General features: G+C 29.6%; 42 protein-coding genes and 2 tRNA genes. 22 read left to right on the top strand and 22 right to left on the bottom strand.

Features of this window, described 5'->3' with window-relative positions; translation table 11 throughout:
- From ABY298_RS01510 to ABY298_RS01525, 4 genes are all read right to left on the bottom strand, one after another.
- On the bottom strand, positions 1 to 2,679 hold a 2,679-nt coding region (locus ABY298_RS01510), incomplete at its 3' end, for an efflux RND transporter permease subunit (protein ID WP_372744220.1).
- Positions 2,680 to 2,761: 82 nt separating this feature from the next.
- Positions 2,762 to 3,892: an efflux RND transporter periplasmic adaptor subunit gene (locus tag ABY298_RS01515; RefSeq protein ID WP_372744221.1), complete on the bottom strand. Its 1,131-nt coding sequence runs from the start codon at positions 3,890 to 3,892 to the stop codon at positions 2,762 to 2,764.
- 12 nt (positions 3,893 to 3,904) lie between these two features.
- Complete coding sequence (locus ABY298_RS01520) at positions 3,905 to 5,236, bottom strand: TolC family protein (protein WP_372744222.1); 1,332 nt, start codon at positions 5,234 to 5,236, stop codon at positions 3,905 to 3,907.
- 4 nt (positions 5,237 to 5,240) lie between these two features.
- Positions 5,241 to 5,846 (bottom strand): TetR/AcrR family transcriptional regulator, encoded by a 606-nt coding sequence (locus ABY298_RS01525; protein WP_372744223.1) that lies wholly within the window; start codon positions 5,844 to 5,846, stop codon positions 5,241 to 5,243.
- A 161-nt stretch (positions 5,847 to 6,007) separates the two neighbouring features.
- Here ABY298_RS01525 and ABY298_RS01530 point away from each other — a divergent pair, with 161 nt between their 5' ends.
- A complete protein-coding gene (locus ABY298_RS01530) occupies positions 6,008 to 6,979 on the top strand; it encodes a polyprenyl synthetase family protein (protein ID WP_372744224.1) in 972 nt (323 codons plus the stop codon).
- A complete protein-coding gene (locus ABY298_RS01535; RefSeq protein ID WP_372744225.1) occupies positions 6,979 to 7,326 on the top strand; it encodes a hypothetical protein in 348 nt (115 codons plus the stop codon). The genes ABY298_RS01530 and ABY298_RS01535 overlap by 1 nt, the downstream gene beginning before the upstream one ends.
- On the opposite strand, the gene ABY298_RS01540 is transcribed toward ABY298_RS01535, so the two are convergent.
- Positions 7,310 to 7,822 (bottom strand): alpha-ketoglutarate decarboxylase, encoded by a 513-nt coding sequence (locus tag ABY298_RS01540; protein ID WP_372744226.1) that lies wholly within the window; start codon positions 7,820 to 7,822, stop codon positions 7,310 to 7,312. The two genes, ABY298_RS01535 and ABY298_RS01540, sit on opposite strands and share 17 nt — an antisense overlap.
- Positions 7,823 to 7,922: 100 nt before the next feature.
- On the opposite strand from ABY298_RS01540, the gene ABY298_RS01545 reads away from it, so the two are divergent.
- Positions 7,923 to 7,996, top strand: a tRNA-Ile gene (locus ABY298_RS01545).
- Between the two features lie 246 nt (positions 7,997 to 8,242).
- On the top strand, positions 8,243 to 8,458 hold the full coding sequence (locus ABY298_RS01550; RefSeq protein ID WP_372744227.1) for a PID-CTERM protein-sorting domain-containing protein: 216 nt from the start codon (positions 8,243 to 8,245) through the stop codon (positions 8,456 to 8,458).
- Here ABY298_RS01550 and ABY298_RS01555 read toward each other — a convergent pair whose 3' ends face one another.
- Positions 8,459 to 9,043 carry a riboflavin synthase gene (locus ABY298_RS01555; protein ID WP_372744228.1) on the bottom strand — a complete coding sequence of 195 codons (585 nt, stop codon included), beginning with the start codon at positions 9,041 to 9,043 and terminating at the stop codon, positions 8,459 to 8,461. It abuts the gene before it with no gap.
- Between the two features lie 62 nt (positions 9,044 to 9,105).
- On the opposite strand from ABY298_RS01555, the gene pdxA reads away from it, so the two are divergent.
- The 6 genes from pdxA (at position 9,106) to accC (ending at position 14,061) form a co-directional block, all read left to right on the top strand.
- Positions 9,106 to 10,149: a 4-hydroxythreonine-4-phosphate dehydrogenase PdxA gene (pdxA, locus tag ABY298_RS01560; protein ID WP_372744229.1), complete on the top strand. Its 1,044-nt coding sequence runs from the start codon at positions 9,106 to 9,108 to the stop codon at positions 10,147 to 10,149.
- Positions 10,150 to 10,228: 79 nt separating this feature from the next.
- Positions 10,229 to 10,780, top strand: a complete 552-nt coding sequence (locus tag ABY298_RS01565; RefSeq protein WP_372744230.1) for a DUF177 domain-containing protein — start codon at positions 10,229 to 10,231, stop codon at positions 10,778 to 10,780.
- A 5-nt stretch (positions 10,781 to 10,785) separates the two neighbouring features.
- A complete protein-coding gene (gene rpmF / locus ABY298_RS01570) occupies positions 10,786 to 10,980 on the top strand; it encodes a 50S ribosomal protein L32 (RefSeq protein ID WP_372744231.1) in 195 nt (64 codons plus the stop codon).
- Positions 10,981 to 11,130: 150 nt separating this feature from the next.
- Complete coding sequence (locus tag ABY298_RS01575; RefSeq protein ID WP_372744232.1) at positions 11,131 to 12,126, top strand: beta-ketoacyl-ACP synthase III; 996 nt, start codon at positions 11,131 to 11,133, stop codon at positions 12,124 to 12,126.
- Positions 12,127 to 12,152: 26 nt separating this feature from the next.
- Complete coding sequence (gene accB / locus ABY298_RS01580) at positions 12,153 to 12,629, top strand: acetyl-CoA carboxylase biotin carboxyl carrier protein (RefSeq protein WP_372744233.1); 477 nt, start codon at positions 12,153 to 12,155, stop codon at positions 12,627 to 12,629.
- Positions 12,630 to 12,711: 82 nt separating this feature from the next.
- Positions 12,712 to 14,061: an acetyl-CoA carboxylase biotin carboxylase subunit gene (gene accC, locus ABY298_RS01585; protein ID WP_372744234.1), complete on the top strand. Its 1,350-nt coding sequence runs from the start codon at positions 12,712 to 12,714 to the stop codon at positions 14,059 to 14,061.
- A 66-nt stretch (positions 14,062 to 14,127) separates the two neighbouring features.
- Here the strand turns inward: accC and ABY298_RS01590 are convergent, their stop codons facing one another.
- Entirely contained in the window at positions 14,128 to 14,823 is a 696-nt protein-coding gene (locus ABY298_RS01590) for a zinc metallopeptidase (protein ID WP_372744235.1), read from the bottom strand.
- 79 nt (positions 14,824 to 14,902) lie between these two features.
- Between ABY298_RS01590 and ABY298_RS01595 the strand changes: the two genes are divergently transcribed.
- From ABY298_RS01595 to ABY298_RS01620, 6 genes are all read left to right on the top strand, one after another.
- The gene (locus ABY298_RS01595) at positions 14,903 to 15,940 is read left to right on the top strand and encodes an asparaginase (protein ID WP_372744236.1); all 1,038 of its coding nucleotides are present in this window, start codon (positions 14,903 to 14,905) and stop codon (positions 15,938 to 15,940) included.
- Between the two features lie 286 nt (positions 15,941 to 16,226).
- Entirely contained in the window at positions 16,227 to 16,973 is a 747-nt protein-coding gene (locus tag ABY298_RS01600) for a MotA/TolQ/ExbB proton channel family protein (RefSeq protein ID WP_372744237.1), read from the top strand.
- Between the two features lie 9 nt (positions 16,974 to 16,982).
- The gene (locus tag ABY298_RS01605; protein ID WP_372744238.1) at positions 16,983 to 17,444 is read left to right on the top strand and encodes a hypothetical protein; all 462 of its coding nucleotides are present in this window, start codon (positions 16,983 to 16,985) and stop codon (positions 17,442 to 17,444) included.
- Positions 17,445 to 17,451: 7 nt separating this feature from the next.
- Positions 17,452 to 18,075 carry an ExbD/TolR family protein gene (locus tag ABY298_RS01610; RefSeq protein WP_372744239.1) on the top strand — a complete coding sequence of 208 codons (624 nt, stop codon included), beginning with the start codon at positions 17,452 to 17,454 and terminating at the stop codon, positions 18,073 to 18,075.
- A 9-nt stretch (positions 18,076 to 18,084) separates the two neighbouring features.
- The gene (locus ABY298_RS01615; protein WP_372744240.1) at positions 18,085 to 18,561 is read left to right on the top strand and encodes an ExbD/TolR family protein; all 477 of its coding nucleotides are present in this window, start codon (positions 18,085 to 18,087) and stop codon (positions 18,559 to 18,561) included.
- 77 nt (positions 18,562 to 18,638) lie between these two features.
- A complete protein-coding gene (locus ABY298_RS01620; protein ID WP_372744241.1) occupies positions 18,639 to 19,313 on the top strand; it encodes a porin family protein in 675 nt (224 codons plus the stop codon).
- Here the strand turns inward: ABY298_RS01620 and ABY298_RS01625 are convergent.
- The 12 genes from ABY298_RS01625 to polA all read right to left on the bottom strand — a co-directional run bounded on the left by ABY298_RS01625 (position 19,301) and on the right by polA (position 35,379).
- The gene (locus tag ABY298_RS01625; RefSeq protein ID WP_372744242.1) at positions 19,301 to 19,720 is read right to left on the bottom strand and encodes a hypothetical protein; all 420 of its coding nucleotides are present in this window, start codon (positions 19,718 to 19,720) and stop codon (positions 19,301 to 19,303) included. The two genes, ABY298_RS01620 and ABY298_RS01625, sit on opposite strands and share 13 nt — an antisense overlap.
- Positions 19,721 to 19,926: 206 nt before the next feature.
- Positions 19,927 to 21,384, bottom strand: coding sequence for an RNA polymerase factor sigma-54 (gene rpoN / locus ABY298_RS01630; RefSeq protein ID WP_372744243.1), 1,458 nt, complete (start codon positions 21,382 to 21,384; stop codon positions 19,927 to 19,929).
- Between the two features lie 75 nt (positions 21,385 to 21,459).
- Positions 21,460 to 22,893, bottom strand: coding sequence for an asparagine--tRNA ligase (gene asnS / locus ABY298_RS01635; protein ID WP_372744244.1), 1,434 nt, complete (start codon positions 22,891 to 22,893; stop codon positions 21,460 to 21,462).
- Between the two features lie 102 nt (positions 22,894 to 22,995).
- Positions 22,996 to 25,374 (bottom strand): RND family transporter, encoded by a 2,379-nt coding sequence (locus tag ABY298_RS01640; protein WP_372744245.1) that lies wholly within the window; start codon positions 25,372 to 25,374, stop codon positions 22,996 to 22,998.
- A 55-nt stretch (positions 25,375 to 25,429) separates the two neighbouring features.
- Entirely contained in the window at positions 25,430 to 27,940 is a 2,511-nt protein-coding gene (locus ABY298_RS01645) for a DUF5686 family protein (protein WP_372744246.1), read from the bottom strand.
- Between the two features lie 96 nt (positions 27,941 to 28,036).
- Positions 28,037 to 28,591, bottom strand: a complete 555-nt coding sequence (gene frr / locus ABY298_RS01650) for a ribosome recycling factor (protein WP_372744247.1) — start codon at positions 28,589 to 28,591, stop codon at positions 28,037 to 28,039.
- 24 nt (positions 28,592 to 28,615) lie between these two features.
- Entirely contained in the window at positions 28,616 to 29,323 is a 708-nt protein-coding gene (gene pyrH, locus ABY298_RS01655) for a UMP kinase (protein WP_372744248.1), read from the bottom strand.
- A 148-nt stretch (positions 29,324 to 29,471) separates the two neighbouring features.
- Positions 29,472 to 30,440, bottom strand: a complete 969-nt coding sequence (gene tsf, locus ABY298_RS01660) for a translation elongation factor Ts (RefSeq protein ID WP_372744249.1) — start codon at positions 30,438 to 30,440, stop codon at positions 29,472 to 29,474.
- 41 nt (positions 30,441 to 30,481) lie between these two features.
- Entirely contained in the window at positions 30,482 to 31,213 is a 732-nt protein-coding gene (rpsB, locus tag ABY298_RS01665; RefSeq protein WP_372744250.1) for a 30S ribosomal protein S2, read from the bottom strand.
- Positions 31,214 to 31,388: 175 nt separating this feature from the next.
- Positions 31,389 to 31,775 (bottom strand): 30S ribosomal protein S9, encoded by a 387-nt coding sequence (gene rpsI / locus ABY298_RS01670; protein ID WP_372744251.1) that lies wholly within the window; start codon positions 31,773 to 31,775, stop codon positions 31,389 to 31,391.
- Positions 31,775 to 32,230 (bottom strand): 50S ribosomal protein L13, encoded by a 456-nt coding sequence (rplM, locus tag ABY298_RS01675; RefSeq protein ID WP_372744252.1) that lies wholly within the window; start codon positions 32,228 to 32,230, stop codon positions 31,775 to 31,777. The genes rpsI and rplM overlap by 1 nt, the downstream gene beginning before the upstream one ends.
- 320 nt (positions 32,231 to 32,550) lie before the next feature.
- Entirely contained in the window at positions 32,551 to 35,379 is a 2,829-nt protein-coding gene (gene polA, locus ABY298_RS01680; RefSeq protein WP_372744253.1) for a DNA polymerase I, read from the bottom strand.
- A gap of 132 nt (positions 35,380 to 35,511) precedes the next feature.
- Between polA and ABY298_RS01685 the strand changes: the two genes are divergently transcribed.
- The 3 genes from ABY298_RS01685 to ABY298_RS01695 all read left to right on the top strand — a co-directional run bounded on the left by ABY298_RS01685 (position 35,512) and on the right by ABY298_RS01695 (position 39,402).
- The gene (locus ABY298_RS01685; protein ID WP_372744254.1) at positions 35,512 to 37,479 is read left to right on the top strand and encodes a T9SS type A sorting domain-containing protein; all 1,968 of its coding nucleotides are present in this window, start codon (positions 35,512 to 35,514) and stop codon (positions 37,477 to 37,479) included.
- A 28-nt stretch (positions 37,480 to 37,507) separates the two neighbouring features.
- On the top strand, positions 37,508 to 38,542 hold the full coding sequence (locus ABY298_RS01690) for a hypothetical protein (RefSeq protein ID WP_372744255.1): 1,035 nt from the start codon (positions 37,508 to 37,510) through the stop codon (positions 38,540 to 38,542).
- Positions 38,543 to 39,102: 560 nt separating this feature from the next.
- Positions 39,103 to 39,402 carry a thioredoxin family protein gene (locus ABY298_RS01695; protein ID WP_372744256.1) on the top strand — a complete coding sequence of 100 codons (300 nt, stop codon included), beginning with the start codon at positions 39,103 to 39,105 and terminating at the stop codon, positions 39,400 to 39,402.
- Positions 39,403 to 39,406: 4 nt separating this feature from the next.
- Here the strand turns inward: ABY298_RS01695 and ABY298_RS01700 are convergent, their stop codons facing one another.
- The gene (locus ABY298_RS01700) at positions 39,407 to 40,036 is read right to left on the bottom strand and encodes a polysaccharide deacetylase family protein (RefSeq protein WP_372744257.1); all 630 of its coding nucleotides are present in this window, start codon (positions 40,034 to 40,036) and stop codon (positions 39,407 to 39,409) included.
- The gene (locus ABY298_RS01705; protein WP_372744258.1) at positions 40,036 to 43,122 is read right to left on the bottom strand and encodes a DUF2723 domain-containing protein; all 3,087 of its coding nucleotides are present in this window, start codon (positions 43,120 to 43,122) and stop codon (positions 40,036 to 40,038) included. Before ABY298_RS01705 ends, ABY298_RS01700 begins: the two co-directional genes overlap by 1 nt.
- A gap of 173 nt (positions 43,123 to 43,295) precedes the next feature.
- Here ABY298_RS01705 and ABY298_RS01710 point away from each other — a divergent pair.
- A tRNA-Gln gene (locus tag ABY298_RS01710) sits at positions 43,296 to 43,366 on the top strand.
- Between the two features lie 83 nt (positions 43,367 to 43,449).
- On the opposite strand, the gene ABY298_RS01715 is transcribed toward ABY298_RS01710, so the two are convergent.
- Positions 43,450 to 44,280 (bottom strand): universal stress protein, encoded by an 831-nt coding sequence (locus tag ABY298_RS01715; protein WP_372744259.1) that lies wholly within the window; start codon positions 44,278 to 44,280, stop codon positions 43,450 to 43,452.
- A gap of 161 nt (positions 44,281 to 44,441) precedes the next feature.
- Between ABY298_RS01715 and rimP the strand changes: the two genes are divergently transcribed.
- A complete protein-coding gene (rimP, locus tag ABY298_RS01720; RefSeq protein ID WP_372744260.1) occupies positions 44,442 to 44,906 on the top strand; it encodes a ribosome assembly cofactor RimP in 465 nt (154 codons plus the stop codon).
- A gap of 12 nt (positions 44,907 to 44,918) precedes the next feature.
- Positions 44,919 to 46,178, top strand: a complete 1,260-nt coding sequence (gene nusA / locus ABY298_RS01725; RefSeq protein WP_372744261.1) for a transcription termination factor NusA — start codon at positions 44,919 to 44,921, stop codon at positions 46,176 to 46,178.
- Positions 46,179 to 46,340 lie beyond the last annotated feature (162 nt).

Here is a 46,340-nt window from a genome sequence, read left to right on the forward strand (position 1 = left end):
GAAAATTGTAATAACTCTATTTAATTCTTTACGTTTTACCGCACTAAATGTTGATGAAGTTTCAGATTGCGCAACAGCAGCAACAGGAACTTGTACTATTTGTCCGTTACTAGCATTTCTAAATGTAATTTTTTGATTTAACAAAGCATCTTTGTTGTAGCGGTATTTATCCATTAAACGAATGTTTATTGGGTAATCATCTTCACCATCTTTAAAGGTTGATACTTCTTTACCAAATAATGATGTTCTTATTGCATCTCCAATTTGAGCGGTTGAAACATTTAAGCTTCTAGCTTTTTGACGATCAATAATAAATGGTAATTCTGGTTTTCCTTGTTCTACATCTAAACTTAGCTCTTCAATTCCTAAAATATTAGCTTCATTAATGTATTGTTTTATGTTTTCTGAAGTTGCTAATAATTCTTCATAATCATCACCAGAAACTTCAATATTTATTGGTGCTCCAGTTGGTGGGCCATCCGAAGGTCTATCAACAGTAATATTTACGCCCGGAAAGTTTTTTAGTAAATTTCTTATTTCAATTAAAACCTCATCAGTATCAATATCACCACGATCCATAAATTTAACAAAATCTACCGTGATTCTAGCTTTATTTGGAGTTGTTCCGCCTTGCTGACCTTGGTTTGGATCACTTGTTCCTTCACCTACTTGACCAATAACTGAAGTTATAATTTGATTTTTACCATTAACTTCATACTTTTTTAAATATTCTTGAATTTTATTTTCAATTTCAATAGAAAGGTTATTAGTTTCTTTTATATCTGTTCCAATAGGGTATTCTAAATAAACATATACTTGTTTTGGAGGTGTTTCAGGAAAGAATAATACTTTTGGAGGGAAAATGGCAAATAAAACAAATGAAACGAATAATAATCCAAATGTTCCAAAAAAGAACCATCTAGGTCTTTTTCCGCGCAATGTATATACTAATGTTCTTTCATAGAAAACTTCTAATTTTGGTAAAAATTTTGTTTGAAACCATTCTGTTGCCGGACTTAAAAATTTGGTGTTTATAACACGTAATAATCCAGCGAATGCTAAAAGCAAACCTAAAGCATTTAGTAATTTACTACCTGTGGATAAACCGCCAATAATAAATAAAACACCAACAGTAAATAAGATACTGCTATAAATTAAAATCTTTTTAAAATTAACTTCATCTTCTTTTATTTTCATATAAATAGAAGTTAACATTGGGTTTATTAAAAGGGCAACAAATAATGATGAACTTAATACAATTATTAATGTAATTGGTAAATATCGCATAAATTCACCCATCATTCCTGGCCAAAATGCTAATGGAATAAAAGCTGCTAACGTTGTGGCTGTAGAAGCAATAATTGGCATAGCAACTTCACCAACACCATATTTTGCAGCATCTATTTTAGAATAGCCTTCATCTAATAATCTATATACATTTTCTACAACCACAATACCATTATCTACTAACATTCCTAGTGCAATAACTAGTGAGAAAAGTACCATAGTATTTAATGTAACACCCAATGCGCTTAATAGTATAAAAGACATAAACATAGAAAGCGGTATTGCAATACCTACAAAAAGCGCATTTCTAATTCCAAGGAAGAATAGTAACACTACAACCACCAAAATAATTCCTAAAATAATACTGTTTTCAAGGTCGGCAACCATTGTTTTAGTATCGTTAGTTTGATCGTTTGTTTTAGATACATTTAAATTTGCAGGTAAATATTCTTCTTTTGCTTTTGCTAATATTTGATCAATTTGTTCTGAGGCATTTATTAAATTTTCTCCTCCGCGTTTTTTTACATCAAGCATTACAACAGGTTGTGAAAATTCACGTGCATAACTTTCTTTTTCTTGCTCTTTAAAACTTACAATTGCAATATCTCTTAAATAAACAATATTGTTGTTTTCTTGTTTAACAATAATGTTTTCTATTTCTTTTGCCGATTTAAATTCTCCAATTACACGAACATTTCTTCTAATGCCATTTTCAAGTAAATCACCTCCAGAAACGGTGATATTTTCATTTTGAATGGCCATTGCAATATCATTAAAGCTGATTTGCGATGTTTCCATTTTAAACAAATCAACACTAATTTCTATTTCTTTATCTTGAATTCCGCGTATTTCAACTTTTGATATTTCAGGAACTTTTTCTATTTCTTCTTCTAAATACTCTCCAAATTCTTTTAGTTTATCCATAGAAAAATCTCCCGATAAATTAATGTTCATAATTGGCATTAATTCGGCAAAATTTAGTTCTTGTACGTGCGGATCAGCAGGTAAATCTTTTGGGAAATCTTTATCGGAAGTAGCGGCATCAACTTTATCTTTTACTTTTCGTAAAGCTTCTGTTGGTGTTACGCTAAAATCAAATGTTACTTGTATTGTTGAATATCCTTCAATAGATGTTGAAACAATTTCATCTACACCAGAAATTCCGTTTATTTCTTTTTCTAAAGGTCTGGTAACCAGTTTTTCAATATCAAGTGCTGAGTTTCCAGGATAAGGTGTGGAAACATAAATTTCTGGCACAACAATTTCTGGAAATGCTTCTCTTGGCATACTTGTATAAGAAAATATACCTGCTATAAAAATCATGGCAATTATCACAAAAACTGTCATTTTATTGTGAATAGACCACGTAGATATTTTAAATTCTTTGTTCATTTTAATGTTGTTTTTTTAATTTGTATCAGGTGTTTGGTATTAGGAAATATGTAAATTCTTCATTTCTCCTTACTACATTCAATTAATTGTTTATTTTAACAATATCACCTGCTTTTACAATTCTAGCGCCTTTATCTACAAGTGTGTCTGTAGCTTCAAGTCCTTCAGAAATAAATACCTCGTTATTATATTCTTTTAAAATTGTAATTAATTTTTTGTCAACAATATTTTCTCCATTAGCAGTATTTATGGTGAAAACGTAATTGTTTCCTTTTTGATCTTTTTGTACCAATGTTGATGGAATTACTAATCCTTCTTGCTTAAAATCTACTATTTTTAAGTTGGCCAATAAATTTGGTTTAATGCTATTATCTTTGTTAGAAATGTTAATGCGTGCTTTAAAACTTCTGTTATCTGGATTTATATAGTTCCCAATTTGTGTAATTTTAGATTCCACTTCTTTTCCAATTGACGGAAAGTTTAAAATTGTTTCAGTGCCAATTTTTACTACCGGTAAATACGTTTCAGTAACGTCCGCTTCAATATATACATTGTTTAAATTTAATAAGCGAACCGTTGCAGCTGTTGGACTAGTTAATTCTCCAATTTTTGGGAATATTTCATCAACTATTCCACTAAACGGAGCAATAATTTTCATTTTTCTTACTTGTGTTTTTAAAGATGCTAAGTTGTTTTCTAAACCTTCTTTTTGTGCTTTTGCTTGTAAATATTGCATTTCAGAACCAATTTTTTGATTCCATAAACGTTCTTGTCTGTCAAAGGTAGTTTTGGCTAAATTTAATTGTGTTGTTAACTCTGCTATACTATTTTTAACCGCAGCATCATCTAACTGAATTAATGTTTGCCCTGCAGCAACTTGTTGTCCTTCTTTAACGTAAATGGCAGTTACAGTTCCACCCATTTCCGGACGGATTTCAATATTTTTATCTGCTTTAACAACACCTTGTATATCTATATAATGTTTAAAAACTTCTTTTTTTACAGGTAAAATAGTTACAACATGTAGTTTTTTAGTAGTGTCTAATTTTAAAAGTTTGTTTTCAACTATTTTTAATTGTTTGTTTAAACTATCAATTTGATTAATAATAGAATTTTTTTCAGAATTTAAATCTGAAATTGATGATTTTTTAATTTCTTCACCACATGAAAATAGTAGAGTGGCTGCTGTAAAAAGTAGGAATATATTTTTCATTTTTTTTGATTTCTAGTTGTTAATTGGTGTATTTAATGCGTTATCTAAGGCTGCTTTATTTGCTATTAATTGCAACATGCTTTGTAAATAATTTTGTTGCATTGTGTATAGTTGTCTTTGTGCTTCCGTAAGTTCAAAGCTTGTAGAAAGTCCTTCAAAAAACTTTATTTGCTGTTTTTTCTCAATGCGTTCAGCCAATGCTAAATTTTGCTTAGATGTTTCAAGCTCTTCAATACTAAAATTATAATCTGTTTTGGCAGTTGCCAATTGTAATTGTAATTTTTGTTCGGTTTCGGTTAAGTTTGTTTTTGCTTTTTCTAATTCAATTTTTGCTTGTTGTGTTCTTGAACTACGTGCTAAACTGCTAAAAATTGGTATGTTTAAACTAACGCCCAATAAAGATGAATCGAACCATTTTTGATCCTTTTTAGTAAAATCAAACTCTTCTCCGTATCCTACATATGCAAAATTAATAAAGCTACTTAAAGTTGGTAACGCTTTACTTTGCTCTAGTTTTACTAAAAGTTCATTTGCTCTTTCATTGTTTTTTGCAATTTTATAATCAATATGGTTTTCTACAGTTAAATCATTAGTAAGTAAACCTAAATTTAAATTTTCTTTTGCTAATTGATTTAAATTATTAGTTAAAACAAGTACGGTATTTATGTTTATTCCCAAAGTAATATTTAGCATTTTGTAGGCTATATTCTTTAAGTTTTTGGTTTTAGATAATTGGGTTTTTACCGAAGCTAAAGTAATTTGTAACTGCTCTACACTTTCTTCTTCCGCTAATCCATTTTTATATATTTCTATAGTTTCATCTAAGTTTTTTTGGAGCGTTGCAATGTTTTTTTCTAAAATTAATACACTTTCTTCTGTTAAAAGCACATTTCCATAAGCATTAATAACAGCTTCTCTTATGCCTAATTCAGTTTTTTCTTTTGCATTTTCTGATATTTTTAAGTAAGTTTTTGCCGATTGTAATCCAACCAAATAAGAGCCATCAAAAATTAATTGATTTAATGTAGCAGTTGCATTCATGCTTTGTTTTTGGGTAAAAATGTATTCTTCATTTACTCCATCAAGGTCAAAATCTATTAAAGTTATTTGTTGTTTGATCCAATTTTGATAATCTATACTAGCGTTTATTTGTGGCAACCCAATTGTAGTTGTTTCCCATTTTTTAAGTTTTGCGGCATCAATATCTCTAGCTGCATTTATAGAAGCGTAGCTATTTTTTAAAGCATAATCTATAGCTTGATCCAACGATAGAGAAATGCTTTCTTGAGCATTTAGTTGGAAACTTAAAAGTATTCCATAAAATATTAGTAAGTAGTTTTTCATTTTTTTAATGTTCGTTTTGTTCTAATTGTTGTTCTAAAACTTTAATTCCTTTGCTTGTTGCAATTGCTCTTATATGATATTCTAAAGCTTTTAATTCTAGGTTATTTATAGTGTTTTTGTTGTATTTGTGTAGGTTGGTGTCATGAACACCCATAACTAATGAAAAATAAAATTTTGTAATTAATTCGGGTTCTAAATTTTTTTGATACAATCCTTCATTTATTCCTTTTTCAATATTTTTTAAAATACATTCTTTAAACATACAAAATTCATCTGCCATTAATTTGTTATACGTTTTAGGGTAATATTTTTGAAGCTGATACATTGGAGAGTCATCGGTATTTTTAAACAGGTCTTTAAATGTATTTTTAATTTCAAAATTTTCTTCAATGGCATTATAGCCTTTTTTGCAAATACATAAAACAGAATTATGGATATGCTCATGAATATGTGATATAGCCTCATCAACTAATTCTTCCTTATTGCTAAAGTATTTGTAAATAGTTTTTTTGGAAATACCAAGTTCATTTGCAATGTCATCCATAGTAACACTTTTAAACCCAAATTTTAAAAATATTTCACCAGATTTTTGCAAAATAGTTTTTTTCATAAAATTTAATTTCATTTTAAATTAACGGTGCAAATATATACAAGGAAACTAAAGAAACAAAAAAAGTTTCCTAAGTTTTAATAATTTGATAACAATCAAAAAAAAGAAGCAACTATTTAATTGTAAAAGGGAAAGCTGTATTTTTACAAAAAAATAATGAAATGAATATTGTAGACACCTATAAAGATAATTTTTTAGACTATTTAAATTCCTCAATTACTATTAAAGAACCTGAAAATTTATATAAACCTATACATTATATACTTCAATTAGGTGGAAAACGGTTGCGTCCAATTTTAACCTTGCTTACTTGCGATCTTTTTGGAGGAAATTCTAAGCAAGCACTTAATGCTGCTTTGGCCATTGAAGTTTTTCATAATTTCACGCTAATACATGATGATATTATGGACAGTGCTCCTATGAGAAGAGGACATGAAACGGTACATAAAAAATGGAATGTAAATACGGGTATATTAAGCGGTGATGCTATGATGATTGTTGCGTATCAATGTTTTGAAAATTATGAACCAACAATGTACAAAAAGCTATTAACAGTGTTTAATAAAACGGCATTAGAAGTTTGTGAAGGTCAGCAATTAGATATAGATTTTGAAAATAGAAATAATGTTACAATTGCGGAATATATTAAAATGATAACCTTTAAAACATCTGTTTTGGTTGCTGCAGCTATGAAAATGGGCGCAATAATTGCAAAGGTTGATGATGCCGAAGCTGCTAAAATTTACAACTTTGGTTTAAACTTAGGAATTGCATTTCAATTACAAGACGATTATTTAGATACTTTTGGAAATGCCGAAACCTTTGGAAAACAAATAGGAGGAGACATTTTAGAAAATAAGAAGACATTTTTATTTTTAAAATGTATTGAAATTGCCAATAAAAGTGATGTAAAAGAACTGTTAAAATTATATTCAGATAAAAAAGGAAACGCTCAAAAGGTACAAAGAGTAACGGAACTTTTTATCAATAATAAAATAGATGAAAATACCATTAAAGAAATAGAAAGTTATACAAATAAAGCATTTGAAATTTTAAATTCTTTAACTCTTTCAGATGAAAAGAAAGCTGTTTTAAAAAATTTTGGATTAAATTTAATGAAACGAACCGTGTAATGTTTTCATCCAATAATCAAATAGAAATATTTAAAAAAATTGAAAGTGAGCATTATTTACCTAAATTAATTGAACAGTTAAATAAAGATTTTCAGTTAGCGAATATAGATAGCGAGTTTGGTTCAGAATTATTAATTACTGAAGTAAATGAACAACTAAATAAATTAATTTATAAATTAATAACAACACAATATGATGATTATTTAAACCTTTTATATAGAATTGATGTTTCTGAAAAAGAGTTAGCACTTGTTACAGGAGTTGATTTAAAAGAGAATATCAGAGAAATTTCTTTTTTAATTATAAAAAGAGAATTTCAAAAAGTTTGGTTTAAAAGTAAAATCTAAAAACAGGTGTTAAAGCCGATGGTTGAGTAATGTTTTTTTCCTCATCATATAAAACATCATATCTTAATCCTAAAGCAACATTTCCAGTTACATACTCAAAGCCAATATATAAGGCAGTTTGCCATCGAGAAAAATTGGCAGTATTATAATTTTGATCAATTTTTAATTCTTCTAATTCTGTAGATAATTGTATATATTGTATTGGTTTGTAAAAAGCTAAAATACTTCCACCATATAAATGAGTTGTATTATTATAGGTCGATTTATTTTTTAAATACACGTAAGTTAATCCTAAACCAGCAGAAAATTCGTTAGAAAAATCATAAATAGCGCTTGGTGAAATAGAAATTGTAGAAAAAGAGCCGCTTAACCCTATATTAAATCCACCTCCAAATCTAATATGGTCAGTAAAACTATAAGTATTTTCAGTTTTTTGTGATAAAACAGAATAACTAATAAGTAGGTTAAAAATTAATAAGTAAGTAATTTTGTGCATGTTATAAGTTTAAAGCTAAGATAAATAAATAAATGTAATATTTTTGTATCATAAAAATTGCGCATAAAGTAAATATGTTTTATTTTTGCGCCCAGTTTTAGGTCCCATAGCTCAGCTGGTTAGAGCATCTGACTCATAATCAGAGGGTCCTTGGTTCGAGCCCAAGTGGGACCACTTTTAAAACTTATAAAGCCTTTCAATTAGTTGAAAGGCTTTTTTATGACAAAATATTCCCATTTATATGCAGTTTAGTGCATTTTATTAATTGCACTAGTGAATTTAATGGAATATTAAAATTTAAATATATATTTGTCTTTCATTATTTTATTTCAGTATTTGAAATTTATAAAATAAGAAGTATATTTGTAATTGTAGTTTTTTGATTTACAGAAGATTATTTAAATTTAACCTCAACCCCAAATGAGAAAGAAAGTTAACATTTATGTGTTAAGTTTTTTAGTAATGTTTTTTTGCGCCACTAGTTATGCTCAAAAAACACCGCCTCAGCCTAATAATGGAGGCAAAGAATCTGGCCCGGCTCCACTTCCGGGATTACCGATTGATGGTGGTATTCTTTATTTAATTATTTCAGGAGTTATTTACGGTATTTATAAATCTGAAAAGAAAAATAACTAATTATTTTTCTAAAAGTCTAGCAACATATTTTCCAATTACATCAAATTCTAAATTCACAATAGTTCCAATTTTAAAGGTGTGAAAATTTGTGTTTTCATATGTATAAGGAATTATTGCCACCGAAAAAGCATGCTTTTTAGAGTTTACTACAGTTAAACTAGTACCATTTATAGTTACAGATCCTTTTTCAATAGTAATATTGTTTAAAGCACTATCATATTCAAAACTAAAAAACCAGCTACCATTTTCTTCTTTAATTTCAGTACAAGTAGCAGTCTGATCTACATGTCCTTGTACTATATGTCCATCTAAACGAGCTCCAAGTACCATTGCTCTTTCTAAATTAATTAAGTCACCAATTTTAACTTCTTTAAAATTAGATTTGTCAAGCGTTTCTTTAATTGCTGTTACAGTATATTCTTTATCTTTTATGTTAACTATTGTTAAGCAAACTCCGTTGTGAGCAATGCTTTGATCAATTTTTAGTTCATTTGTAAAATTACTTTCAATTGTAATATGTAAATTATCTCCTTCTTTAACTAAATTTTTAACAGTTCCTAAACTTTCAATAATACCTGTAAACATGATTTTGTAAATTAAATTGATTACTTTTGAAGTCTCAAAATTAAGAATAATTAACTTGTTTAATGGATAAATTTGAAAAAATAAAATTAGGAATTTCTATTGGTGATTTTAATGGTATTGGGATAGAAATTATATTAAAAACATTTTTAGATAAAAGAATGTTAGATTTTTGTACACCTATTATATTTGGTTCTACAAAATTAATTTCCTTATGGCAAAAAACCTTAAATACCAATATTCCAATTAATGGAATTAGAGAAGTAGATAAAGCAATTGAAGGGAAATTAAATGTACTTAATTTATGGAAAGAAGATATTGAAATTAATTTAGGAAGTCCTACCGCTTTTTCTGGAGAATACGCATTTAAATCGTTGGAAGCCGCTACAAAATCATTAAGTAATAATGAGATCGATGTTTTGGTTACAGCTCCAATTAATAAAGATAACATTCAGTCGGAGAACTTTAAATTTCCTGGGCATACAGAGTATTTAGAGTCACAATTAGAAGGTGAAAGTTTAATGATTTTAATGTCCGATACGTTAAGAATTGGTTTAATAACGGGTCATATACCAGTTTCAAAAATCTCTGAAACTATAACTGCTGAATTAATAGAAAAGAAAGTAGCAATTTTACATAAAACTTTAATAGAAGATTTTGCCATTTCTAAGCCTAAAATTGCATTGTTAGGTTTAAATCCACATTGTGGAGATAATGGTGTTATTGGAACCGAAGACGACACAGTTATAAGACCAACAATTACTAAAATTCAAAAAACCGGTAAAATTGTATACGGTCCGTATGCAGCAGATAGTTTTTTTGGGTCTGAAAATTATAAAAATTTTGATGCCATTTTAGCTATGTACCATGATCAAGGTTTGGCGCCATTTAAAACATTAGCTTTTGGAGGAGGTGTAAATTTTACTGCGGGTTTAAATAAAATAAGAACCTCACCAGATCACGGAACAGCTTATGAGTTAGCAGGGAAAGATAAGGCTAATATAAACTCATTTAAAGAGGCCGTTTTTAGCGCAATCCAAATTTTTAGAACAAGAACAGAATATAAAAGTTTGACAGAAAACGTATTAAAAATTTCTGATCAAAAATAAAAACATAAAATTTATCAAAAATAATTTTATAATACTATTTATAATTTTATATCTTTGCACGCTCAAATTGAAGTTCTAAATGAAAGATTTAAAAGAGTTTGATATTTCTTTTATAGGTTTAAAAGAAGGTAATCATAAGTTTGAATATTTAATTGAGAAAAAGTTCTTTGATTTTTTGAAGTACGATGAGTTTAATGATTCAAGTGTAAAAGTTGTAATTTCGTTTTTAAAGAAAGCAACAATATTTGAATTAAATTTTCAGTTTTCAGGTTGGGTAGAAGTAGCTTGTGATTTAACAAATGAGTTTTTTCATCAACCAATTGAAGCTGAGATAGATTTAATAGTTAAATTTGGTCAGGAGTATAATGATGAGAATGAAGAGTTGCTTATTATACCACATTCCGAATTTAAAATAAATGTTGCTCAATATATATATGAAGCAATTGTATTAAATGTTCCTTTAAAAAGAATTCACCCAGGTATAAAGGATGGAACCTTAGAATCTGACGTATTAGAAAAATTAAAAGAATTAGAAATTAAAGATCTAGACCAAGAAATAGAAGAACAAGACATTAAGGACATTGATCCTAGATGGAATAAATTAAAAGAATACACTAATAGAAAAAAATAAGAGTAATGGCACATCCAAAGAGAAAAATATCAAAAACAAGAAGAGATAAAAGAAGAACTCATTATAAAGCAGTAGCGCCACAAGTAGCTGTTGATCCAACAACTGGTGAAGCTCATTTATATCACAGAGCTCATTGGCATGAAGGAAAGCTTTATTACAGAGGTCAAATTGTTATTGATTCAGTTGAAACACAAGCATAATTAATTAAGATAATTATGCAAAAAACTCTCATTTTGAGGGTTTTTTTTGTTTTTTAAGCCTAATAGAACCAAAAAATGACAAAAATAAGTATTGAATAGAAATAAATTTCATTACTTTGGAGTGTCACTTTTTGTTAAAAGATATATAATATGACTAAAATTACTGCAGCAATTACGGCCGTTGGAAAATATCTTCCAGAAGACATTTTAACTAATGAAATGTTGGAAAAAATGGTGGATACGAACGATGAATGGATTACTTCAAGAACAGGAATTAAGGAACGAAGAATTCTAAAAGGAGAAGGTAAAGGAACTTCATTTATGGCTATTAAAGCAGCTCAAGAATTAATTGAGAAAAAAAAGTTAGATCCAAAAGAAATAGATTTAGTATTAGTTGCAACCGCAACACCTGATATGCAAGCAGCTGCTACAGCTGCATATGTAGCATCAGAAATTGGTGCCGTAAATGCTTTTGGATTTGATTTAGAAGCAGCTTGTTCAAGTTTTTTATATGGCATGTCAGTTGCATCTAGTTATATAGAATCTGGAAGGTATAAAAAAGTACTATTAATAGGTGCTGACAAATGTTCATCTATGATAGATTATACAGACAGAGCAACATGTATTATATTTGGTGATGGAGCCGGAGCTGTTTTGTTTGAACCAAATGAAGAAGGTTTAGGGTTACAAGATGAATATTTGAGAAGTGATGGAGCTGGTAGAGAATTTTTACGTGTAAAAGCTAGTGGTTCTATGTATCCTGTAACAAAGGAAGCATTGGATAAAAGAGAAAATTTTGTGTTTCAAGATGGGAAAACAGTATTTAAAAATGCAGTTTTTAATATGGCAGATGTTGCTGTTAAAATATTGGAGCGCAATAACCTAACTAAAGATGATGTAAATTGGCTTGCAGCACATCAAGCTAATAAAAGAATTATTGAAGCAACTGCCAATAGAATTGAAATGGAAAGTTCAAAAGTAATGATGAACATTCAAAAATATGGTAATACTACTTCTGCAACATTACCGTTATTATTAGCAGATTACGAAAAACAACTTAAAAAAGGAGATAATATAATATTTGCTGCATTTGGAGGTGGATTCACATGGGGATCTATCTATCTTAAATGGGCATATAATTCTTAATAAATTAACAACTAAAAACGAACGATATGGATTTAAGAGATATTCAAAATCTAATAAAATTTGTAGCCAAATCTGGCGCAAGTGAAGTGAAGTTAGAAATGGAAGATATTAAAATCACCATTAAAACAGGATCTGAAAAAACAGAGACTACAATAGTTCAACAAGCACCACTAAACATTCCTCAAATGCCAGTAGCGCAAGGGGAACCACAAGTTGCTACAGTACCAACAGCTCAGGAACCAGTTGTTAATGAAACGTCGAAATATAAAGAGATAACTTCTCCAATAATTGGAACTTTTTATAGAAAACCATCTCCAGACAAACCAGTTTTTGTTGAGGTAGGAGATACTATTAGTGCAGATACCGTTGTTTGTATGGTTGAAGCAATGAAGCTATTTAATGAAATTGAATCAGAAGTTTCAGGGAAAATTATAAAAGTACTAGTAGAAGATGGTACACCAGTTGAATTTGGTCAACCATTATTTTTAGTAGATCCATCCTAATGTAAAATCACAATTTTCAATTCCCAAACTCTAAAATATTTTTTAGAATTTGTTTGTTGAATGTTGAAAAATTGAAGAATTTATGTTTAAAAAAATATTAATAGCTAATAGAGGCGAAATAGCACTACGAGTTATAAGAACTTGTAGAGAAATTGGTGTAAAAACGGTTGCAGTTTATTCAACTGCTGATGCTGAAAGTTTACATGTAAGATTTGCCGACGAAGCGGTTTGTATAGGACCACCTGCAAGTAGTGAATCGTATTTAAAAATGCAATCAATATTAGCAGCTGCAGAAATTACAAATGCAGATGCTATACATCCAGGGTACGGATTTTTATCAGAAAATGCTAAATTTTCTAAACTTTGTGAAGAGCACAATATTAAATTTATTGGTGCAACTGCTGATATGATTAGTAAAATGGGAGATAAAGCTTCTGCCAGAGCTACTATGAAAGCGGCTGGTGTGCCTACAATTCCAGGTTCTGATGGTTTACTTGATACATTTGAAGAGGCTGAAAAATTAGCCGATGAAATGGGCTATCCGGTAATGCTTAAAGCAACTGCCGGTGGTGGTGGAAAAGGAATGCGTGCCGTTTGGAAAAAAGAGAAATTAAGAGAACTATGGGATTCTGCCAGAAAAGAAGCTTTTGCTTCGTTTGGAAACGACGGAATGTATATGGAAAAATTAATTGAAGAGCCACGCCATATAGAAATTCAAATTGTTGGAGATTCTTACGGAAAGGCTTGTCATTTATCTGAAAGAGATTGCTCAATTCAACGTCGTCATCAAAAACTTACTGAAGAAGCACCTTCACCATTTATGACAACTCAATTAAGAAAGAAAATGGGAGAAGCAGCTGTAAAAGCGGCTGAATTTATTTCTTATGAAGGCGCAGGTACCGTTGAATTTTTAGTGGATAAGCATAAAAATTTCTATTTTATGGAAATGAATACGCGTATTCAAGTAGAACATCCAATTACTGAACAAGTTATTGACTACGATTTAATTTATGAACAAATTAAAGTGGCAGCTGGTGTTCCAATTTCAGGTAAAAACTATTTACCTAAGTTACACTCAATAGAATGTAGAATTAATGCAGAAGATCCTTATAAAGATTTTAGACCTTCACCTGGAAAAATACAAACATTACATGTTCCTGGAGGTCACGGGGTAAGAGTTGATACGCACGTGTATGCTGGATATACTATTCCACCAAATTACGATTCAATGATTGCAAAATTAATTACTACAGCTCAAACTAGAGAAGAGGCAATTGCAAAAATGCGCAGAGCTTTAGATGAATTTGTAATAGAAGGAATAAAAACTACAATTCCTTTCCATAGACAGTTGATGGATCATCCAGATTATATTGCTGGAAACTATACAACAAAATTTATGGAAGATTTTGTGTTGGCTCCTGAAGCAGAATAATAAAATTTAAAATAAAAAAAAAGGATATGAGAAATCATATCCTTTTTTTATTGCTTTATTCTAAAATTAATCTCTATTTCCTAATATTTGCATTCCCCAATATAGCAACATAGCTAAGGAACCAAGTGCAGAAACTAAATAAGTTCTTGCCGCCCATTTTAAAGAATCTTTAGCCCCATCTTGTTCAGCTTCGGTTAGCATATTATTTGTTTTTAACCAAGCTAACGCTCTATTACTTGCATCATATTCAACTGGTAAAGTAATAAAACTAAAAATAGTGGCTACAGCCATCATTGCAAGTCCAGCAATGGCGATGGTAAAACCAATTCCAGAATTACCCGAAAACGCACTAATTAAAATACCTCCAATAACTAGCCATTGCGAAAATTTAGAAGAAACATTTACAGCTGGTACTAGTTTAGATCGCATAGTTAACCATTCATAAGCCTGTGCATGTTGAACAGCATGACCAACCTCATGCGCAGCAACGGCAGCTGAAGCAGCATTTCTTTCAGCATATACGGACTCACTTAGATTAACAGTTTTATTAAGCGGGTTGTAATGATCAGTTAATTGTCCAGGCGTAGAAATAATTTTAACATCAAAAATACCATTGTCGTGGAGCATTTTTTCAGCAATCTCTCTTCCGCTTAATCCGTTTCTTAGTTGAACAGTAGAATAATATTTAAATTTACTTTTTAGTTTGTTGCTTACAAGCCAACTTACTAAAGATATAATTCCAATTAATATATAAAATCCCATAAATTTCTTTTTAGTTAATAAATTTTTTATTTGGTAAATTTACATCATAAATTATTCCAAAAAAAAAGGAACAGACAAAATGACAAAAAAACCGAAAATACTATTAATTTACACAGGAGGTACCATTGGTATGGTAAAAGACTATAAAACTGGTGCTTTAAAGACGTTTAATTTTAATAAACTTTTAAATCAAATTCCCGAAATTAATCAGTTGCATTGTGTTATTGAAAGTATTTCATTAAAAAAACCTATAGATTCGTCCAATATGAATACTTCCGATTGGGTTTTAATAGCAGAAATTATTGAAATCAATTATAATAGTTATGATGGATTTGTAGTTTTGCATGGTTCCGATACAATGGCATACACAGCATCAGCTATTAGTTTTATGTTTGAAAACCTTTCAAAACCTATAATTTTTACAGGATCTCAGTTGCCAATTGGTGATTTAAGAACTGATGCAAAAGAAAATTTAATTACATCTATTCAAATTGCATCAGCTGTAGAAAATGATTCACCTATAATTAAAGAGGTTTGTTTGTATTTTGAATACAAATTATATAGAGGGAATAGAACAACAAAAATAAATTCAGAACATTTTCAGGCATTTACTTCTCCAAACTATCCACCACTTTGTGAAAGTGGAGTCCATTTAAAATTTGATAGAAATCTGATTTTCAAACCACATTCAAAAGAAAGTTTAGTGGTTAGAAAAAATATGGTAAAAGATATTGTAATTCTTAAAATATTTCCTGGAATTACTAAAGAAGTTGTAAAAAGCATTCTTTCTATTGAAAATTTGAAAGGTGTAATTTTAGAAACCTATGGAGCAGGGAATGCACCAAGTGATAAATGGTTTGTTTCCTTGTTAAAGGATGCAATAAAAGAAGGTATTCAAATTGTAAACGTTACCCAATGTGCAGGAGGAAGTGTTATTATGGGACAATATGAAACGAGTGTGCAACTTCAAAAAATAGGAGTTATTAGCGGTTTTGACATAACAACAGAGTCGGCAATTGCAAAGCTCATGTACCTTTTAGGTGAAAAAATTCCTAAAAATCAGTTTCGAATAATTTTTGAAACTTCTCTGAGAGGAGAAATTTCAAAACCAAACTAGAAATTCTGTAATATAATTTAGATTTATTGAATATATTTCAAAAAAAAATGAAATTCAGAAGGTTTTAGATATATTTTTGAGAAAAAGAGTGTTAAAAAAAATATTTTTTTAAAGTGGTTGTAAAATTTTCAGAATTCAACATTTTTTTGTTACTTGCCATTCGCAAACGGCACATAGCTAAATTAAATTTGTAGAGTTGAAGTTTAAGAAAATTACTACGTTTAATTGGTTGTGTTTTTTGTAAATTTTAAAACCGGATAAAAATTAATAAATTAACTATTACACGATGAAAAGAGTATTTACTATCCTTGCGATTACAGGATTATTGTTATTTGGAGCAGCACCTAAAGCTATTGCACAAGATGCAGCTAACACTGAACAAGTTGCTGATGCAACAGAATCAAAAACATTTCACCAAGAATTAAAACAACGTTTTATTGAAGGTGGACCTTTCTTTATGGGAATTGTATTAGTAGCTTTAATTTTAGGATTAGCTATTGCAATTGAAAGAATTATTTACCTTAATATGGCTACTACTAATACTAAGAAATTAGTAAATAGTGTTGATGATGCATTATCATCAGGTGGTGTTGAAGCTGCAAAAGAAGTTTGTAGAAATACAAAAGGACCAGTTGCTTCAATTTTCTATCAAGGTTTAGATAGAATGGACGAAGGTGTAGAAGCAGCTGAAAAAGCAGTTGTTGGTTACGGTGGAGTTCAAATGGGATTATTAGAGAAAAACATTTCTTGGTTATCTTTATTTATTGCGTTAGCACCTATGCTTGGGTTCATGGGAACAGTTATTGGTATGATTGATGCGTTTGACTCTATTCAAGCTGCAGGTGATATTTCTCCAACTGTTGTTGCTGGTGGTATTAAAGTGGCATTATTAACAACTGTATTTGGTTTAGTTGTTGCTATTATTTTACAAATTTTTTATAACTATATCATTTCTAAAGTTGATAGTATTGTAAATAATATGGAAGATGCTTCTATTTCACTTGTTGACCTTTTGGTTAGACACAAAAAATAATAATAAATTATGAATACAAAAATTTCTAAGATATTAACTTATATAACAGGTCTAATAGGATTGATTGGTTTCTTTTTCTTTATTAGAATTGTTGTAGAAGGTGATACAAATATAGAGAATGATGCTAGCTTACAAAACAGCATACTTTCTCCTTTTATTACATTTTCTATTTTTACATTGGCTGCGACAGCTTTAATTGCAGTAGTTTATTCTTTAATAAACTTGTTTAAGCACCCAGATGTATTAAAAAGATCTTTAATTGGAGTTGGAATATTGCTTGTATTGTTAGTGGTATCTTATTCTTTTGCTTCAGGAGACGCTGTAACTGATCAATTAGGTAAAGTTTTACCTGATGGAGAAGCTGGAAGTGTTTCTAGATGGGTAAGCACATTAATTAACTACAGTTTTATATTAGGATCTATTGGTTTAGTATTCTTTTTATATGACTTTGTTAAAGGACTTGTAAAATAAATATATCATGGCAAGAAGAGAAAATTCAGAAATAAATGCTGGTTCAATGGCAGACATTGCGTTCTTGCTTTTAATATTTTTCTTAGTAACAACTACTATGGATGTTGATTCTGGTATCGCAAGAAAATTACCAGAAAAATCACCGCCAGATCAAAAGAATGATGTTATTGTTAAACAAAAGAATGTTTTTGATATAGTTGTAAACCGTAACAATCAAATTTTGATTGAAGGTACTGATTTTGTTAAAGTAACAGACATCAAAGGTTTAGTAATGAAATTTATTGATAACGGAGGTGGTATTGGAAACTCTATTGATGGTAAACCTGGAGAACCTTGTGACTATTGTAATGGAGCAAAAGATCCAGCATCGTCAGATCACCCTTCTAAGGCTATTATCTCGTTACAAAGTGATAGAGGTACAACTTACGGAATGTATATTACTATTCAAAATGAAATTGAAGCGGCATACAATCAGTTAAGAAATGACCTTTCCACTAAATTATATGGTAGATCTTATGATCAGTTAATTAGTGATTACGATAACGATCCAACGGAAAGTTTAAAAGCGAAAATTGATAATTTGAAAGATAAATATCCTCAAATTATTACTGAACCTGAACCATTAAAATAATATCAGATTATGAGTAAGTTTAAAAAGAAGAAAAAAGGGTTACCTGCAATTTCTACGGCATCTTTACCTGATATTGTATTTATGTTGTTATTCTTTTTTATGGTTTCTACTACGATGAGAGAAACGGATTTATTAATTAAAAAACCGTTCCTTCCTACTGCTAGTGAAGTTAAAAAATTAGAGCAAAAAAGTTTAGTAAGTACAATTTATGTTGGGAAATCTAAAGATTCAAGAATCTCTGGAGATAAAATCCAAGTAAATGACAAAATTATTGACGTGAAAGATGTTCCTAGTTTTATTTTTGCAGAGAGAGCTTTAAGAAAAGAAGAAGAAGTTAAATTTATGACTACTTCTATTAAAGCTGATAAAGAAGCTAGTGTTGGTACTATATTAGATATTAAAGAGCAATTACGTGATATAAATGCCTTAAAGGTAAGTTTCTCTACAGCTAGAGGAAATGACCTAACAGGTAATTATAAAAAATAAAGTAAAAATTAGTATTTTAAAAAAAGGCAATAGAAATTCTATTGCCTTTTTTGGTTTTATAAACTACATTTGTTAGTATGAATAAAGGAATTGTAATACTTATTTTAATTTTTGGTTCATTGAACATTTCAGCACAAACTGAATTGGATTCAATAGATTATAAATACTTAGAAGATCAAATATATTTGACTCTTACCTATAATATTTTACAAAATAAACCCTTAGAAGTCTCTCAAAATGGTTTTTCAGGTGGAATGGGGCTTGGTTTTATTAAAGATTTTCCTATTAATAAGGAACGTTCTATAGGCTTTGGTTTAGGCGCTGGTTATTCATATGGGGTGTTTGTTCAAAATATGAAGATTGCTGAGGTAAATGGAATTACAGAGGTAAGTTTAGCTGAAGATTATTCTATTAATAAATTTACATTACATGCTATTGAAGTTCCGTTAGAATTGCGATGGCGTAATTCTTCTGCGACTAAATATAAGTTTTGGCGTGTTTACGGAGGACTGAAATTAGAATACGTTTTTTCTTTTGATTCTAAATTTACAGATGATGTTAGTACCGTTAAAACTAAAAATATTACTGAGGTAAATAAATTTCAAACTGGAATTTATGTTTCTGCTGGTTATAGTACTTGGAATTTGTATTTTTATTATGGTTTAAATCCAATTTTTAATGATTTATCGCTTGACGGAGAAGATATTTCTATGAAAGAGATTAATATAGGTTTAAAGTTTTACATATTGTAAAAAACTAAAAATACTATTAATTGTGTAGCTATTCCAACTAAATAACCTAAAATAACTTCTGTTAGTTTATGAGCTTTTAAGCGTAATCTTGAAGATAAAATTAATCCACTTAATACAAACAAAACCATTAAGATTAGAAGTAAGTTTATTTTAAAGTAATAGCTAAAGTATATTAAAAAACCGATTAAACCACCAATTGCTAACGCGTGAAGGCTTATTTTGGTTTTTAAATGAAGTAGGCCGTACGAAACAATTAAGCCAAAACCATATCCAAAATAAAATAATGCTAATAAGTCTACAATAGTAGATTTGTACAACCAGTTTCCTATTATGTAAGTAAGTGAAATAAATAAAATAGTTGGAAACTTTCGCTCCTCAATGGTATCCATGTAATAGCTCTGAATCATCTTAAAATTTTTAAGAAGGAATAAAAGAAATAATGGAAAAATGTAAGTTCCTAAAAAAATTACCAGTAAAATAGTATGTTCTTGTGTTTTAAAAATATATTTTGGAATAAATAGAAAATATAATATAGCTCCAAGAATGGAAAAATTTATAGGATGGAAGAAATAGGAGATAAATATTGAAAGTTTACGTGTCATTTTTTAATTCTTTAAATTTCTTTTCTTAATCTGGCTACAGGAATATCTAATTGTTCTCTATATTTAGCTACTGTTCTTCTGGCTATTGGGTATCCTTTTTCTTTTAAAAGTTTGGCAAGTTTATCATCTGTCATGGGTTTTTTCTTATTTTCTTTATCAATAACAGTTAATAAAATGTCTTTAATTTCTTTGGTAGAAACGTCATCTCCCTGGTCATTTTTCATCGATTCTGAAAAGAAATCTTTAATTAATTTGGTTCCGTATGGTGTAGAAACAAATTTGCTGTTTGCAACCCTTGATACGGTTGAAACATCCATATTTATAATATCAGCAATATCTTTTAAAATCATTGGTTTTAACTTACGTTCATCGCCAGTTAAAAAATATTCTTTTTGATATTGCATAATTGCATTCATATTTAAATACAAAGTTTGCTGTCTCTGTTTAATGGCATCAATAAACCATTTTGCTGAATCTAATTTTTGTTTTATAAATAAAACTGCATCTTTTTGCGATTGAGATTTATCGGCAGAATCTTTATAACCGCTTAATAAGTCGTTATATTCTTTGGAAATATGCAATTCTGGTGCGTTTCTTGAATTAAGTGTAAGCTCTAATTCCCCTTCGTCAATTCTTATAGAAAAATCGGGTACAATTTGTTCTGCAATTTTATTATTGCCAACATGTGAACCACCTGGTTTTGGATTTAATTTTTCTATTTGGCGAATAGCATCCTTTAATTCATCTTCAGTAACATGAAATTTTTGAATTAATTTGGCATAATGTTTTTTTACAAACTGATCAAAAGATTGTTCTAAAATATTAATTGCTAAAGTTCTGGCAGGTTTTTCATCCTTTCTTTTTAGCTGAAGTATTAAACATTCTTTTAAATCTCTTGCGCCAACACCTGCAGGATCTAATTCTTGAACAATTTTTAGTAATTGTTCTAATTCTTCAATGGTGGTGTAAATGTTTTGAGTGAAGGCCAAATCATCCATCACATCTAGCAAATCACGTCTTAAATAACCACTTTCATCAATACTTCCAATTAAAAAATCTGTAATAATTTCTTGGTCGTCGGTTAATCTGTAGGTGTTTATTTGATTTTTTAAATGTTGTGTAAAAGAAGTTCCTGATGCAAATGGAATATCTTTTTCGTCATCATCAGCTGTGTAATTATTACTTTGCGTTTTGTAATTAGGAATTTCATCGTCACTTAAATATTCATCAATATTAATATCATCTGTATTTATAGTATCATTACCTGAATCATCATATTCATCATTTATTGAATTATCATCAAATTCATCTAAGTTTTCTTTTCCACTTTCTAAGGCAGGATTTTCCTCTAATTCTTGTTTCAATCGCTGTTCAAATGCTTGTGTAGGCAATTGAATCATCTTCATCAACTGAATTTGTTGTGGTGATAACTTTTGTAATAGTTTTTGATGTAATCCTTGTTTTAGCATATAAAATTAAATTCCATTTTGATAAAAATACAAAAAAACATAGTATGTTGTTTACTATGTTTTTTTAAGTTTAATTTAAAACTCTGCGTTTTGTGGTGTTCTTGGATATGGAATAACATCTCTAATATTCCCCATGCCAGTGGTATATTGAACTAAACGCTCAAAACCTAAACCAAAACCACTATGTACTGCGGTTCCAAATTTTCTAGTATCTAAGTACCACCATAATTCTTGTTCGTCAATATGAAGGTCTTTCATTTTTTGTTGTAAAACCTCTAAACGTTCTTCACGTTGGCTTCCTCCAACAATTTCTCCAATTCCTGGAAATAAAACGTCCATTGCTCTTACTGTTTTTCCATCTTCATTTAAGCGCATGTAAAAAGCTTTTATGTTTGCTGGATAATCAAATAAAATTACCGGACATTTAAAGTGTTTTTCTACTAAATAACGTTCGTGTTCGCTTTGTAAATCTGCACCCCATTCGTTAATTACATATTGGAATTTTTTATTTTTGTTTGGTTTGCAGTTTCTTAAAATATCTATAGCTTCAGTGTAACTAACACGTTTAAAATTGTTCTCAATTACAAAATTTAGTTTTTCTAACAGCGATAATTCACTTCTTTCAATTTGAGGTTTCCCTTTTTCTTCTTGTAATAATCTATCGTTTAAAAACTCTAAATCATCTTTACAATTTTTAAGAATATCTGAAATAACCGATTTGATAAAATCTTCAGCTAGATCCATATTATCATCTAAGTTATTAAACGCAACTTCAGGTTCTATCATCCAAAATTCTGCTAAATGACGTGTTGTGTTTGAGTTTTCAGCTCTAAAAGTAGGTCCAAATGTGTAAACTTTTCCTAAAGCCATTGCATATGTTTCTGCTTCTAATTGGCCGGAAACAGTTAAGTTGGTATGTTTTCCAAAGAAATCTTTTGAATAATCTATAGCGCCAGATTCTGTTTTAGGAAGTTTTGCTGGGTCTAAAGTTGAAACTTGAAACATTTCACCAGCTCCTTCTGCATCTGTACCTGTAATAATTGGTGCGTGGAAATGGTAAAATCCGTTTTCAACAAAGTATTTATGAATTGCAAATGACAAGGCAGAACGCACTCTCATTACCGCGCTAAAAGTATTTGTTCTAATACGTAAATGCGCATTTTCTCGCAAAAATTCAAAACTGTGTTTTTTAGGTTGAATAGGATATTCTTCAGGATTAGAATCTCCTAATATTTCAATTTGGTTTACTTGAATTTCAACATTCTGACCTTTTCCTTGACTTTCAATAAGTGTTCCTTTAATTGAAATTGCTGCACCAGTTGTGATGCGTTTTAAGGTTGCTTCACTGGTGTTTTCAAAATCAACAACACATTGTATATTGTTTAAGGTAGAACCATCATTTAAGGCAATAAATCTGTTTGCTCTAAAGGTTCTTACCCATCCTTTTATAGTTACTTCATTTAAAAAGTTATTAGAACTTAAAAGTTCTGCAACGGTACTTCGTTTCATATTCTAAATTTTAGAAATACAAAGATACATGAACTAATGAAAGTAGTAAACTTTGATTGTTTAAAAATAATTTATAATTATAAACTATTTACTGAGCTTAAATTAATTGTTTATATCATCATCAGAATCTGGATCTAAAATATCAAGAACCGGTTCTTTTAAAATCTCTTTACTTGCAATTTTCTTTTCTAAAGAAAGTAGTAGAGAAGGTAATAGAATTAGGTTTGATACCATTGCAAATAAAAGGGTTATTGAAACTAAACCACCTAATGCAATTGTTCCTCCAAAACTTGAAACTGTAAACACCAAGAATCCGAAAAAGAGTACAATAGAAGTATAAAACATGCTTACACCTGTTTCTCTTAAAGCTGCATAAACTGATTGTTTTATACGCCAATTATTAGCTATTAATTCTTGCCTGTATTTTGCTAAAAAATGTATAGTATCATCTACAGAAATACCAAAAGCAATACTAAATACTAATATGGTTGATGGTTTTATAGGAACACCTAAATATCCCATTAATCCGGCAGTAATTAATAATGGAAATATATTTGGAATTAATGATATTAAAATCATTCTAAACGATCTAAACATAAAAGCCATAAAAACAGCAATTAAAAGTATAGCTAAAGAAAGTGAAATTACAAGATTATTTATTAAATAATTAGTTCCTTTTAAAAATACCAACGCTCCACCAGTCATAGAAACATCATACTTTTCTTTTGGAAATTCTTTATCAATTTTTTGTTGAAGGCGTTCTTCAATGCCAATCATTTTATCTGTACCAATATCTTTCATAAAGGTAGTAATACGTGCATATCTTCCAGTAGAATCAACAAAGTTATCTAGCAGATTTGTATTGGTTGATGAATTTTTAGAATACTTTAAAATCCAGTTCTTCTCTTGGCTATTAGGTAATTCGTAATAATTTGGAAGTCCGTTATAAAAAGCTTGTTTAGAGTATTTTACAATATTTAAAACGGAGATTGGTTTAGATAATTGAGGAATTTCTTCAATGGTTTCATCTAGCTTTTCCATACGTTTAAGCGTAGACAAGCTCATAACACCATTTTCTTTTTTTGTATCAATTACAATTTCCAATGGCATAATACCTCCAAATTCTTCTTCAAAAAATTCTATATCTTTAAAAAATTCTTTGCCTTTTGGCATATCTTCAATTAAGCTACCAGAAACTTTAATTTTGTAAATACCTATCATACTTACAATAATTAAAATAACCGTAATTGAATACACAGCTAATCGGCTATTTCTTACCACAGATTCCATCCAAGTAACAATTTTATCAATCCATTGGCGCTCTAAATGTTTTAAGTGCTTTTCCTTTGGTAATGGTAAAAAACTGTAAATGATTGGTATTAGCATTAACGCCAAAACAAAAATTGCTAAAATGTTGATAGATGCAATGGTACCAAACTCTCTTAGTAACTGACTTTTTGTAAATATAAAAGTTGCAAAACCAGAAGCTGTAGTAACGTTGGTCATTAACGTTGCATTCCCAATTTTTGTAATAACACGTTGTAAAGATTTTGCCTGATTTCCGTGTTTTTTTATTTCTTGCTGATATTTATTTATTAAAAATATAGCATTTGGAACTCCAATTACAATAATTAATGGTGGAATTAAAGCCATTAAAACAGTAATTTCATACCTAAACAAACCAATAAAGCCAAATGCCCAAACAACACCAATACTAACTACTAAAAGTGTAATTAAGGTTGCTCTAAATGATCTGAAAAAGAAAAAGAAAATTAAGGCAGTAACTCCCAATGCTAAACCTACAAACATCCCAATTTCATCTATAATGTTTTGGGCGTTCATAGTTCTAATATATGGCATTCCAGATACGCGAACGTCTATATTATAATCTTTTTCAAACTTGTCAATGGTTGGGTTTAAAACATTAAAAATAAAATCTTTTCTCGCAGCCGTATTTACAATTTCTTTATCTAAATAAATAACAGAACGTATTACACCAGTTTTTTTGTTGTATAAAAAATTATCGAAAAAAGGAAGATTATCAAAAAGGTCGTGTTTTATTTTTAAAACTTCTTCAACAGTTTCAGGTTCTTTGTTGTATAAAGGTTCTGTAACAAATTTTTCTTGTTCGGTATCTTTTACCAGTTTTTTTATGTCGCCAACGGCAACTGTAAAATCAATTTCTTTTAAGCTGTCTAAATTTTTCGATAATTTATTCCAAGCATTAAATTTAGCTGGATTAAAAATTGTAGAGTCTTCAACAGCTAAAATTATGATATTCCCTTCTTCACCAAATATTTTTAAAAACTTATTGTAATCTATATTTACCTGATGATTTTCGGGCAATAGATTTGCTTCTGTATATGAAAATCTCATATACTGCATTTGGGTTGATAAAAAATAAGTAAATGCAGCAATTATAATTAAAATAATATATCTGCTTTTTAAAATAAGCCTAGAAACTTTTGTCCAAAAATCCATTAAAAAAAATTTTTGCAAAGGTATGAAATTAGTTTAGGTTATAATACGTTAAGGGCTAAAATCCTAATCTTAATTTATAAGTTAATTTTACGGCTAAATTGTCCGACCAAATTGGATTTCTGTAGGCACCATATCTATAAAAAGCACTAAAACCAAACCCTTTTAAAAGCGAATTAATTTCCATTCCGCTTTCTAAATATCCTTTATTCATACTTTTAAAAACTAAACCATTATGGTAATCTGGATTATCAATTGCTCCAACGGCGGCTCTTGTTGCAATGCTTATTTGGGGTTTAAATTTTTTACCAAGTTTAAATGGTTCAAAGTTTTGTTTTAAATGTATGGCTAAAAATCTGTCTGAAACAAATTCGTTATAACCCATTGTTTCAAAGCTGTTTTTACCTGCAAAAGTTATACGTTTAACCCACGGATTTTTAAATGTGTAATTTGGTGTTGCATTGTATAAATGTGAAATTGGGGCATCGCCAAAAACAATTCCTCCTTCAATTAAGATATTTGTAATTCCTTTTCTTAGAGGTTTAATTTTATGTAAAATTCTCAGGTTAATTTGAGTAAAATCAAAATCGCTGCTAAATAAATCTTCAATACTTTTGGTTACTTGTAATGTAAAATGTGGGAATTCATTTTTAATTGTTAGTTTTCCAATTGGTGAATTCATATATTCATTTTTTGGACTGTATTGCAGATTTACAGATGCTGTAGTTAATATATACCGTGAAATATTTTTTGATGTATTAATAAATTGATAGTCAAAAGTTGGTGCATAATCACCAGAACTTAATTGGAATTTAGCTTCTAAGTTTGGTTGAATATCGGTTTCAAAATAGGTGCTTAATGTTTTGTAGTTGTAAAATTTATCAATATTTAAGTTTCTCGGATTTACGGGTGAAAACGAAGTGTTTTCAGCAATAAAATCTAATGATGCGGCTTCCTTTAAATCATTTGTAAAACTAACTCCCAACCAAGTGTTATTTTCCTTATTTAATCGAGTAGCTGCGCCTAAGCTAAATTTATAATCTTTATCTTTTGTTCCGTAAGCGACGTATGATTCTAATCTAATTTTATTAGAGAAATTTTGATTTGTAGTACCTCCAAAACCAATACGTAAACCTTCATAATTGTTTAGGTTTATAATTTTTCCAAGGTTTAAATTAATGTACTTAGTATGAAAGTAGCCTTTTAAAAGATTACGACCAAGGGCAATTTTACCTTCAATATTTTCACTTTTTGCAATACTGTCGAGGTTTTTATAGGTTTCTTTTCCTCGTTCCGATAAAGAATCGGTTCGGTATAAATTCCAAAATTCTTCCGATTTTTTTGCTGCATCATCGTTAAATTTTATTGTTGATGATGAATTTTTTACAATTAACTGCGGATTAATTTCAATATTACTGTTTTTAGTTTTAGAAATAAAATACGAAACATCAGATGGATTATTTCTGCTAGAATTAACAATGGAATCGTTTTTAGCAGAATTGGATACTTTTACCATTCCTCCAAATAAATTTACGTTTTCATTGTTATCACCTTTTTTTATAATAATATTCATATCTGAAGGAAACCAACAATTACAGTCCTCAATAAAACTATAGTTTTGCGTAGCTTTTACATTTACAATTGCCTTTAATTCGGCCATTCCTTTTGTAATTGCATAACTTTTTGAATCTATGTATAAAACACCTTCAATACCGGTAAAATCCTTTTTAATTTTTGGTTTATAGTATATTAAAATAAACTGTTTGTTATTTTGCTGAATGGTGTCTAAAATTTTATAATTATAATGTTTTATAGCATTGTTAGCTATTGGATTTACATACTTGGTGCCTGCTATAGTGTAAAATTCATTATAAAAAGAAAAATCTTGAAAGGTAATAGCCAGTAATTCGTATATAGGTTGTTGCAATCCGGCCATTCTAGAAGCCATGATAATCTCTTTTGTTTTTTTACCTTTTTGAAATTGGAATTGAGAAATTTTTTCTGAAAGATACAAATGATGTTTATCTATATCTTTTTTAAATTTATAATTGGTAGAATCTATTTTTAAGAATTCTTTTTCCCCATTTTTTAGCACAAATACTGTATCAATTTTCCCATTTATCGAATCAGGATGTGCTGTTACTAAAAGTTTTGTGTAAGCATCAAATTTAAACGAGTTTAAAGAGGTTTCAATATTATTTTTAGCCTTATTTTTTATTGTATTTCTTATAATTTGTAATGCTGGATTTTCAGTAGCAGTAATTAAAATTTCATTTAAACTTTCTGTAGAAGGTTCTAATTGAATTTTAATATATTTATCAGATTGAGCGATAGGGAAAGAAGTGCTTTTATACCCAACGTACGAAACTTTAATTTGGTTGATAACTGTGTTGCTTTGAATTTGAAATTTTCCATCAACATCAGTTAATGTGCCAGTGTTGGTATTGGTAATTATGGAAGCAAATGGCAATGGTTTTTTTGTAGAGCTATCAATTACTAAACCTTGAATTTGATGTTGCGAAAAAGCAATAATAGGTATTAATAAAATTAAAAAAAGCCATTTTTTCATACGCTTGTAATGTACTATAATTAGCAAATATAGGTTAATAAAAAAGCACTCTACAGAGTGCTTTATAGTTTTTTGATAAGTTTAACTTTTTAAAAATTAAACTTTCATAATTTCTAAATCTTTTATTTTGTAAAGCTCATCAACCTGTAAAATAAATTTATCTGTTAAATTTTGAACATCAACTTCAGCATTTGCTTTCATATCTTCAGACGCTTCTGTTTTTTTTATCTCCTGCATTGCTTCTCTTCTGTCGTTTCTAATTCCAACTTTAGCATTTTCAGCTTCGGCCTTTGCTTGTTTAGATAATTCTCTACGTCTGTCTTCGGTTAGCACAGGAACATTAATAATGATAATTTCCCCATTATTCATTGGGTTAAAACCTAAATTAGCAATCATAATTGCTTTTTCAATTTCGTGTAACATCTTTTTTTCCCAAGGTTGCACGGTAATTGTATGTGCATCCATTGTATTAACATTGGCAACTTGAGTAAGCGGAGTTTGAGAACCGTAATATTCTACCGTAACGCTACCTAACATTGCTGGACTAGCTTTTCCAGCTCTAATATTTCTAAATTCTTTTTCTAGGTGAGTTATAGAATTTTGCATTAACTCACGTGTGCTATCTATTATAAAAGCTAATTCTTCATTCATAATTGAAAAATTTTAATTAATCTATTATTTATCAACTAGTGTTCCAATATTCTCTCCAGAAACTACTTTTTCTAAGTTTCCTTTTTTATTCATATCAAATACAACCATAGGTAAGTTATTTTCTTGACTTAATGCAAATGCTGTCATGTCCATAACTTTTAATCCTTTGCTCATTACATCTTTATAAGTAATGGAATCAAATTTAATAGCATCGCTATTTTTTTCTGGATCGGAATTGTAAATTCCATCAACTCTTGTTCCTTTTAAAATTACGTCAGCATCAATTTCAATTGCTCGTAAAACTGCAGCTGTATCTGTAGTAAAGTAAGGGTTTCCGGTACCTCCACCAAATATTACAACTCTTCCTTTTTCTAAATGGCGAACAGCTCTTCTTTTTATAAAAGGTTCAGCAACTTGCTCCATTTTAATTGCGGTTAAAAGTCGTGTAAAAATACCTTCGTCTTCTAAGGCGCTTTGTAATGCCAAACCATTAATAACAGTTGCTAGCATTCCCATATAATCTCCTTGAACGCGATCCATTCCATTACTTGCGCCAGCAACACCTCTAAAAATGTTACCTCCACCAATAACAATGGCCACTTCAATACCTTTGTCAACAATTGTTTTTATATCTTTAGCATAATCTGCTAATCTAATTGGGTCTATGCCGTATTGGCGATCTCCCATAAGCGCTTCTCCGCTTAATTTTAATAGAATTCTTTTGTAGGCCATAATTTTTTTGAATTATGCAAATATAAGAAATACTTTAAAAGTAAAAGAGGTAAGTTTTTATTGATTTATTAATTTTTTTACTGCTAAATTGATTATAACAAAAAAACTCACCTATAAGGTGAGTTTTTTTAAGTATAAGTGTTCTTTATTAAGCTAACGAAACTCTTTTAAAGTCTGTAACTTTAACGTCACCTAATGTAGCAACATATTGTGCAACATTAATTTTATCGTCTTTAATAAAGTTTTGATCTAATAAACATTGTTCTTGATCTAATGTTGTGTTATCAGCAATAAATCTTTCTACTTTACCTGGTAAAATTCTATCCCAAATAGCTTCTGGTTTTCCTTCAGCTTTTAGTTCAGCTTTCACTTGCTCTTCAGCTTGTGCTAAAATTTCTGGAGTTAATTGAGAACGAGAAATAAAAGTTGGAATATTTTTAAGAGTTTTTCCTAATCTTTTAAATTCTTCATTTTCTTTCTCAATTACAGCAATTCTAGCTTCAGTTTCGTTAGCAACAAAAGCAGGATCGAAATCTTTATAAGATAAAATTGAAGCACCCATAGCGGCAGCTTGCATAGAAACATCTTTAGCAACTACATCAGCACCTTTTACGTTTGCAGATAAAGCAGTTACAGCAGCAATTTTATTTCCTGCGTGGATGTATGATCCAACAAAAGCACCAGAAATACATTCGAAAGCACCAATTTCTAATTTCTCACCAATTACACCAGTTTGCTCAATTAATTTTTCAGCAACTGTCATAGTTCCAAAAGGAGCGTTTAAAAATTCTTCTTTTGAAGTGTAGTTTACTGCAATTTCTGCAAATTCAGTAGCTAAAGCAACGAAAGCGTCATTTTTAGCAACAAAGTCAGTTTCACAGTTTAATGAAATAATTGCACCTTTTGTGTTATCGCTATTTACAAAAGCAATTACTGCACCTTCTGATGAATCTCTATCAGCTCTATTTGCAGCAACTTTTTGACCTTTTTTACGTAAAATATCAATTGCTTTGTCAAAATCTCCATCGGCTTCAACAAGTGCATTTTTGCAATCCATCATACCGGCTCCGGTAGATTGTCTTAATTTGTTAACTTCTGAGGCTGTAATTTTTGCCATCTTTTTATATTTTTTGTTGAATAAATTTCAACTATTATACATTAATTATTATCGTTATCGTCAGAGTCTTTTGCGTCTTTGTTAACTTTTCTATCAGCTAAACCTTCAGCAATAGCATCTGTAATATAACCTAAAACTTTATCAATAGATTTTGAAGCATCATCATTTGCAGGTACAACATAATCAATACCTCTTGGGTCTGAATTTGTATCAACCATTGCAAAAATTGGAATGTTTAAGTTTTTAGCTTCAGCAACTGCAATGTGTTCTTTTTTCACATCAACAATAAAAATTGCTCCAGGTAAACGAGTCATATCAGAAATAGAACCTAAGTTTTTTTCTAATTTTTCACGTTGACGGTTAATTTGTAATTTTTCTCTTTTAGAAAGTGCATCAAAAGAACCATCTGTTTTCATTCTGTCAATAGATGACATTTTTTTAACAGCTTTTCTAATAGTTACAAAGTTTGTTAACATTCCACCTGGCCATCTTTCAGTAATGTAAGGCATGTTAACGCTTTTTGATTTGTCAGAAATAATTTCTTTTGCTTGTTTTTTTGTAGCTACAAAAAGGATTTTTCTTCCTGATGCTGCAATTTTCTTTAAAGCATCTGCTGCTTCATCAATTTTTGCTGCAGTTTTGTATAAATCTATAATGTGAACGCCGTTACGTTCTCCATATATATAAGGAGCCATGTTTGGATCCCATTTTCTAGTAAGGTGACCAAAGTGTACACCTGCATCTAATAATTCTTGAACTTCTATATTTGCCATTTGTATTTAGTTTACGTTCCGTTGAGAGTTAGCAATAGGGAAGTAGCGTAAAACGATCTTCCCTATTTGGATGCTAAACTTATAATCAGTCATTGACTGAACAACGACAACTTTGTTTTTATTTTTAATTTCAATGAACCACCAAGTAATTTGGTGAAACAATTCAATAAAACGATTAACGTTTTGAGAATTGGAATTTTTTTCTTGCTTTCTTTTGACCGAATTTTTTACGTTCAACCATTCTTGGGTCTCTTGTAAGTAATCCTTCTGGTTTTAAGATTAATCTGTTTTCAGCATTTAGTTCAACTAAAGCTCTAGAGATTGCTAAACGAATAGCTTCTGCTTGTCCAGTTATACCACCACCAAATACATTTACTTTAACATCAAATGCAGTTGCGTTGTCTGTTAAATTTAAAGCTTGTAATACTTTATATTGTAAATGAGAAGTAGTAAAATAATCTTTATAATCTTTTTTGTTTACAGTGATGTTTCCTTTACCTTCAGAAAGATAAATACGGGCAACAGCTGTTTTTCTTCTACCTATTTTGTGTATTGTATCCATTATTTAAGGTCGTTAAGGTTAATAACTTTAGGAGTTTGTGCAGTTTGGTTATGTTCTGCTCCAGCATAAACATATAAGTTTCTGAATAAAGCACTACCTAATTTGTTTTTAGGTAACATTCCTTTTACTGCTTTTTCAACAAGACGTGTTGGGTCTTTTTGAAACATTTCTGTTGCAGTTAATGATCTTTGACCACCTGGATAACCTGTGTGACGAATGTAAGATTTGTCAGACCATTTTTTTCCAGTTAAATTGATTTTGTCCGCGTTGATAACTACTACATTGTCTCCACAATCTACGTGAGGAGTGTAGTTAGTTTTGTACTTACCTCTAACTAGCATTGCTATTTTAGAAGCTAGACGACCCAACGTTTGGCCGTCTGCATCAACTAAAACCCACTCTTTTGTAGCGGTTGCTTTGTTAGCTGATACTGTTTTGTAACTTAATGTATTCACAATTAAATTCTTTGTTATAATTAAACATTTATTTTTTGTCCCTAAAAAGGGAGTGCAAATGTACAAACTATTATTTATATAACAAACAGTAAAAACTTTAAAATTTATGCTTTAAATATTTATAATTGAAAAAGTTAGTTGTTTATGGACTTAATTTCTATGTTAAAAGTTGTTTGGAATTATAAAATATTAGTTACCAGTTGTTAAAGATCTATTTTAAAACATAAATCTGAATCAAAAAAAACTAATTATTTATATAAACCATTTAAATTTTGAAATAAAATATTGTTTAATTTTTAAATATTAATATGTATTTGAGTTTAATGCGCCTCTAACCAGTTATTTCCTGTTCCAAGTTCTACGGTTAATGGTACAGATAATTGAACAGCACTTTCCATTTCTTTAATTATTAATGGTTTAAGAGTATCTATTTCTGAATTATACATGTCAAAAACTAATTCATCATGCACTTGTAATAACATTTTGCTTTTGTAATTTCCTTCGGATAGTAATTTATAAATGTTAATCATAGCTATTTTTATAATATCAGCAGCACTTCCTTGAATTGGTGCGTTTACTGCATTTCTTTCATCAGAAGATCTTACAATGGCATTTTGCGAGTTGATATTTTTTAAATAACGTCTTCGGTTTAAAATAGTTTCTACGTAGCCATTTTCTCTTGCAAATTCTATTTGATTTGCTATAAATTGATTTAATTTAGGAAATGTTTTGTAGTAGTTGTCTATTAATTCTTTGGCTTCGGCACGAGATTTGTTTAATTGTTGTGCTAAAGTAAATGCACCTTGTCCGTAAATAATTCCAAAGTTTACTGCTTTTGCATCGGCTCTTTGTGTACGAGTAACTTCTTCTAAAGGTATTTCAAAAATTTTGGCAGCTGTGGCAGCGTGAATATCTTCGCCTTTTTTAAAAGATTCAATCATACTTTCATCTCCACTTAAAGCGGCAATAATACGTAATTCAATTTGAGAATAATCGGCAGCAACTAAAGTGTAGTTTTTATCTCTGGCAACAAAAGCCTTTCTAACTTGTCTTCCTCTTTCGGTTCTAATTGGAATGTTTTGAAGGTTTGGATTGTTAGAACTTAATCTGCCTGTTGCGGCAACAGCTTGACTATATGTGGTGTGAATTCTTCCTGTTTCTTTATTTACTTCATTTGGTAAAGCATCTACATACGTATTTTTTAATTTTACCAAGCCTCGCCATTCTAAAATTTCTTCAACAATTTTGTGTTCTGGAGCTAATTTCGATAAAATTTCTTCGCCGGTTGCATATTGTCCGGTTTTTGTTTTTTTTGGTTTTGCAACCAATTTTAAATGTTCAAATAAAACATCGCCCAATTGTTTTGGTGAAGCTAAATTAAACTCAATGTTAGCTTCTGCATAAATTGTTTTTTCTAATTTTAATATATCAGCATTTAAATTTTCTGAAAGCGATGCTAAAAAGGAAGTATCTAATTTAATACCTTCTAATTCCATTTGAGCAAGTACTTTTAGTAATGGAATTTCAATTTCATTGTATAATTTTGATAGTTGAAATTTCTCTAAATCTTGTTCAAAAATTTGTTTTAATTGAAAGGTTAAATCGGCAAACTCAGTAATATATTCGGTTCGTTTTTCAATAGCAACTTCTTGCATTGTAGTTTGGTCTTTTCCTTTTTTGCCAATTACAGACTCTAAGCTTTTTGGCTTGTAATTTAAATAGGTTTCTGTTAAAACATCCATATCATGACGCATATCAGGATTAATTAAATAATGCGCCAACATAATATCAAATAGTTTTCCTTTTATTGAAATATTGTGTTTGCTTAAAATTTTAATGTCATATTTAATGTCTTGTCCAATTTTTTCAATAGTTTCATTTTCAAAAAATGGTTGAAATTGAGCTAGTATTTCGGTGTTATTTTCACTGTTTAGGTCTATGTAATAACCTTTTCCTTTTTCATAAGAAAATGAAATTCCAATTAAATCTGCTTCAAAACAGTTACTACTTGTAGTTTCTAAATGATAACTTACGGATGTTTGTTTTTGTAAATTGGTAAGTAATAATTTTCTTGAAAGTGGTGAATTTACATATTGATAAATATGGTTGGTACTCTCATTAGAATCAAAACCAGTGGACGAAACTGATTCTTTTGAATGTTCAGGAGGTAAAGAAAATAAATCGAATTGATGTGATTCTGAAACTATAGGTTGCGGAGCTTGTATTGTAGTTTCTTCTTTTTTAGTTTCTTGTGTTGAAGGGTTTAAGTTGCCAAAAATTTTATTAAAATTATCTGCAATTCTTCTAAATTCCAACTCTTGAAAAATTTCACTAACTTTTTCAAAATCTGGATGATTTAATTCAAAATCTACTTCGTGAAACTCAACTGGGCAATCTAATAAAATAGTTGCTAGTTTTTTAGATAGTAATCCCAATTCTTTATTGTCCTCAACTTTCTCTTTCATTTTGCCTTTTAGCTGGTGTGTATTGGCTAAAAGGTTTTCTATGCTTCCATACTCTTTAATAAATTTTTTAGCTGTTTTTTCACCAACACCAGGGAAACCGGGAATATTATCTACTGCGTCTCCCATCATTCCTAATAAGTCAATAACCTGCTCAGGTCTTTCAACTTCAAATTTAGCTTGTACTTCTGGAATTCCCCATATTTCAATGCCATTTCCCATTCGAGACGGTTTGTACATAAAAATATTTTCAGAAACTAATTGTGCAAAATCTTTATCTGGTGTTACCATAAAGGTTTGGTAACCTACTTTTTCAGCTTGTTTTGCAAGTGTTCCAATTAAATCGTCAGCTTCAAAACCTTCCATTTCTATAATTGGAATGTGCATAGCTTCTAATATTTTATGAATATAAGGAACTGCAATTTTTATGGCTTCGGGTGTTTCTTGTCGATTCGATTTATATTCGGGAAAAGCTTCATTTCTTATATGCGAACCACCTTTGTCAAAAGCAACTGCCAAATGATCTGGTTTTTCTCTATTAATAACGTCTAATAAAGAATTTGTAAACCCTAAAATAGCGGAAGTATCCATACCTTTTGAGTTTATTCTTGGGTTTTTAATAAGGGCATAATAGCCTCTAAAAATTAAAGCGTATGCATCTAATAGAAAAAGTCTTTTTTGTGACATTGTAATTATTTATGTTTTTAAAAGGTTCAAAATAGTAACAAACGGTTTTTATTAAAATAATAATACCATTTATAGTAAAAAACGAACCATTTGTTTTATATTTGTATTGTAATAACTTAAAAATCCAAAGTTATGAAACAAAAATATGCTTTTTTATGGTGTTGTTGCATTTTATTTAATACTGTCCTTATTTCACAGATTTCTAATAATGGAATTCTTCAAATTAATTCTTCAACAATTGTGTATTTTGGGGATGAATATACAAACAAAAGTACAGCTTCCCATATTAACAATGGTAATTTGTATTTAAATAGTAACTTTATTAATGATGGTGCTACTTCTTCAAATTCTGGCACAACTTTTTTCTCAAGCGCTACTAATACTAATCAATCAATTTCTGGAGCCACTAAAAATATTAATTTTTATAATTTAGAAATTAATTTAAGCAATGCAGTTAAAAATGGAGTTTCTGTTAGTGATAATTTTGGATTATTTGTAACCAATAGTGTTTATTTAGAAAATGGTGATTTAAGATTGGTTGGTGATTCTCAGTTAGTTCAAACACATTCTGGTGCCTCTGCAAATTCATCGTTAAATGGAAAATTGCATAAAGATCAGCAAGGTTATAAGTCTGCTTACGGATATAATTTATGGTCTTCTCCTGTTGTTACGGCTGGAGTGTTTCAGTTAAACGGAGGTTTGTTTGATGGTACAGATGCTAGTTTAAATCCATTTGATTCACAACAAGTATTATTTAATTCAGGATATCCATACAATGGTTTGCCATCTGTATTAGATGGAGATGGAAATGTTACCACGCCATTAACAATAAATGAAAGATGGCTATATAAATTCTCTAGAGGCGCTACAGGTTCTTATGTTAGTTGGATAAAACTTGATAAAAATAGCTCTTTAACGCCTGGAGAAGGTTTTATAATGAAAGGAACCAATACCACCTTAAGTGAGCAAAATTATGTTTTTAAAGGATTGCCAAATGATGGTACTTATAGTTTTGCAGTTGGACCCGATGAATCTAATTTATTTGGAAATCCGTACCCAAGTGCTTTAGATTCAAATATGTTTATTATGGATAATTTGTCAGTTTTTGATGGAACTTTATATTTTTGGGTAGAAGGTAATTCGCCAACACATAATTTGTCAGATTATTTAGGTGGATATGCAACAAGAAACTTAACAACAGGTGTTTCAGCATCTATAAACCCAACAGCCTCAGGAGTTGGGGATGCTAATTTGTTGGCTCCAAAACGTTATATGGCTGTTGGACAAGGCTTTTTTATAGATACCAATGCATCTGGAAATATTGTTTTTAATAATTCGCAAAGAGTTTTTAAAACAGAATCATCTTTAGAATCGGTTCATTATAAAAGTTCTAAAGTAAATTCAAAATCTACTTCAGATGATAGTATTGTAAGAATATCATATCAAGATCCTGAAGGATTTGTAAGAGAATTAGCTCTTGGCTTTTTACCAGAAACTACAGCAGATTTAAACTTTAATACTGGTTATGATGGTTTAATGAGCGGTGAAAGAGAAGATGAACTTTTTTTTATTATTGAGAATGATTTATCAAAAAAATATGTAATTCAGGGAGTTGGTGCTTTTGATGAAAGTTATGAATTTCCTTTAGGATTAATTATTGCAGAAGATGGTACGCATACAATTTCATTAAAAGGCGTTGAAAACTTTTCTAATACAGTGTATTTAAAAGACAATGCATCAAATATAACCTATAATTTAAGTGAAAGTTCTTTTAATCCAAATCTAACTCCGGGAAATTATTTAGATAAATTTTCAATAGTTTTTAAATCTGCTACAACATTAGCAACTCAAGAAGTTTATCAATCAAATTTGAATGTTTATTACAATAAAAACAAGTCAATAATTATTAAAAAGGATATGGATATTACTGTAAACAATTTATATGTTTTTAATGTATTAGGTCAGCAGGTTTTAGAGTTAACAAATTTACCTTTTGGTGAGCAAGAAATCTCCATTCCGTTTCACCATGAAGCAGGAGTTTATTTTGTAAAAGTTAAATCAGAAAATGGGATTCAAAACTTTAAAATTATAACAAATTAAAATTTATCAAATACTAAAAATTATTATTATGAAAACTGGAATTAAAAGAAATTGGTTATTGCTGCTAATTTGTTTAGTGTTAAACATAGCAGTTTTTGCACAGGTTGGAATTGGAACTACGTCACCTGATGATTCTTCAATGCTTGATATTCAATCAACATCAAAAGGTGTGTTAATTCCTAGAATGACAACAACTCAAAGAAATTTTATAACTGGTGTTGAAGGTCTTTTAGTTTTTGATTCAACAACCAAAAGTTTTTGGTATTTTAATAGTATTTGGGTTGAATTAGCAAGCGGTTCAGGAGGAGGAAACGAAATTTCAGATGCTGATGCTGATACTAAAATTCAGGTTGAAAAAAATACTGATGAGGATATAATTAGATTTAAAACTGCAGGTGTGGAAAGGGTAACTGTTAATAATACAGGAACAACTGAAATTGGAGATATCTCAGGTGGTAATGTAACCAAAATAGGTACAGATGGATCTTTAAGTTACGTTGGCTCTGCTACAAGATGGGAAGATTTAAGAATTCCTACAACATCACTAAAAGAAAATAGTGTAGATATGCCAACCTGGGATGTTTTTATTGATGACACAGATGGTCCAGGTGTTTATTTACATTGGTTTGATGATGAAGATGGATCTATTAATAAAGAAGAAGAACTTTTTTTTACAGCGCAAATGCCACATGGTTGGAAAGAAGGTTCTAATATAGAGCCACATGTGCATTGGACAACAAAAGATGATGCCACTGGAAAAAATGTGGAATGGGGTTTGCAATATGTTTGGGCAAACGTTGGTGACATATTTCCATCTACAACAAATATTATTTATACTAATGCTACTGTTGGTGCTCCAGGATTAAGGAGACATTCTATTTCTCAGTTTCCTGAAATAGATGGTACTGGGCGTACGTTATCTAGTATGTTAATATGCAGAATTTTTAGACATAGTTCACATAGTAACGATACTTTTAATGATAAACAGGCTGGGTTAATTGAAATTGATTTTCATTATGAAGTAGATAGTGATGGTAGTAATGAAGAATATACCAAATGGTAATTTAATAAGTTTAAAAGAGTTTAATAGTTGTTGTTAACTTAATTTGAATTGTAAAATACAGTTAGTTTTGTTTTTATGGCAATATTTTTTTTATATTGATTTTTATGCTTTTTAAAGTGTAAAAATCAATAGATAGTTGCAATAAATTTTCAGTTTTAGAAAATAATTATGGTAAATACGTTCGTTTTAAAAAAGTGGGCGATTTTAAAATAGTATTAAGCACAATTCGTCAACTTGGAATGGAGTTGTGATCAACAAAACAATTATCAACTTACTTTACGCGGGCACATACACGGTATGTAATTTTGAAATGAATATCTGATTTTTAATGGAGTTCGGTACCAAATATTTATAAACATTGGAATGAAATTTATGCTGAAGAGAAAAATCTTTAAGTGTAATTATTAGTTTGGGCTTTATCTGTAAGAGTAGGTATTTGGCCATAAATTACTGTTATTACTTTGAAAAGGAACTAAATAGTGATAATTTAAATTAAAATGCTACATTTGTATTAAGTCAAAAATGTTATTGAATAGTTTTATTAAAGAAATAGTTAAATTATGGCGAAATTTGGAGAATTAATTAGCTCAGATATTCCTGTTTTAATCGATTTTTATGCAGAATGGGAGGAAGAAAATTCTGAAGATTTGCACAATGTTTTGCGAGATGTAGCTGCTGCCTTGGGTGATAGTGCAAAAGTTATTAAAATTGATATCGATAAAAACGAAACTTTAGCAAATGCTTTAAGAATAAAAGGAAATCCTACGTTTATTATTTATAAAGATGGCGAAATGAAATGGCGTCAGTCTGGAGTGCAAGATGCTAATACTTTAATAGGATTGGTACAACAATATGTTTAAAAAATTAAGCTGTGATTTTTTCAAACCTATAATTTTTTTTGCTGTAAATATCTAATATTATAGGTAATACATATTTTAATCTTTCATTTGCTTTTTGGCTATCGTGAAAAACTATTATACTTCCATTTTTTGTGTTTTTAATAACATTTTTCAAACATTTTTTTGCAGAAATTGTAGTGTCAAAATCGGCACTTAAAACATCCCACATTATAATTTTATAGCCTAATTGGCGTAGTTTTAAACTTTGTTTTAACGTTAGTTGTCCGTATGGAGGTCTAAAGAATTTGGTTTGTACTTGTAACTTTTTTTCTGCACTTAAAACGTTATCAATGTATAAGCTAGAGCTTGTTTTTCTTCCGTTTAAATGATTATTAGTATGGTTTCCAATGGTGTGACCATTATTAATAATTTTAGTGTAAATAGTTGGGTGTAAGGCTGCGTTTTTACCTATGCAAAAGAACGTTGCTTTTGCATTGTATTTTTGTAATTCGTTAAGTGTCCATTCTGTAATTTCAGGTGTTGGACCATCATCAAAAGTTAAATAAATTACTTTTTCTTTTTTGGAAAAACTCCATACCCAATTATTAAAAATTAGTTTAAGGAGGTATGGAGTTTTTACAAAATATTTTTTCATTATTCATCGTCAATTAAAAAATTGAACAATTTTAAATAGCCAACGTATTCGTCTTTTAAAGCGTTTGCATAATTTTCATCATCAAATTGAATGGCAGTTTTAACAATTTGGTCATACATTAACAAACTTCTTTCAATTTCACTAAATACACTTTCAATATTGCTTTGGTCAAATTGACTATAATAGGTAAGGTTTTCTTGTAAAACAGTTTTTAATTCTGATGCTAATTTTCTGGCTTTTTCTTTTTTGTTTAAATTATAATAAATGTCTAAATAAGAAATTAACATGCTGTAATGTCCAAACTTATGAACTGGCATTTTTTCTAAAGATAAGTCGGTAATTTCTTCAGCTTTTTTTAGTTTTCCTTCTTTTATTAAAGCATTTGCCAAACGTTCCATGTTATTTCTATATGTAACAGAATTTTTACGTGTTTCTGGGTCTAAATAAATATTATCATCAGTAATATTTCTCCAATCCCATTTTTTAACGTTTTCGTACATTTTATTAGTGTTAATTCTTCCCATTTCAAAGAAATTACCTTTGTCTGGTGTTAAAATAGGTACTAATTTATAGGTCATACCATCTAGCTGTAAATAGTTTTTTAACCAAATATATTCTTCATCGGCTTGCGCACCTCCAGTAAAATAAATTGGTTTATCCCAATTGTTATTAGCTAATATATCTAACATTAAAATTCTATTTTTTGATAATTGTCCTGTAAATTGAATATCTATATAAGGAACAATTAAGTGGGCGTCTTCTGGCTCCACAAGTCCGTTTTTAAGAACCTTTGCTTTATCAACAGGAATTCTAATTTTGTTTGTTGGTAGTACTTTTTCAGGTATTCCATCATCATCAAGGTCGTATTCTGTTATTTTTTGATCACTTTCTATCCATTTCATAAAATAATCAATAGTAACAGTAGAATCTTTTAGTTGTGGAAAAATTTCTTCAAAATAATAAGCAACATCTAAAGTTCCCCATTTGTATTTATCGTGTGTTAATTGCGACGGAATTGGATCTGCTTTATATGTTTTTCGTTTCATTTGATCTATATACCAATCTGTTTGAAATAAACTTGTGTTTATTAATTTCATATCAGTTCTATAGTTTTCTACTTCTTGTAAGTACCATAATGGGAAAGTATCATTATCACCAATGGTAAATAATATGGCATTTTCATCACAAGAGTCTAAATATGCTTTTGCGTTTAAATGAGACGTATATCTGTTTGATCTATCGTGATCATCCCAGTTTTCTGAAGCCATTAATGTTGGTACTGCTACTAATGATAGTACTGAAACAGCAATAGCTATAGTGTTTTTATTAGCGTATTTTTTTAAATACTCATACAATGCTAATACTCCAAAGCCAACCCAAATAGCAAAAATGTAGAAGGAGCCTACAACGGCATAATCACGTTCACGAGGTTCAAATGGTTTTGGGTTTGTGTAAAATATAATTGCTAAACCTGTAAAAGCAAAAAATAGGAGTAATGTATAAAAATTGTTTTTGTCTTTTTTTAGTTGAAAAAACAACCCAATAATTCCTAAAATTAATGGTAAAAAATAATAAGTATTTCTTCCTTTATTATCTCTTACTTCGGATGGTAAATTTGTTTGAGGTCCTAATCTATATTCATCAATAAATTTAATTCCGCTTAGCCAGTTTCCATTTTGTAAATCTAATTGACCTTGTTCGTCATTTTGCCTTCCAACAAAGTTCCACATAAAATAACGCCCGTACATATAGCCAAATTGAAAATCGACCATAAACTTAATGTTTTCAATAAAAGTTGGTCTTCTTTTACTATTTGCTGGAATGCCTGCAATAGCTTTGTAATTTTTTATAACAGAGCCATCGGTATTTACCATTCTAGGCATAAAACCTTTGTGTTTACTACTCCAGTTTGGCAAAGCATCTTTGTAGTTATTTACAATAACATATTTGTTAAGTTTTTCATCCTTCTCATACTTTGGCTTATCATCTCTGGTTGGATTATCGGCATCGGCTTCTCTGTCGTAAATAAGAGAATAATAAGTATCGTAAAAAACATTGGCATCACCATATTGCTCTCTATCATAATAGGCTAAAAGCTCTCTGGCACTTGATGGATTATTTTCGTTTATAGTTGTGTTTGCATTTGCTCTAATTGGTAACATCATCCAAGATGAAAACCCAATCATAATAAATAATACAGATAGAATTAATGTATTTGCTCCAACTAATTGTTTTTTATGTGTGTAATTTATTCCAAAATAAAATAAAACAACAACAATAATACTTGCTATTATGCTTCCTGAATTAAATGGTAATCCAATAGAATTAACAAAAAACAATTCTAAAGCGCTAAAATATTTTAAAGTGTAAGGGAATAATAATTTAAAAACGAAGAATAAAACTAATATAGAAACAACGTTTGCAATAATAAACTGTTTAAAATTTATTATTTCATATTTTTTAAATATGTATAAAAATACAATTGATGGAATAACTAATAGTGATAAGATATGCACACCAAACGATAGTCCAACAACAAAACTTATTAATAGTAACCATTTATTTCCTTGAGGTTTATCAAGTTCAGATTCCCATCGTAAGCCCAGCCAAAACAACAAAGCCATTAAAAATGATGACATAGCATAAACTTCACCTTCTACAGCGCTAAACCAGAAACTATCGGAAAAAGTATAGGTTAAAGCACCAACCATTCCGCTTCCTAAAACTGCAATTGCTGTTGATTGGCTTAATTCTGAAGCATTTTTTACCATTTTTTTAGCTAAACCTGTAATAGTCCAAAACATAAATAAAATGGTAAAAGCACTTGCTAATGCCGACATGAAATTTACCATTTTGGCAATTTCAGTAACATCTGAGCTAAACATTGCAAAAAAGGCACCTAGCATTTGAAATAAAGGAGCTCCTGGAGGATGACCAACTTCTAACTTTACAGCGGTTGATATATATTCTCCACAATCCCAATAACTAACTGTAGGCTCAAGAGTTAAAGTATATGTTAGCAGTGCAATTGAAAATGTTAACCAACCTATAATAGTATTCCATTTGGAAAAATTGAAGGACTTCATATATTAAAATTTATTCTGGGCGAAATTAACAAAATTAAAATTAAATATTGAATGTAAGTTTTGGAAGAACAGTTAATAAAGTATTAAAGGTTTAATAATTTGAAATAATTTTAAAAAAAAAGCGAAAAATATTTGTTGATTTAAAACTTTCCTCTAAATTTGCACCCGCAAAATGATCCATGGTGTAATGGTAGCACTCCGGTTTTTGGTATCGTCAGTCAAGGTTCGAGTCCTTGTGGATCAACAAAAAAGCTTCAATATATATTGAAGCTTTTTTTGTTTTATAAATTAGCTAAACAGCGTACTATGTTTAGCATACATATTATTTTAAAGTTTAAAAGTAAGTACAGGTAATTTAGCGTGGTTTGTTAAATCTTCACTAATACTTCCATTAAATAAATGGGCTAAACCTCTTCTGCCTTGTGTGTTTAATAAAATAATATCGGCATCAATAACTTTAGAAAAATTTAAAATTCCTAACTCTACAGATGTATCGTTGTAAATATTTAACGAAAAATCTCCTAAATCAAATTCATTAATAAAATTTCTAATGGCATCACTAGAATCTTTAGTGGTTTCAAAATTATGAATAGTATTTATTTTTAATAAATGCAGTTTTGCGTTAAAAAGCTTAGTGAAATTAAGAATTCTTTGAAAGGCTGATCTGTTTTCGTATTTAAAATTTGAAGCAAAAACTATGTTTTCAATTTTAAAATTTTCAGAATCTTCTTTTATTACCAAAACTGGAATTTCAGAATTTCTAACAACTTTTTCTGTGTTGGAACCTACAAGCATTTCTTCAAGACCAGAAGTTCCTTTAGAACCCATAACAATTAAATCGCAATTCTGATTAACGCTTTCATCAATAATTCCTTCAAAAGCCTTATGAAATAACACAGAATCATTCATTTCAATTCCATCAAAAAAAGGTAATTTTTTAAATTCCTCAAATTTTTCATAAGCTCTTTTTAAGTATAAAAACGAAGTGGGAGAATTGTTTGGTGAACTGAAACTTGTTGGATCAATAACGCCTGTTGGAAGCTCTAGCATATGCAATAAATATATTTTTGCATTGGTTTGTTTTGCTATTATTGAAGCAGCTTTGGCAGCGTATTCCGCTTGTTTCGAAAAATCTACAGGGACTAAAATACTCTTCATAAATTTGGTTTGGTTATATTCCTTCTAAATGTAAAGTTAAGAATTTTATATTAATAATAAGGTCGAATTTTTATCATTTCAAAAAATCTTACTATATTTGCACAGAATTATTAAGATTTAGAGAGCTAGGAGGGGACGTAAAGTCCCCTCTTTTTATAAAAATGGATAAAGAAAAAATAAGAAATTTAGTTGATTTAGCTATTCAAGAAAATAGCGAACTCTTTTTAATTGACCTTCAATTTTTACCAGAAAATAAAATTTATGTTGAAATAGATGGTGATAGTGGAGTCTCTTTAAATGAATGTATAAGAGTAAGCAGAGGTATTGAAAGTAATTTGGATAGAGAAGAAGAAGATTTCTCTTTAGAAGTAACAACACCAGACGTGGCTCAGCCAATAAAAGTTAATAGACAATTTATAAAAAATATAGATAGAACATTAGCAATTAGGTTAAAAAATGACACAAAACTAGAAGGAATACTTAAAAAAGTAAATTCTAATAGTATTGAACTTGAATGGAAAACGAGAGAACCAAAACCAGTGGGTAAAGGTAAAATTACAGTAGTAAAAACAACAACAGTATCATTTGAAGATATTGCAGAAGCAAAAGTGAAAATAATATTTTAATAAAGCGAGTGAATGGAAAATTTAGCATTAATTGAATCGTTTTCAGAATTTAAAGGAGATAAAAACATAGATAGAGTTACCTTAATGGCAATTTTAGAGGAGGTTTTTAGAGCTGCTTTAAAAAGAAAATTTGGATCAGATGATAACTTTGATATTATTATTAATCCAGATAAAGGAGATTTAGAAATTTGGCGAAACAGAGTTGTTGTTGCCGATGGAATGTCCGAAGATGATAATGAAGAAATTGAACTTAGTGAAGCTAGAAAAATTGAGCCGGATTTTGAAATTGGTGAAGATGTTTCTGAAGAAGTTAAATTAATTGACTTAGGAAGAAGAGCAATTTTGGCATTGCGTCAAAACCTTATTTCAAAAATTCACGAACATGATAGCACCAATACTTTTAAACAATTTAAAGATTTAGAAGGTGATATTTACAGTGCAGAAGTTCATCATATTCGTCACAATGCTGTAATTTTGTTAGATGATGAAGGAAATGAAATTGTTTTGCCAAAAAGCGAACAAATTCGTTCAGATTATTTTAGAAAAGGAGATTCTGTTAGAGGAATTGTGAAAACTGTAGAATTAAGAGGTAACAAACCAGTAATAATTCTTTCAAGAACATCACCTCAATTTCTAGAAAAATTATTTGAACAAGAAATTCCTGAAGTATTTGATGGTTTAATTACTATTGAAGGTGTTGCTAGAATTCCAGGCGAAAAAGCAAAAGTAGCAGTAGATTCTTATGATGATAGAATTGATCCTGTTGGAGCTTGTGTAGGTATGAAAGGATCTCGTATTCACGGAATTGTTCGTGAATTAGGAAACGAAAATATTGATGTTATCAACTTTACAAAAAACACACAACTTTATATTGCTCGTGCTTTAAGCCCAGCAAAAGTTGCTTCTATGAAAATTCACGAAGAAGAAGGAAGAGAAGATGGTAAAAAAGGAAGAGTTGATGTATTTTTGCAACCAGAAGAGGTTTCAAAAGCAATTGGTAAAAATGGAGTTAATATTCGTTTAGCTTCACAATTAACCGGATACGAATTAGACGTTCAAAGAGAAGGCGTTGAAGCAGAAGATGATGTTGAATTAACAGAATTCTCTGATGAAATTGAAGCTTGGGTAATTCAAGAATTTAAAAAGATAGGTTTAGATACTGCGCGTAGCGTACTTGAAAAAGATGTAACTGAACTTTTAAGTAGAACTGATTTAGAGGAAGAAACTATAATTGAGGTTCAAAAAATATTAAGAGAAGAGTTTGAAGACTAATTTTAGTTTTTAACACTTCACAAATAATTGGCTAAAAAATAACTATATGGCTGACAACAAAACATTGAGACTAAACAAAGTATTACGAGAATTAAATATCTCATTAGACAGGGCTGTTGAGCATTTAACAAGTCACGGCTTTGATATTGAAGCTAGACCAAC

It is taken from the genome of Lutibacter sp., from assembly GCF_041596795.1.
Lineage (GTDB): Bacteria > Bacteroidota > Bacteroidia > Flavobacteriales > Flavobacteriaceae > Lutibacter.

Coding starts and splice junctions, on each gene's coding strand:
- ABY298_RS01515 (WP_372744221.1), bottom strand. CDS start 3,892: ATGAAAAATATATTCCTACTTTTTACAGCAGCCACTCTACTATTTTCA.
- ABY298_RS01520 (WP_372744222.1), bottom strand. CDS start 5,236: ATGAAAAACTACTTACTAATATTTTATGGAATACTTTTAAGTTTCCAA.
- ABY298_RS01525 (WP_372744223.1), bottom strand. CDS start 5,846: ATGAAAAAAACTATTTTGCAAAAATCTGGTGAAATATTTTTAAAATTT.
- ABY298_RS01530 (WP_372744224.1), top strand. CDS start 6,008: ATGAATATTGTAGACACCTATAAAGATAATTTTTTAGACTATTTAAAT.
- ABY298_RS01535 (WP_372744225.1), top strand. CDS start 6,979: ATGTTTTCATCCAATAATCAAATAGAAATATTTAAAAAAATTGAAAGT.
- ABY298_RS01540 (WP_372744226.1), bottom strand. CDS start 7,822: ATGCACAAAATTACTTACTTATTAATTTTTAACCTACTTATTAGTTAT.
- ABY298_RS01550 (WP_372744227.1), top strand. CDS start 8,243: ATGAGAAAGAAAGTTAACATTTATGTGTTAAGTTTTTTAGTAATGTTT.
- ABY298_RS01555 (WP_372744228.1), bottom strand. CDS start 9,043: ATGTTTACAGGTATTATTGAAAGTTTAGGAACTGTTAAAAATTTAGTT.
- pdxA (WP_372744229.1), top strand. CDS start 9,106: ATGGATAAATTTGAAAAAATAAAATTAGGAATTTCTATTGGTGATTTT.
- ABY298_RS01565 (WP_372744230.1), top strand. CDS start 10,229: ATGAAAGATTTAAAAGAGTTTGATATTTCTTTTATAGGTTTAAAAGAA.
- rpmF (WP_372744231.1), top strand. CDS start 10,786: ATGGCACATCCAAAGAGAAAAATATCAAAAACAAGAAGAGATAAAAGA.
- ABY298_RS01575 (WP_372744232.1), top strand. CDS start 11,131: ATGACTAAAATTACTGCAGCAATTACGGCCGTTGGAAAATATCTTCCA.
- accB (WP_372744233.1), top strand. CDS start 12,153: ATGGATTTAAGAGATATTCAAAATCTAATAAAATTTGTAGCCAAATCT.
- accC (WP_372744234.1), top strand. CDS start 12,712: ATGTTTAAAAAAATATTAATAGCTAATAGAGGCGAAATAGCACTACGA.
- ABY298_RS01590 (WP_372744235.1), bottom strand. CDS start 14,823: ATGGGATTTTATATATTAATTGGAATTATATCTTTAGTAAGTTGGCTT.
- ABY298_RS01595 (WP_372744236.1), top strand. CDS start 14,903: ATGACAAAAAAACCGAAAATACTATTAATTTACACAGGAGGTACCATT.
- ABY298_RS01600 (WP_372744237.1), top strand. CDS start 16,227: ATGAAAAGAGTATTTACTATCCTTGCGATTACAGGATTATTGTTATTT.
- ABY298_RS01605 (WP_372744238.1), top strand. CDS start 16,983: ATGAATACAAAAATTTCTAAGATATTAACTTATATAACAGGTCTAATA.
- ABY298_RS01610 (WP_372744239.1), top strand. CDS start 17,452: ATGGCAAGAAGAGAAAATTCAGAAATAAATGCTGGTTCAATGGCAGAC.
- ABY298_RS01615 (WP_372744240.1), top strand. CDS start 18,085: ATGAGTAAGTTTAAAAAGAAGAAAAAAGGGTTACCTGCAATTTCTACG.
- ABY298_RS01620 (WP_372744241.1), top strand. CDS start 18,639: ATGAATAAAGGAATTGTAATACTTATTTTAATTTTTGGTTCATTGAAC.
- ABY298_RS01625 (WP_372744242.1), bottom strand. CDS start 19,720: ATGATTCAGAGCTATTACATGGATACCATTGAGGAGCGAAAGTTTCCA.
- rpoN (WP_372744243.1), bottom strand. CDS start 21,384: ATGCTAAAACAAGGATTACATCAAAAACTATTACAAAAGTTATCACCA.
- asnS (WP_372744244.1), bottom strand. CDS start 22,893: ATGAAACGAAGTACCGTTGCAGAACTTTTAAGTTCTAATAACTTTTTA.
- ABY298_RS01640 (WP_372744245.1), bottom strand. CDS start 25,374: ATGGATTTTTGGACAAAAGTTTCTAGGCTTATTTTAAAAAGCAGATAT.
- ABY298_RS01645 (WP_372744246.1), bottom strand. CDS start 27,940: ATGAAAAAATGGCTTTTTTTAATTTTATTAATACCTATTATTGCTTTT.
- frr (WP_372744247.1), bottom strand. CDS start 28,591: ATGAATGAAGAATTAGCTTTTATAATAGATAGCACACGTGAGTTAATG.
- pyrH (WP_372744248.1), bottom strand. CDS start 29,323: ATGGCCTACAAAAGAATTCTATTAAAATTAAGCGGAGAAGCGCTTATG.
- tsf (WP_372744249.1), bottom strand. CDS start 30,440: ATGGCAAAAATTACAGCCTCAGAAGTTAACAAATTAAGACAATCTACC.
- rpsB (WP_372744250.1), bottom strand. CDS start 31,213: ATGGCAAATATAGAAGTTCAAGAATTATTAGATGCAGGTGTACACTTT.
- rpsI (WP_372744251.1), bottom strand. CDS start 31,775: ATGGATACAATACACAAAATAGGTAGAAGAAAAACAGCTGTTGCCCGT.
- polA (WP_372744253.1), bottom strand. CDS start 35,379: ATGTCACAAAAAAGACTTTTTCTATTAGATGCATACGCTTTAATTTTT.
- ABY298_RS01685 (WP_372744254.1), top strand. CDS start 35,512: ATGAAACAAAAATATGCTTTTTTATGGTGTTGTTGCATTTTATTTAAT.
- ABY298_RS01690 (WP_372744255.1), top strand. CDS start 37,508: ATGAAAACTGGAATTAAAAGAAATTGGTTATTGCTGCTAATTTGTTTA.
- ABY298_RS01695 (WP_372744256.1), top strand. CDS start 39,103: ATGGCGAAATTTGGAGAATTAATTAGCTCAGATATTCCTGTTTTAATC.
- ABY298_RS01700 (WP_372744257.1), bottom strand. CDS start 40,036: ATGAAAAAATATTTTGTAAAAACTCCATACCTCCTTAAACTAATTTTT.
- ABY298_RS01705 (WP_372744258.1), bottom strand. CDS start 43,122: ATGAAGTCCTTCAATTTTTCCAAATGGAATACTATTATAGGTTGGTTA.
- ABY298_RS01715 (WP_372744259.1), bottom strand. CDS start 44,280: ATGAAGAGTATTTTAGTCCCTGTAGATTTTTCGAAACAAGCGGAATAC.
- rimP (WP_372744260.1), top strand. CDS start 44,442: ATGGATAAAGAAAAAATAAGAAATTTAGTTGATTTAGCTATTCAAGAA.
- nusA (WP_372744261.1), top strand. CDS start 44,919: ATGGAAAATTTAGCATTAATTGAATCGTTTTCAGAATTTAAAGGAGAT.